Source organism: Streptomyces sp. NPDC001709 (assembly GCF_053596375.1).
In genome coordinates this window covers 560,742-608,936 of record NZ_JBSFGB010000001.1, presented here as the reverse complement: position 1 = coordinate 608,936, position 48,195 = coordinate 560,742, and the positions used below count along the sequence as shown (strand labels likewise).

Below are 48,195 nucleotides of genomic sequence, written 5' to 3'. Positions count from 1 at the left end.
AATCCACCCCGAAGGGCTTCATCGTTCGACTTGCATGTGTTAAGCACGCCGCCAGCGTTCGTCCTGAGCCAGGATCAAACTCTCCGTGAATGTTTTCCCGTAATCGGGATGAACACCACGAGAGCGGAACAGTCGGAGGAATGATCCGACCGTTCACAGCGTCCTCGCTGTGTTATTCAAAGGAACCTCGTCCCAGTCGTGATGACCGGAGACGGGGTATCAACATATCTGGCGTTGATTTTTGGCACGCTGTTGAGTTCTCAAGGAACGGTCGCTTCCTTTGTACTCACCCTCTCGGGCTTTCCTCCGGGCGCTTCCCTTCGGTCTTGCGTTTCCGACTCTATCAGATCTTTTCTCGATCCGATTTCCTCGGTGCTTTCCAGGTTCCCGCTCTCGCGTTTCCCTTTCCGGCGTTTCCGACTTTATCAGAAGTTCCTGGCCGGTCCGACCGGCCGCTCATTCTGAGTAATCGGGAGGTTGCTTCTCGGAGATGTCGTTATCGACTTCTATAGGAAGCTCGTAGAGCCTAACCCTTGCCCTCGAAGTTGTCCACTTCCAGGCAACTGTTTGAATCTACCTCCCCACGCCATCCGTGTCAACGGCTCTTGTGGGGCGAAGAGGAGACTAGCAGCTCACAGGGGTGGAACGCACATCAGGCGGCGGTGGGAACCGTGGCGCTGCGCTCGGCTGCTTCGAGATCGCCGGTCTCACCTGCGCGTACCGCTCGGCCGCCCAGGACATAGACGTACGTCAGGAATGCCAGCTCGGCGAAGACGCCGATTCCGATGCGGGTCCAGGTGGGCAGGCCGGACGGGGTGACGAAGCCTTCGATGGCGCCGGAGACGAAGAGGACCAGGGCGAGTCCGATGGCCATGCCGACCGCCGCGCGTCCCTCCTCCGCGAGCGCGGTGCGCCGGGTGCGCGGACCTGGATCTATGAGGGTCCAGCCAAGACGCAGTCCCGTACCGGCGGCGACGAAGACGGCGGTCAGTTCGAGCAGGCCGTGGGGAAGGACCAGTCCCAGGAATGTGTCGAGTCGGCCGACGGAGGACATCAGGCCGAAGCCGACGCCCAGGTTGAGCATGTTCTCGAAGAGGATCCAGAGGACAGGCAGACCCAGGAAGACGCCCAGGACCAGGCACATCGCGGCCGCCTGGGCATTGTTCGTCCACACCTGGGCGGCGAAGGCCGCCGCGGGATGGCTGGAGTAGTACGTCTCGTACTCGCCGCCTGGGCGGGTCAGCTCACGCAGCTGGCTGGGCGCCGCGATGGACGACTGTACGTCCGGGTGGGTGCCTATCCACCAGCCCAGCAGGATCGCGATGGCCGTGGAGAGCAGTGCCGTGGGTACCCACCAGTGGCGGGCGCGGTAGACCGCGGCGGGGAAGCCCTGGCTCAGGAAGCGCGTGATGTCACGCCATGAGGCGCGACGGGTGCCGGTGACGGCGCTACGCGCGCGTGCCACCAGTTGGCTGAGCCGTCCCGTCAGTTGCGGGTCCGGGGCGCTGGACTGGATGAGCGAGAGGTGGGTGGCGGTGCGCTGGTAGAGGGCGACGAGTTCGTCGGCTTCGGCGCCGTTGAGGTGGCGCCGACGGCGGAGCAGGGCGTCGAGGCGGTCCCATTCGGCTCGGTGTATGGAGACGAAGACGTCCAGGTCCATCGGCTCTGGTTGCTCCTCGGCTGGTCGTCAGCTGCTCGTCGGCCGCTCGTCGTGGATGCTCTCGATCGCGGTCAGCTTGTCGTACTGCGGCGTGATGCGCCCACAGCTTGGCAGACTTGCGCTTCCGGGGGCAGATCGAGGAAGGGCGGCGGGCGTGAGTGAGCTGGTGACGGGCGAGGCCGTGGCGCTCGAACTGCGGCCGGCGAAGCTGCCGAGCAGGGCGCTGGCCGTGTTGATCGACCTCGTGGTGGCCATGGTGGCTTACGTCGTCGTCAGCATCACGGTGGTGCTCTCCACCGCCTCGCTGGACGAGGCGGCGCAGATCGCGCTGTCGATCGCGACGTTTTTGCTGGTGCTGGTCGGCGGGCCGATCGCGGTGGAGACGCTCAGCCACGGGCGTTCGCTGGGGAAGCTGGCTTTCGGACTGCGAGTGGTGCGGGACGACGGTGGGCCGATCCGGTTCCGGCACGCGCTCGTGCGGGGCGCGATCGGTGTGGTCGAGATCCTGATGACGTTCGGTGTGATCGCCTGCATCGCCTCGCTGGTGTCGGCGCGTGGCCGGCGGCTCGGGGACGTGTTCGCGGGCACCCTGGTCGTGCGTGAGCGGGTACCGGCCGGTCGGGTCGGCTTCGTACCGCCTCCGCCTCCTTGGCTGGCGGGGCGGTTCGCCGAGCTGGACCTGTCTGCGGTGCCGGACGGGCTGTGGCTTGCGGTCCGGCAGTACCTGACCCGGATGGGGCAGCTGGATCCGCAGGTTTCGCTGGGGATGGCCCAGCGGCTGGCGGCCGACCTCGCGGCGCGGACGGGTGCTTCGGTGTCGCAGGAGCTGCCGGCGGCCGCCTTCCTGGCGGCGGTGGTGCACGAGCGGCAGTCGCGTGAGGCTCGGCAGGCGTTCGGCGCCGGTGGTTTCGCCTCGCCCGTGGCCGTGCCGGGCACAGCGGCCGCGTATCAGCCGCCCGCTTCTGCTCAGCCGCCCGTTTCTACGGCGTCCGGGTCGCAGAATGCCCCTCAGACAGGCCGGCCGCAGGAATGGGCCTGGCAGCCGCAGGCTCCGCTCGCGCCGTCGGCCGTCCCGCCGGGGGACGAGCCGCCCGCCGACCGCCCGGCCACCGGTTTCGCACCCCCGGCGTAGCACGCGGTCCGCTCAGTCCTGCTCCATCCGCTCAGTCCTGTTCCAGGGGTCTCGTCGGTCCCTCTTCGTCGGTCTCGTCGGGCGGCCTAGCCGGTCTCGGTGTTCAGGGGAACGTCGACGGCGGTGACTCGAGGTCCTCCAGCTCGATTCCGGGTGCGGCCAGGACGACGTCCCCGGCGATGTGGACGGTGTGCCGTTCGCCGGTGTCCAGGGCTGTGACCTGGTATTCGTCCACGGTCAGGGGGCCGTTGTCAGTGGCGTGTGCTTCGCTGTTCACCAGGGCCCAGGACTGGTCCACGGTGCGGGGGGCGAGCACCGGGTCGGTGAAGGCGACCAGGCGTACGCGGGTCGCGTCGGACGAGGGGGTGAGGCGTAGGAGACGGGCGGTGGCGACGAGGAACGCGGGGGACGTGCCGGTGAAGGCGTGGGCGCGCACATTGCCTTCGGTGGCATGGGTTCCGGTGGGGTCGGTGCGGACCCAGGTGACGCCGTCGAGGGCGGCACCGCGCACCTGCCATTCCCGCGCATGGAGTTCGAGGCGGATGGGGCGGCCGAGGTCGTCCAGGGCGAGGTCGACGGAGCCGAGGTGATCGCCGACGGGGCTGGTGATCCGGGAGACATAGCGCCAGCCGGACGGGCCGGGGGCGCACTGGAAGTGTTCTTCGGCGAGGGGGGTGTGATCGTGCGGATCGTAGAGCGAATAACGGCCGCGGGGCATGGGTTCCGGTGTCCTGGGCGATGACGGGGTCGGGTCTCTTCGGGGGGTCGGTCCGGCGTTCGTGAGGGCCGGACCGGCCAAAGGGGCAGGCCCCCGGCACGGGGGTGCGGGGGCCTGCCTCGGAGGACCTGCTGCCGGGGAGCGCGGCGGTGCACAGTGGCACTCCCCGGTGAGCGGGACTACGGACTCGCCGGAGTCGGCGGCTCAGTAGCGGTAGTGGTCCGGCTTGTACGGGCCGTCGACCTCGACGCCGATGTACGAGGCCTGCTCCGGGCGCAGCGTGGTGAGCTTGACGCCGAGGGCGTCCAGGTGGAGACGGGCGACCTTCTCGTCCAGGTGCTTGGGCAGCACGTAGACACCGATCGGGTACTCGTCGGGCTTGGTGAACAGCTCGATCTGGGCCAGCGTCTGGTCCGCGAAGGAGTTGGACATCACGAACGAGGGGTGGCCGGTGGCGTTGCCCAGGTTCAGCAGGCGGCCCTCGGACAGCACGATGATCTTCTTGCCGTCCGGGAAGGTCCAGGTGTGGACCTGCGGCTTGACCTCGTCCTTGACGATGCCGGGGATCTTGGCGAGGCCGGCCATGTCGATCTCGTTGTCGAAGTGACCGATGTTGCCCACGATCGCCTGGTGCTTCATCTTCGCCATGTCCGAGGCAAGGATGATGTCCTTGTTACCGGTCGTGGTGATGAAGATGTCGGCGGTCTCGACGACCTCGTCCAGCGTGGTGACCTGGTAGCCGTCCATCGCCGCCTGCAGCGCGCAGATCGGGTCGATCTCCGTGACGATCACCCGGGCACCCTGGCCGCGCAGCGACTCCGCGCAACCCTTGCCCACGTCACCGTAGCCGCAGACCACGGCGGTCTTGCCGCCGATCAGCACGTCGGTGGCGCGGTTGATGCCGTCGACCAGGGAGTGACGGCAGCCGTACTTGTTGTCGAACTTCGACTTGGTGACGGCGTCGTTGACGTTGATCGCCGGGAAGAGGAGGACGCCGTCGCGCTGCATCTCGTACAGGCGGTGGACACCCGTCGTGGTCTCTTCGGTGACGCCGCGGATCTCGGAGGACAGCTGGGTCCACTTCTGGGGGTTCTCGCCCAGGGTGCGGTGCAGCAGCTGGAGGATGACGCGGTGCTCGTCGGACTCGGCGGTGTCCAGGGCGGGGACCTCGCCGGCCTTCTCGTACTCGACGCCCTTGTGGACGAGGAGGGTGGCGTCACCACCGTCGTCCAGGATCATGTTCGGGCCGCCGGTGGGGCTGTCCGGCCAGGTCAGCGCCTGCTCCGTGCACCACCAGTACTCCTCCAGCGTCTCGCCCTTCCAGGCGAAGACCGGGATGCCCTGCGGGTTGTCGGGCGTGCCGTTCGGGCCGACGGCGATCGCGGCGGCGGCGTGGTCCTGGGTGGAGAAGATGTTGCAGGACGCCCAGCGGACCCGGGCGCCCAGGGCGACCAGGGTCTCGATCAGCACGGCCGTCTGCACCGTCATGTGCAGGGAACCGGTGACACGCGCGCCGGCCAGCGGCTGGGCCTCGGCGTACTCCTTGCGGATCGCCATCAGGCCCGGCATCTCGTGCTCGGCGAGGGTGATCTCCTTGCGGCCGAACTCGGCCAGGGAGAGGTCGGCGACCTTGAAGTCCTGTCGGTTGTCGACAGTCGTCATTGCGAGCTGCTCCTCGGGGTTGGGTCGAGGTGGGTACGGCTGGTCTGCGCGGCGGCGGACACAGGGGTGCCCGAAAGAGGACACAGGCATGCCCACGTACGCGCAGCGCAGTCCGTCGGAGGCCCTCTCTCCCTCGGTCGGCCCGTACTGGGACCGCCCGACCGCCATCAGCAGCGACGTCTGGCTCCGTCCCAAGCTACACCGGACGGCCCGGTCGGCCCCAGTCCGCCTGCGCACGGTTCGAGCCACCCGAGGGGCCGTTTCGAGGTGCGGTAGGGCGACGGCCTCAGTGGCCGGCGGTGTGGGGGGTCGGGCCGCCCGGGGTGGCCTCCGGGTCCGGGCCCTTGGCGGCCTCGGCCTCGCTGTAGATGTCCGGTTCGAGGTAGATGACGCGGGCGATCGGGACGGCGGCGCGGATGCGGGCCTCGGCGGCGTTGATGGCGTTCGCGACCTCGGTGGCCGTGTCGTCGTGCTGGACGGCGATCTTGGCGGCGACGAGGAGTTCCTCGGGGCCGAGGTGCAGGGTGCGCATGTGGATGACGCCGGTGACGGTGTCGCCGTCGACCGTCGCCTCCTCGATCTTCTTGATCACGTCCAGGCCGGCCGCCTCGCCGAGCAGCAGCGACTTGGTCTCGGCGGCCAGGACGAGGGCGATGCAGACGAGCAGGACTCCGATGCAGACCGTGCCGATGCCGTCCCAGACGCCGTCGCCGGTGAGCACGGCCAGGCCGACGCCGAGAAGGGCGAGGACGAGGCCGATGAGCGCGCCGAAGTCCTCGAGGAGGACGACGGGCAGCTCGGGGGCCTTGGCGCGGCGGATGAACTGCGCCCAGGACAGTCTGCCGCGCAGTTCGTTGGATTCCTTGATGGCCGTACGGAAGGAGAAGCCCTCGGCGATGACCGCGAAGACCAGGACGCCGACCGGCCAGTACCAGTGCTCCAGTTCGTGCGGGTGGCTGATCTTCTCGTAGCCCTCGTAGATGGCGAACATGCCGCCGATGGAGAACAGGACGATCGAGACCAGGAAGGCGTAGATGAAGCGCTCGCGGCCGTAGCCGAAGGGGTGCTGCGGGGTCGCCTCGCGCTGGGCCTTCTTGCCGCCGATGAGCAGCAGGAACTGGTTGCCGGAATCGGCGAGCGAGTGGACACCCTCGGCGAGCATCGAGGAAGAGCCGCTGAACGCGAACGCCACGAACTTCGACGCCGCGATCGCGAGGTTGGCACCGAGTGCCGCCACGATCGCCTTCGTACCGCCTGACGCGCTCATGTGTACGCGTGTCCCTTCGCCTCTGTCGCCTCGTATGTCCCGCCGTCCGGACGGGTTCTCGTACGTCCGTGCCGTCCAGGCGTGAGCCCGGCTTTGCCCGGCCTTTGCCGGTGGGCCATTCTTGCAGCCCGGCCGGGCCCCGGCGCGTCAGGTATCCACAACCCCGGTCATACGATCACAGTGGCGCGGAAGAGTGTGCCCGTGCCCGAGATCTCCGCCGTCTCCCCGGCCGGGACGAAGACCGACTGACCGGGGCTCAGCTCGTGCTCGCCCGCACGGACCGTACCGGCCGTGCAGAGCAGGATCTGCGGGGTGTCGCGGGTGAGATCGCGGGCGGTGCCGCCCTCGGGGAGGACGTACCGGGAGAGGCGGAACTCGTCGATCGGCGTCTCGTAGATCTCCTCGCCGGCCGGGGAGGCCTCGGGGCGCAGTACGCCCGGGTCACCCGCCTCGAAGCGGACGATGCGCAGGAGTTCGGGGACGTCGATGTGCTTGGGGGTCAGGCCGCAGCGCAGGACGTTGTCGGAGTTGGCCATGATCTCGACGCCGAGGCCGTTCAGGTACGCGTGCGGGATGCCGGCGCCGAGGAACAGGGCCTCGCCGGGCTGCAGGCGAACGTGGTTGAGCAGCATGGCCGCGATGACGCCGGGGTCGCCCGGGTAGTGCTGGGCGAGGTCGGCGTAGGGGGCGTAGTCGCCGCCGAGGCGGGCGCAGGCGGCAGCGGCCTCGGCGACCGTGTGCGCCATCTCCTCCGGGTCGGCGGTGAGGATCGCGGTGAGCACCTCGCGCAGGGCCGCTTCCTCGGGGTGGGCGTGCAGCAGGTCGACATACGGCTTGAGGGAGGCGACGCCGAGCCCGTCGAGCGCGTCGGCGGCCCGGACCGGGTCACGGAAGCCGCACAGGCCGTCGAACTCGGTGAGCGCGCAGATCAGTTCGGGCTTGTGGTTGGCGTCCTTGTAGTTGCGGTGCGCGGCGTCATCCGGGATGCCGCGGCGCTCCTCGTCCTCGTAACCCTCCTTGGCCTGCTCCAGGTCGGGGTGCACCTGGAGGGAGAGGGGCGCGCCGGCGGCGAGGATCTTCAGCAGGAACGGCAGCCGCGGACCGAACTTCGCGACCGCCTTGGCGCCCAGCTCGCGCTCCGGGTCGGCGTCGACGACGTCGACGAGCGTCCCGCGCGCGGTGCGCGAGGGTGCGCCCGGGTGCGCGCCCATCCACATCTCCGCCTGCGGTTCCCCGGTCGGCTCGGCGCCGAGCAGGTGCGGGATGGCGGTGGGGGAACCCCAGGCGTAGGGGCGGATGGTGTTGTCGAGGCGGTCCATGTGTCTTCTCTGTCTCCGTATGTACGGCTCCTCAGCCGGCGTCGGCGGTGGTGCCGGTTGCCGAGCTGTGGTGGGCGCGGATCGTCCGGCCCGGAGCAAACATCAGGCCCTTGAAGCGAGCGCCAGGTAAACAGCGGCGAAATCCGTGACGGCGATCAGTTCCGCGAGACTTTCCAAGTCGCCGCCCTGCTCCGGTTCGAGCTCGCTGATCGGCGTGTCGTGGCTGAGGGCCAGGTCACGGGCGGCGGGGGCGGCGGTGAGGCCGCTGATCGGGCGGTCGCGCAGCAGCACCACGCGCGCGTGCAGCGCGGCCGGCTCCTCGACGCGGTCGCGGAAGAAGTCGTCGGGGTCCGCGCTGGCGGCCAGCGGGCCGGCCAGCAGGGCGTGGTGGGCGGCGAGCGCCTCGGGGAGTTCGGCGACGAGCGCGGGGCGGCCGGCGAGTTCGGCGAGGGCCGCGGCGAAACGGCGCCCGGCGGGGCCCGCCGAGGACCCTTCCGTCCACACCACGGGGAGGGCGTCGGCGAGTTCGGCGGCCAGGGTCTTGGCCGGGTTGCTGTAGGTCGCGATGGCGGGGCCGCAGCGCTCTGCGATGTGGTCCAGGCGGTCGGCGACCTTTTCCAGGCCGTCCGGCGGGACGGTGAGCAGTCCGACGCGGTCCAGCAGCGCCAGCAGCGGAGTCAGCAGCGCCCAGAAGACGCCGGAGGAGGACGCGGCGAGCGGTTCCCCCTGGTCGTACGGCGCCGTCGCCATCGGTACGAACAGCCCGTGAGCGCCGGCCACCGCCTCCGCGAGCGGGGTGTGGGGCGGGGCCACGGCGACCAGCGAGCAGCCGCGGCGGTAGGCCTGGTCGGCGAGGAGGGAGAGGCTGGGTTCGGTGCCGTCCGGGGTGGCGATCAGGAGCAGGTCGACCGAGCCGGTCCAGCCCGGGAGTTCCCAGCGCAGGGCGCCCGCGGCCGGGGCGACGCCGGTGGGGGCCAGGCGGACCACGGGGCTGCCGACGCCGACCAGGGTGCCGAGGAGGTCGGCGGTGTGGGTGGCGGCGGCGCCGGGGCCGGCGATGAGGACGGCGCGGGGGCGGCCGTCGGGCTTGAGGTCGCCGATGCCGGCCTCGGTGGCGTGCCGGGCGGCGGTGCGGACGCGGGCGCCGGCCTCGGCGGCGCCGCGCAGCAGGCCTCGGCGGTCGGCCTCGGCGAGGCCCTCCGGGGTGTCGAGCAGCGATTCGTCCAGCATGGGCGGGTGCCTCCGATCGCCGGGGGTCCTGTGCGGGATGGGTGCTGTGCGGGGGTGAGCGCCTTGCGGTTGCGCCGGCTGCGGGGTCCGTCGTCAGGGCGGCGTACGTCGGCGGCGGGAGCGTTACGCCGGGCGGCGGGCCTCGTCCACGAGGAGGACCGGGATGTCGTCGCGGACGGGGTAGGCGAGGCCGCAGTCCTGGCCCGTGCAGATCAGCTCGGTGTCCTGTTCCTTGAGGGGGGCGTGGCAGGCCGGGCAGGCGAGGATCTCCAGGAGGCCGGCTTCGAGCGGCATGAGGTGTCCCTTCGGGGGCGGTTTTGTGACTGTGGATGTGCCTGGTCAGCGTACCGCTGGTGGACCGGCTGAGCCGGGCTGTCGGCACCGTCCAGGGGGCCCCGCCCCCTGGACGGCCGGGCTGTGCCCATCCGCCACCCCAGCCCGTCGGTCAGGCCCTGATGATCGCCAGGGCCTCATCCCTGATCTTGGTCATGGTGGCCTCGTCCTTCGCCTCCGCGTTCAGGCGGAGGAGGGGCTCGGTGTTGGAGGGGCGGACGTTGAACCACCAGTCGGCGGCGGCGACCGTGAGGCCGTCGAGGTCGTCCAGGGTGACGTCGGCGCGGCCCTCGTACGCGGAGCGGATCGCGGCGAGGCGGGCGGACTGGTCGGCGACGGTGGAGTTGATCTCGCCGGAGCCGGTGTAGCGGTCGTACTGGGCTACGAGGGAGGAGAGCGGGGCGTCCTGGCCACCGAGGGCCGCGAGGACGTGCAGGGCGGCCAGCATGCCCGTGTCCGCGTTCCAGAAGTCCTTGAAGTAGTAGTGGGCGGAGTGCTCGCCGCCGAAGATCGCGCCGGTGCGGGCCATCTCCGCCTTGATGAAGGAGTGGCCGACGCGGGTACGGACCGGGGTCCCGCCCTTCTCCTTCACGACCTCCGGGACCGTACGCGAGGTGATCAGGTTGTGGATGATCGTGCCCTCTCCGCCGTTGCGGGCGAGTTCACGCGCGGCGACCAGGGCGGTGATCGCGGACGGGGAGACCGGGTCGCCGTGCTCGTCCACGACGAAGCAGCGGTCGGCGTCGCCGTCGAAGGCGATGCCGAGGTCGGCGCCCTCCGCGGGGACGCGCTTTTGCAGGTCCACGAGGTTGGCCGGGTCGAGCGGGTTGGCCTCGTGGTTGGGGAAGGTGCCGTCCAGTTCGAAGTACATCGGGACGAGGGTCAGGGGCAGGCCGGCGAAGACGGACGGGACCGTGTGACCGCCCATGCCGTTGCCGGCGTCGACCACGACCTTCAGGGGGCGGATGGAGGTCAGGTCGACGAGCGAGCGGAGGTACGCCGCGTAATCGTCCAACGTCTCACGGGTGGTCAGGGTTCCCGGCCGGGCGACCGGTTCGGGGGCGCCCGACTCCAGCCACCGCTCGGCCAGTTCGCGGATCTGCGCGAGGCCGGTGTCCTGGCCGACCGGGGCGGCGCCCGCGCGGCACAGCTTGATGCCGTTGTACTGGGCCGGGTTGTGGGAGGCGGTGAACATGGCGCCGGGCAGGTTCAGCGCGCCCGAGGCGTAGTACAGCTGGTCCGTGGAACACAGGCCGATCTCGGTGACGTCGACGCCGCGGTCCGCCGCGCCGCGCGCGAAGGCGCGGGAGAGGGAGGGCGACGAGGGGCGCATGTCGTGGCCGACGACGATCGCCGCCGCGCCTGTCACCTCCGCGAAGGCGGCGCCGAAGAGCCCGGCCAGTGACTCGTCCCACTGGTCCGGAACCACTCCACGTACGTCGTACGCCTTCACGATCTGCGACAGATCAGCAGTCACGGCCAACCCTCCTGAAAGTCCTATGGGTGCCCACAAACTACCCGTCGGGGGTAAGGGAGTGGTGTGCGGGACACCGGGTGGAGCCGGGTGGAGGCCGACTGGACGCCCAGTCGCGACCGGATGAGTCGGGGGCGGGGGTGGTGTGCGCCGGCTTGACGACCGGCGTCGTGGGCTCAGTTGTCCGGGGAGCGCAGGACGCGCAGGTGGCCGCGGCGGGCGACCTCCATGGGGTCCGCCGTACGGGCTCCGCCGCCGCCCGCCTCGGCCGCGCGCTCCTGGGGGCGGGCCGCCTCACGTACGGCGTTGGCAAGGGCTTCCAGATCGTCTCCGCTGGGCCGCGCGGGAGCGGAGCCGTCGAGAAGACGGACGACCTCCCAGCCGCGGGGGGCGGTGAGGCGCTCGGAGTGCTCGGCGCACAGGTCGTAGCAGTGCGGCTCGGCATAGGTGGCGAGCGGGCCGAGGACCGCGGTCGAGTCGGCGTAGACGTACGTCAGCGTCGCGACGGCGGGTCGGCCGCAGGCAGTTCGCGAACAGCGACGTACAGGGCTCACGACGTTGGACGGTACCGCACTCTTGAGCGGGCCGCGACGACTCCCCACCACGTCACTCCACCGTGTCGTGCTGTGAAACGCCCCACACACCCCTTCGGGGAGGCCCCGTTGACCTGCGTGGACGGGTTCTCGGCGGGTTTTGGGCGCGGCTCGATACGGTCATGAGTCGGCACAAATACCGTCAATTGCCTTGAGTTCGGCGGTCTTGGAGGGTTATGGAAACGAGCCAGACGTTGGCTGGAATGGTCAGTCTGCGACATTGAGCGAAGACGATCGGTCGTAATCGGGCAGGGCCGATCGGCGGTGGGCTGATCGGCGGTGTCCTGGCCGGCCGCGGGAACGTGGCTGGTCAGTGCGGGGCGGGGGGTGGGGTGAGGGATCGGCCGCCGTGTGGAGCCGGGCGGGCGGAGCGTGCGGGGACTACGCTTCCCCAGTGATGGACAACCGTGTACCGCCCCGTGCCGCCGGCCCCGGGCCCCGTCGACGTGATCGTCATGGGCGGGGCATGCGGGGGCCGATCGCGCCGCCGCAGGTGCCGCTGGCGGCCAGCCGTGCCGATGTGTTCGCGGACCTGGTGCAGGACTCCGTGGAGCGGCTGGAGCGGCGGTGGCCGCAGCTGGCCGACATCGATTTCCTCGTGTTGGAGGTACCCCGGCTGGAGGGGCGGGGTGAGCAGGCGTGGAGTGACGAGGCCGTGCCGTTGGGCGGGGTCGTGCCCGCGCGGGAGGGGCGGCGGGCGCGGGTGGTGGTGTATCGGCGGCCGGTGGAGATCCGTACCAAGGGGCGGGATGAGCGGGCCGCGTTGGTGCATGAGGTGGTCGTGGAGCAGGTGGCTGAGCTGCTGGGGTTGACTCCGGAGACTGTGGATCCGCGGTACGGCGAGGATTAGGCCGCACCGGCGGCATCCGTCACTTCTGCAGGACCGACAGGTCCTGTGTCGTCTTTGGTACCGGGACCATTCCCCGGTCGTTCGGCAAGGTCTGGATCGTGAAGCCGGGGACTCCGGATTCGGTGGCGGAGAGGGTGCGGGAGGCGTAGACCGGGCCGCCGGAGACGGTTTCCACGGTGAGGGCGTAGGTGCCCTTCAGGGCGGAGGGAACGGGGAACGCGACGTTCTCGGTGGTGCCGGACTTGATCGTGTACGTCTTCGTCACCGCCGTACCGCCCTCGCTGCCCGCCGAGGCGGTGACCTTGACCGTGGCGGTGGCGGTGGGCGCGGTCAGGGCGAGGGTCGTGCCCTTGGCGCTGTTGTCGGCCGAGGTCGCGCGGGGGCCGACGGGGGCGGTGGCCGGGATGAAGGCCGTTTCTTGTTTGTCGCCGTTGCCTCGGACGACGCGGAGGGCCGCCACGACCGGAACCGACTGATCCGTGGGGGTCAGGACCAGGGAGCCCGCCTCGCCTCTGGTCACGGCGCCGAGGTCGGCCGTGGTCGTCATGCCCGACTTCACGTGCAGGGTCTCGTTGCCCGCCGGGGTGATCAGGCCGTCCGGTGAGGCCAGGCGGACCTTGAGATCGGCGTCGTCGCCGCCGGGGGTGAAGGCGATCAGGCGGACGTCCGTGGCGTCCTTCGGGATGCCGGGCAGGACCAGGCTGCCGGCCGGGTCGGCGGCCGCGGCCAGCCAGTCGCCGCCCGTCTTGTCGTCCAGGGCCTGCACGGACGCGCCGACCCGGCCACTGCGCACGCTGACATGCAAGGTCAGGTCGGCCTGCCGGGCGTCGGTGAGCGTGGAGAGCAGGATCGGCTTGCTCGCGTGCGGCGGAACGGTGAGGTTCTCCCCCAGGGGCGACTTGATCGCACCGTCCTTGCCGTACAGCTCGATGTCGACGACCGCGGCGGAGTCGTCGGGGTTGGTCAGGTGGACGTAATCGGTCCGGCCGGCGGCCGTGCTGGCGCCCGGGAACCAGAAGTCGGTGTCCGAGGCCGTGCAGTTGACGCCCTGGAGGCCACGCCCGGTGCCGGCGGCGACCTCGGTGGTCTCCTGGACGGTCCAGCCGGGTGCGAACCTCCCGTCGGCGGTGCCGATGAGCGCGGGCCCGTCGGCGCCGGAGGTGTCGCCGGTGACCGGTGTGCCCGGCGCCTTCGGGGTGAGCACCGGCCGGCTCGCCGTCTTCTTCCCGCCCTTGGATCCCTTCGAGCCCTTGCCCGCCTGGGTGCTGCCCGTGCCGTCCGCCGAGTCCTCACCGGCTGCCTGGAGTTGGGCCTTGCCGCTGTTCGCCGTGCCCTGGGTGACGGGTGTGAACGACGTGTACGACGTGTCGGCGATGTCCGAGATGCTCGGTGCCGGGCACAGCAGGCTCGTGCGCTCCACCGGGAGGTTCGCGGCCGCCTTGGGGGCGGCGGCGCCGGACGCCGAGGGGCCGTCGAACGCGGCGAACGCGGTGACGGCGGCCAGCCCGGTGGTGGCGGCGATCAGGGACAGGGTGGTGCGCTTCACTGCTGGCTCCCGTCGGGGTGCTCGCTGCCGGTGCCGTGGGGGTGCTGGGCCGGGTCGTAACCCTGCTGGGCGGGGTCGTACGCCGGGTCGTAGCCCTGCTGGTAGGCCGTCGGGTCGTACGGCATCTGGTCGGCCGTACCGCTGTAGGCGTACGGGTCGTACTGGCCCTGGCCCGTCTGGTACGGGTCGGCGGCCGGGTACGCCTGCTGGTCGTAGCCGGAGGGCGGGTACTGGCCGCCGTTGTCGAACTGGTCCGTTCCGTAGGCCGCGTATCCGGTGTTCGCGTAGGAGGCCTGGTCCCAGCCGTCGTAGGACTGCTGGTGGGGTACGGCGGCCGGGGGCTGCGTCGGCTGGGGCGGTGCCGCGGGCTGCTCGTCGGCGGGCTGCTCCTCGGTGGCCTGTTCCTCGGCCTGGGCGCGCAGACGGCGGGCGCGGCGGCCCTCGCCGGCGGTGGCCTGGGCGGGCAGCGGCTCCTCCTCGGGCAGGTCGTCGTCGACGTCGCGGCGGCGGCCGGGCAGGGCGAGGACGACCAGGACGACGGCGAGCGCGCCCTGGGCCCACAGCCAGGCGGTGTGGGTGATCGGATCGTCGTAGGTGACGTCCAGCCTTCCGCCGCCGGAGGGCAGTTGGAAGCCCTGGGCCCAGCCGTCGACCGTGGTGCGGGTGAGCGGCTTGCCGTCGAGGGTGGCCGTCCAGCCGTCGGAGGCGGTGTCGGCCAGGCGCAGGACGCGGTTGCCCGAGCCGGCCGGGATGGTCGTGTGGATCTCCACCGGTCCGGCGCTCACCGGCCGGGCGGTGCCCGAGCCGTCGGCGGGGACGATCGTGGCGCGGGAGACCTCCTGGTCGACGCGCCACAGGGCGCTGCCGTTCTGCTGGCTGAGCCGGCTCAGGCCGGGGGTGGTGTCGAGGACGCGGGTGATGTCGCGGGGCGCGCCCTTGTGGACGAGGACGTAGCGCACGGCGAAGCCGCCGAGTTCGTCGGCCTGGTCGGCGCCGGAGCCGGCGACGAGGTTGGCGACGACCTTGTCCAGCCGGGTGTTCTGGCCGTCGGCGGCGCTGGCCTCGGCGTCGCCCATGCGGGCGCCGGAGCCGCGGACCAGGGTGTAGCGCACGCGCGCGGTGGAGTCGCTGTCCAGGATCAGGGTGCGGGCCCGGTCGCCGGTGGTGGAGTCCTCGGCGACGAACGCGGGCACCTGGGTCGGGTCGCGGCGCTCCAGAGGGCCGTCGGCGCCGCGGATCATCCAGCCGGCGGCGACGAGCAGCGGGCCCGCGGCCGAGGCGAAGGCGATCAGGGCGGCGACGGGCTGGCGCCAGCCGAAGCTCTGCTCGGCCACGCGGGCGCGTGCACCGTCGGCGCCGAGGGCCGCGGCGGCCAGCAGCGCGATGCCGTAGACGAGGGTGGCGGGTCCGGCCCAGGCGGACCGGTTGGACAGGACGGCGAAGACGAGGCCCAGCAGGGCGACCGCCCAGGCGGTGCGGATGCCGAGCTGCCGCTCGGAGCGCAGCAGCGCGCCGAGGGCGGCGAACACGATGCCGATGAGCATCAGGCCCTGCACGGTGCCGGGGCCGCCGGGGCTGGCGCCGAGCAGGTCGAGCGCGGAGGCGGCCGAGGGGCCGTAGGCCAGGCCGGCTTCCTTGAAGAAGCCGGTCGGCAGCAGGGTCAGCGACCAGGGGGCGAGGACCAGCAGCGGGGTGCCGAGCTGGGCGAGGAAGCGCAGGGCGTGGGCGACGAGGTCGCCGCGGCGCAGGACGAGCACGCCGATGCCGAGCAGCAGCGCGATGGGCCAGACGATCGGCGTGAAGGCGGTGGTGATGGTCAGCAGCAGTGCGTACGCCCAGGTGGCGCGCCAACTGCCGCGCGCGCCGGAGCGGTTCGCGAGGCCGCTCGCGGCGATGCCCGCGCGCGCGATGAGCGGCAGCAGCACGGCGAGGACGGCGGTGCCGATGCGGCCGCCGGCCAGGGCGCCGGTGGTGGCGGGCAGGAAGGCGTAGGCGATGGCCGCCCAGGCGCGCAGCAGGCGGGAGGTGACGAGCGGCCTGGAGGCGAAGTAGGCGGTGAATCCGGCGAGCGGTACCGAGGCGACCAGCAGGACGGTGACGGCGAGTCCGGTGGAACCGAACAGGAGCGTGGCGAGGGTCGCGACGATCGCGAGGTAGGGCGGGGCGGGCGGGGTGCCGCCCGCCCCGACCGGATGCCAGGAGTCGGCGAACCGGGACCACAGCTCGCCTGCGCCGGCCGGGGCGGACAGCAGGGCGCCGCCCGCGAGCGCACCGCCGCCGAGCAGGGCGCGGCAGGCGATCAGGGACATGAGCAGCAGGGCGAGGAAGAGCACGGGGCCGGGCTTGCGGGCGATCCGCTTGAGCCGGGCGAACTGTTCTATCTCAAGGAATTCGTCGTCGTCGCCGCCGGGCCCGGACTCCACGGCGCCGCCGTGCCGGCCGGCCGAGGCGGTGTCGGCGTCGGAGCCGCTGCTGAAGTTGGCGGTGAGCTGTTCCACGGTGGCGCGGATGGTGGCGCCGGGCGGCGGGAAGAGCCGGCGCAGTTCCGCCTTGTCGATCTGCGAGGGACCGCGGCGGCGCCGCGCGGCGAAGATCCTGCCCGGGCGCAGCAGGGTGGCGAGCAGGCCGCGGATCTCGTCGACGGCCTGGCCGGGGACCTTGCCGACGAGATAGGCGATGGTCCTCAGGACGGTGCCGAAAACGAGCCGCAGCAGCGCCCAGGGCAGCGCGCCGCCGCGGGTGTTGACGAGCAGGGTGTAGACGGCGCCGGCCTTGTCGACCTTGTGCGGGGAGGCGGCCGTGCGGCCCACGCAGTCGACGGTGCGGCGCTCGCGGGAGGCGGCTTCGGCGTGCCGTACGACGGCGTCGGGGGCGATCAGGACGCGGTGGCCGGCGGTGTGGGCGCGCCAGCACAGGTCGACGTCGTCGCGCATCAGGGGCAGCCGGCGGTCGAAGCCGCCGAGCTGTTCGAAGACGTCGCGGCGGATGAGCATGCCGGCGGTGGAGACGGACAGCACGGTGCGCACGTGGTCGTGCTGGCCCTGGTCCTGTTCGCGGCGGTCCAGGCCGGTCCAGCGGCGGCCGGAGTTGGCGATGGAGACGCCGACCTCCAGCAGCTGCCGGCGGTCGTACCAGCCGCGGAGCTTGGGGCCGACGACCGCCACGTCGGTGCGGCCCAGTTCCAGTTCGTTGTCGACGACCCGCAGCAGCTCGGCGAGGGCGTCGGGTTCGGGGGCGCAGTCGTCGTGCAGCAGCCAGAGCCACTGGATGGGCTCGCCGTGCGGCAGTTCGGGCATGTCGTAGGCGTCGTCGCGCCACGAGCGCGTGACGGGGTCCCAGCCGCTGGGGCGCTTGAGGTACGGCAGCTCTTCCGGGGTGAGGACCGGGGCGGTGCGGCTCGCCTCCTCGACGGCCTGGCCGAAGCCGGTGCGGCGGGCCAGGTGCAGCACGTTGGCATCGCCGAGGGCGTCGGTGAGCTGCCGTGCGGAGTCGTCCGCGCTGCCGGTGTCGGCGGCCACCGCGTACTGCACGGGCCGCTCCTGGCCGAGCAGCCCGGCGAGGGCGTCGGGCAGCCAGCGGGCGCCGTCGTGGGAGACGAGGACCGCGGTCACCACGTGACGCGGGAACTCAGGTGTTACGGCGCCGTCTTGGACTGCCGTATGGCTGTGCACGGACATCGAGGTACGGGCCCCGGTTCGATGGACTGCGGTGGACGCCTGTGCCCGCTCGGGTGCCGAGGGGACAGCGGGACGTCTCGGACGAGCGACCACACTATCGGCTGGCCATGACGACGGCCCGCCGCCTGTGGATAACCCATGGGCGACGGGCCGTTCGTGACGATTTGGGTTGGATGTGCGGTCAGACGGCGGCCTTCTTCAGCCGGCGGCGCTCCCGCTCGGACAGGCCGCCCCAGATGCCGAATCGCTCGTCGTTGGCGAGGGCGTACTCGAGGCATTCGGAGCGGACCTCGCAGGCGAGGCAGACCTTCTTCGCCTCTCTGGTGGAGCCGCCCTTCTCGGGGAAGAAGGACTCGGGGTCGGTCTGGGCGCACAGCGCGCGCTCCTGCCAGCCGAGTTCCTCGTCCGCGTCGTCGACCAGCAGTTGCTGCACCAGCTCGGTCATGTGCGCCCCTCGTCTGTCTTTCGCGTCCCCGTGCGTTGCCGTTACCGATTTCGGCTGAACGACACGAGTGAAATTACAAGTGTGCTGCTCCGGGCGAGTCAAGCCGAGATCTGCTATTGAGCCCGTTATTCACTCTGCGGAACCAAGGCCGTGCGGAAAGTGTTCAAATCGGCATAAACCTTGGCACGCAGCGGAGGGCCCGAGGGGGGCCGGTCAAACCCCGTACAGCCCTCTGTACGAAGAAGGACGTCCCCGCGTTCGATCGCGTTGCACGAGGCTTGAGCGCTCGGATGTGCGCCATGTGTCCCGGGGTCCGGGTGAACAAACCTTTCGCCTCGCAGATGAACCGGATGAGGTGAAACGTGTCCCACATATCGGGCGCCGAGTTGACAGCTCAGGTGTGACCCGGTGTCCTAGTGGGCATGCTCGCGAACTTGGCACTCACCTCGACCCGCACCGCCGGGTCCCACGGTGCTGCCCGGTCCCGCTGTAGCTGTTGTCGCTGTTCCAGCTGTTGAGCCTGCCTCCCGCTCCAGCCGTCGCCGAGTCCTCCCAGCCGACTCGGTCGCTTCCTTTCCCGCAGCACTCTCTCTTCCGGGCCCCACTCTTCCGCCGAGGAACCACGCACCCGATGAACAGCGACAACGACCTCCAGATCGCCGGCGACATCCTCGAAGTCCCGCACCTGCTCCAGCCGCCGCGCGAGCACCCGGCCACCGTCGCCGAGTTCGTGGGCCTCGCCCGCTCGATCGCCGCCGACCGCTCCCAGTGGGCGCACCTCGTCCGCTACGACACGACCACCCGCTGGTACCACCGGCTGCGTACCGGCCCCGGCTACGAGGTGTGGCTGCTGTCCTGGGTTCCGGGGCAGGGCAGCGGGCTGCACGACCACGGCCGCTCCTCCGGTGTCCTCACCGTGCTGGAGGGCACCCTCACCGAGCGCACCGAGCGCGGCACGCGCGCGTTGGCGGCGGGGGCACAGCGGGTGTTCGCGCCGGGCTATGTCCACGCGGTCGTCAACGACACCCTGGAGCCGGCGGTCAGCCTGCACGTGTACTACCCGGGCCTGACCGAGATGCCGATGCACACCTCCGCCACCTGCGAGGCGCGCACCGAGCCGCGCACCGAGCCGCGTCCGGTGACGGCGTGACCGCGTGACTGCCTGAAACCCGATGGGTCGGCGTCCGGCGACTGCCTGACGCGTTGTCGTACCCGCCTGCAAGACTGGTCCTCATGCGCATTGTGGTTCTGGCAGGCGGCATCGGTGGTGCCCGTTTCCTGCGCGGTCTGAAGCGGGCCGTGCCGGACGCGGACGTCACGGTGATCGGCAACACCGGCGACGACATCCACCTCTTCGGGCTGAAGGTCTGCCCGGACCTGGACACGGTGATGTACACGCTGGGCGGCGGCATCAACGAGGAGCAGGGCTGGGGGCGGGCCGACGAGACCTTCCACCTCAAAGAGGAACTCGCGGCCTACGGGGTGGGGCCGGACTGGTTCGGCCTCGGCGACCGGGACTTCGCCACGCACATCGTGCGCACGCAGATGCTCGGTGCGGGGTATCCGCTCAGCGCCGTCACCGAGGCGCTGTGCGACCGCTGGAAGCCGGGCGTGAAGCTGATCCCGATGACCGACGACCGCGTGGAGACCCACGTGGCCGTCGAGGTCGACGGCGAGCGCAAGGCCGTCCACTTCCAGGAGTACTGGGTACGGCTGCGGGCCTCGGTCCCGGCGGAGGCGGTCGTACCGGTCGGCGCCGAGCAGGCCAAGCCGGCGCCGGGCGTGCTGGAGGCCATCGCCGAGGCGGACGTCATCCTCTTCCCGCCGTCCAACCCCGTCGTCTCCATCGGCACCATCCTCGCCGTGCCCGGCATCCGGGAGGCGATCGCGGACGCGGGTGTACCCGTGATCGGCCTGTCCCCCATCGTCGGGGACGCGCCCGTGCGCGGCATGGCCGACAAGGTGCTCGCCGCGGTCGGCGTGGAGTCCACGGCCGCGGCGGTCGCCGAGCACTACGGCTCCGGTCTGCTGGACGGCTGGCTGGTCGACACCGTGGACGCGGCCGCCGTCGAGCGGGTCGAGGCGGACGGGATCCGCTGCCGGGCCGTACCGCTGATGATGACCGACGCCGACGCGACCGCGCAGATGGCACGCGAGGCGCTGGCGCTGGCCGAGGAGGTGCGGGAAGCGTGAGCACGGCGGCGTCCGGTGGGGGCACCGGGGCGGCAGGGGCCGGGGGATCGGGCGCCGGGGCAGCGGCGCCCGCAGGAGCGGGCGCCGAGGTAACAGGGCCCGTAGGAACGGCCGCCGAGGCAGTAGGGCTGCGGGCAGCCGGGGGCGAGGCAGTAGCCGACGTGACCGGGACCGACTCCGCGGGGACCGACTCCGTGGGAACGGCCGGAGCCGATGTGGCCGGGGCGGGGGCGGCTGCCGTGTGGACCGCCGGTGAGGCCGGAGCCGATGTGGCCGGGGCGGGGGGCTGTGGGGGTGCTGGGTTTTGGGTCTGGGCTCTGGGGGGGATTCCGGAGGTGCAGGCCGGGGACGACCTTGCCAAGCTGATCGCCGGGGCCGAGCCGGGGCTGGCCGATGGGGACGTGCTGATCGTCACCTCCAAGATCGTCTCCAAGGCGGAGGGCCGGATCGTCCAGGCGGCCGACCGGGAGGCGGCCATCGACGCCGAGTCGGTCCGGGTCGTGGCCCGGCGCGGCACGCTGCGCATCGTGGAGAACCGGCAGGGCCTGGTCATGGCCGCCGCCGGGGTCGACGCCTCCAACACTCCCGCGGGCACCGTGCTGTTGCTGCCCGAGGACCCCGACGCGTCCGCGCGGGCGATCCGCGCGGGACTGCGCGAGGCTCTCGGCGTGGACGTCGGTGTCGTCGTCACCGACACCTTCGGCCGGCCCTGGCGCTCGGGGCTCACGGATGTGGCGATCGGCGCCGCCGGGGTGCGCGTGCTGGACGATCTGCGCGGGGGCACGGACGCGTACGGCAATCCGCTCCACGCGACGATCGTGGCCACGGCGGACGAACTGGCCGCCGCCGGCGACCTGGTGAAGGGCAAGGCGGCCGGCCGGCCGGTGGCGGTGGTGCGCGGACTGCCGCACGTAGTGGACCCCGAGGACGGCGAGGGCGCGCGGGCCCTGGTGCGGACCGCGCGGGACGACATGTTCCGGCTCGGCACCTCCGAGGCGGTCCGGGAGGCGGTGACCCAGCGCCGTACGGTCCGGTCCTTCACCGACCAGCCGGTGGACCCCGGCGCGGTACGGCGAGCGGTGGCGGCGGCGGTGACCGCACCGGCCCCGCACCACACCACGCCCTGGCGGTTCGTGCTGCTGGAGTCGGCGGAGTCCCGGATCCGGCTGCTGGACGCGATGCGCGACGCGTGGATCGCCGACCTGCGGCGGGACGGCAAGAGCGAGGAGTCCATCGCGAAGCGGGTGCGGCGCGGGGATGTGCTGCGCAACGCCCCGTACCTGGTCGTGCCGTGCCTCGTCATGGACGGCTCGCACCACTACGGGGACCCGCGGCGGGACGGCGCCGAGCGGGAGATGTTCGTCGTCGCGATGGGCGCGGGCGTGCAGAACCTGCTGGTCGCGCTGGCCGGGGAGCGGCTGGGCTCGGCGTGGGTGTCGTCCACGATGTTCTGCCGGGACGTGGTGCGCGAGGTGCTCGCGCTGCCCGCGGACTGGGAGCCGATGGGCGCGGTGGCGGTCGGGCATCCGGCCGAGGAGCCGGGGCCGCGGCCGGATCGGGACGCCGGGGCGTTCGTCGAGGTGCGGTGAGTTCCCGGGGCGAGTTCCGTACGGGTCCCTTCAGGAACACCTAGTCTCGTAGGACGGCAACGGCTTCCCTCAGGACCTCGTCCAGGACCTCGTCCAGGGCCTCATTTAGGAACTCATTCGTGGCAGGACGTTTCGCTCAGCGGCCCACGCGTACGACCGTGCGCGGCGGCCATGCCGGCGTGCCCGCGCGCGGGGCGGTGGGGCTACCGCGGCAGGCGGCGGCGCCGGTGCGGGTACGGCGGTGGGTGCCGGAGGGACCGCTCGATCTCGGGCTGGTGCTCGGACCGCTGCGGCGCGGGCCCGCGGACCCCACCTTCCGGGCCACCGCGGACGGATCCGTGTGGCGGGCCAGCCGTACGCCCGCCGGGCCGGGCACGCTGCGGGTGCGGGAGTACGGCGGTGAGGTGCTCGGTGAGGCGTGGGGGCCGGGGGCGGAGTGGCTGCTGGACCGGTTGCCCGAGTGGCTCGGCGCGGCCGACGAGCCGGAGGCGTTCGTGCCCCGGCACCGGGTGGTGGCCTCGGCCCGGCATCGGCGGCCGGGCCTGCGGCTGACGCGGACCGGACTGGTGCTGGAGTCCTTGATCCCGTCGGTGCTGGAGCAGAAGGTCACGACCGACGAGGCGTATCGGGCTTGGCGGCTGCTGGTGCGGAGGTTCGGGGAGCCTGCGCCGGGGCCTGCGGGGGCGGGCGAGCGGCCGATGTTCGTGATGCCCGCGGCACGGAGCTGGGCGCTGATTCCCTCCTGGGAGTGGCATCGGGCCGGGGTCGACGACAAGCGGGCGTCGACGATTCTGCGGGCCGTGCGGGTCGCTGCGCGGCTGGAGCAGGCGGTGGGGATGCCGGCGGTCGAGGCTCAGGCGCGGTTGGAGGTCGTGCCGGGGGTGGGGCCGTGGACGTCGGCGGAGGTGGTGCAGCGGAGTCATGGGGCGGCGGATGCGGTGACGGTCGGGGACCTGCATCTGCCGGGGATCGTGGGGTGGGCGTTGGCGGGGGATCGTGATGCCGACGACGCGGTGATGCTGCGCTTGCTGGAGCCGTATGCCGGGCAGCGGCATCGGGCGGTGCGGTTGATTCTGTTGAGCGGGCGGGTTCCGGCTCGGCGGGCGCCGAAGATGCCTCGGGTGGACATCGGGTTGCTTTGAGGGTGGCCTGTGCTGTGGCTGGGCAACGGGGTGTTGTGCTTGGTCGCGCTGGCGGGGTGCGCGGTGCTGCCGCCGGCCAACGGGGTGTCTCGCTCGCCCGCGCTGGCGGGGTGCCGCTGCGCCCACCCGTGCCGCCCCTAGCGGCACGACTGCCCGCAGCTGGGGCGGCATGACAACCGCTGCACGGGTGGGCGCCGCCCCAACCACACGACCACCCGCAGCAGCTAGGCCGGTACGACGGCCGCTGCCGGGTGGGCGCCGCCCCAGCCGCACTACTGCCCGCAGCCACGCGGCTGCGGCGGCGCTTGGTCGGCGGTGCTGCGACCCCCTAGGGGCGCGGGGAACTGCGCGATCGGCTGCGACGTGTCCGCGGACGAAGTGCTGGCAGGGGGACCGGAACAAGGGGGTCTGGGGGCGCAGCCCCCATGACGGGCGGCGTCCCCAGGGGGCCCACGGCTACTGGTCGGAGGAGAACCGCACCGACCCCGCCGGGATACGCGCATCGCACCACACGCGTACTCCCTCGCGGAGCTCGTTGTCGGCGCCGATGATCGCGCCGTCGCCGATGACCGTGCCGGTGAGGACGGTGCGTTCGCCGACGCGGGCCCTCGTGCCGATGAGGGAGTCGGTGATGACGGCGCCGGGCTCGATGACGGCGCCGGGGAGGATCGTGGAACCGAAGACCCGCGCGCCCTCGGCCACGAACGCGCCCTCGCCCACCACCGTGCCGCCGGTCAGCTTGGCGTCCGGGGCGACCGTGGCCGTGGGGAGGACCAGGCGGTCGCCGCAGCGGCCGGGGACCGCCGGGGACGGGGCCCGGCCCAGGACCAGGTCGGCCGAACCGCGGACGAACGCCGCCGGGGTGCCGAGGTCCAGCCAGTACGTGGAGTCGACCATGCCCTGCAGATGGGCGCCCGCCGCGAGGAGGTCGGGGAAGGTCTCGCGCTCCACCGACACCGGGCGGCCCAGCGGGATCGTGTCGATGACCGAGCGGCGGAAGACGTACGCCCCCGCGTTGATCTGGTCGGTGACGATCTCCTCCGGCGTCTGCGGCTTCTCCAGGAAGGCCAGGACGCGACCGGACTCGTCCGTGGGGACCAGGCCGTAGGCACGAGGGTCGGTGACCTTGGTGAGGTGCAACGACACGTCCGCGCCGGTCGACTGGTGGGTGTCGACCAGGGCCCTGATGTCCAGGCCGGTCAGGATGTCGCCGTTGAAGATCAGCACTGGCTCGTCGGGGCCGGAGTGCAGGCGCGAGGCGACGTTGCGGATGGCACCGCCCGTGCCGAGCGGCTCCTCCTCCGTCACGTACTCGATGTGCAGGCCGAGGGAGGAGCCATCGCCGAAGTACGGCTCGAAGACCTCCGCCAGATAGCTGGTGGCGAGGACGATGTGGTCCACGCCGGCCGCCTTGGCGCGCGCCAGCTGGTGCGTGAGGAACGGCACCCCGGCGGCGGGGACCATGGGCTTGGGCGTGTGCACCGTGAGCGGACGCAGCCGGGTGCCTTTGCCGCCGACCAGGAGGATCGCTTCTGTCACCTGTCGTCTCTGCTTCCTGCCGGGATCGACCGAACTACTCGTACCACTCGTATCACTCGTTTCGGCCGGTCAGTGTATGCAGACCGTAGCGGCGGCACCCTTAACCACCGCGCGGTTTCCCACGAGATCGGTGAGAGAACGGTATGAGACCGGCGGGCCCCCCGACGACTGCGCCGAACGCGCACCCCGCTCCACCTCAACGCCCCTGGTAGCGCGCCGCGCTGGAACGGGCCGTACCGAGTTTGGCGTAAAGCCGCTTGCCAGGGCACTCGGTGGCGAATCCGTCCCGGTGGCCGGAGATCACGTTCAGTCGTACGTTCTTACCTTTGGGGTAGAGGTTGCCACCACCTGACGTGAGATATGTCTTTCCGCGCGGGTTGGCCCCGTAGAGCCCGAGCTTCCACGCGGTGAGCCGGGCGATGGCCGTCACCGCCGCACCGGACGGCTTCGTCGCGCCGAAGGTGCCGATCACGGCGATTCCCATGCTGTTGGTGTTGAAGCCGCGGGTGTGCGCGCCGAGGACCGCCTTCGCCACCCCGCCGGCCCGGCCCTCGTAGATGGTTCCGCACTTGTCGACGAGGAAGTTGTAGCCGATGTCCCGCCAGCCCATGCTCTCGACGTGGTAGCGGTAGATACTGCGGACGACGGAGGGGGCCTCGGAGCACGTGTAGTTGTTGCCCGAGGCCGTGTGGTGCACGAAGGCAGCCTTGATCTTCTTCGTGTAGACGAACCCGTCCTGGCGCAGTGACTCGTCCGCGTCCCAGCCGCGGCGGGTGACGATCCGCGGGCGTGGCCCGATGTGCGGCTTGGTCTTCGACGGCCCCTGGAGGCGCACGAGTTCCTGCTCGGTGGCCTGCTTGTCCAGCGCCGGGATCTCCAGGGCGCCGAAGCCGGCGATGTCGGCGTTGGTGTCCGAGGCCGCCCATGCCGCGCCCGCGTGCGCCCCGGTGCCAGGCGCGTCGGCCGTCGCACCATCGCCCCCCGCGCCCTCGCCCCCGGTGCCGTCAACCCCCGCGCTCTCGATCCCGTCACCCTCGGCCCCCGCGCTCCCAGCCGACGCGCTCCCAGCCCCCGCACCCCCGGCTGACGCACCCCCAGACCCCGCGCCCCCCGCCGACGCACCCCCGACCGACGCACCCCCGACCCCCGCGCCCCCAGCCGACGCGCTCCCAGCCCCCGCACCCCCGGCCGACGCACCCCCGGCCGACGCACCCCCAGACCCCGCACCCCCAGCCGACGCACCCCCGACCGACGCGCCGTCAGCCCCCGTACCCCCACCCGACGCGCCGTCAGGCGGCGGCTCCGTGCCGGGGTCGACGAGTTCCAGGCGCAGGCCGGAGGGCAGCGGGGGCCATGGGGGCAGCGGGGACAGCGGTCCGGCCGTACGGCGGCCCGGCGCGCCCGTGCCGTCGGCGCGGACGCGCACGTCCACACCGCCCGACTCACCCACCCACAGGGGCGCGGTCGCCCCGCGCGCCCGCCGCGCGTCCCGCTCCGCGGCGCCCGGGTCGGCACCGTGGTCGGCGGTGTGCGTCTCGACGTCCTGCCAGCCGGACCACTTCCCCGTCACGGCCGACCGGGTACGCACCTGGACCCGGCCGTGCAGTTCGGTGTCCGGGTCGTCCCAGACGACCCCGACCAGCGAGAAGCGCTCACCGTCGGGCCGGTACAGCCCCTGCTCCGGGGCGGTGCCGAGGACCCGTTCGCGGGAGAGGGGGACCAGGGGCAGCGAATGGGTGCGGCCGGGGACGCCCGCCCCGGACGGCCGGGCGGGTACGGCGCCGGCGGGCAGGGCCAGCAGCGGGAGTGCTAGGGCCGCGGTGCAGGCGACACCGATCGAGGAGACGGCGATCGACGGGGCGCCGCTGGACGAAGTCAGGAATCCACGCATGTTCATGATCTTGGACATAGTCATACAAATCTGTCCAACGGTGAACTGACGGACCGTCGGAAGCCGTTCCGCCGAACCGGTGGCCCACCGCACGCTGCGCACACCGGCCCGCGCGTACCCTTTCCTGGGTGAACGCCACCGATCGCACCCCTGCCGACCTGCTGGCTTCCGCGCTCGCCGCGGACCCCGGCCGCCCGCTGGTGACCTTCTACGACGACGCCACGGGCGAACGCGTCGAACTGTCCGTGGCCACCTTCGCCAATTGGGTGGCCAAGACCGCGAATCTCCTTCAGGGCGACCTCGCCGCCGAGCCGGGCGACCGGGTGGCTCTGTTGTTGCCGGCGCACTGGCAGACGGCGGTGTGGCTGCTGGCGTGTTCGTCCGTCGGGGCGATCGCCGATGTGGGCGGGGAACCGTCCGCGGCCGACCTCGTGGTGAGCGGACCGGACTCGCTCGATGCCGCGCGGGCCTGTCGCGGGGAGCGGGTCGCGCTCGCGCTACGGCCGCTGGGCGGGCGATTTGCGCACCCTCCGGCCGGGTTCGCCGACTATGCCGTGGAGGTGCCGGGGCAAGGGGACCGGTTTGTGCCGTTCGCTCCCGTGGACCCCGAGCAGCCCGCGCTGATCGTCGCCGGGCGGGAGTTCAGTGGGGCGGAGGTCGTCGAGCGGGCCCTGGCCGAGGCGCCGGGGCTGGATCTGACGGGGCCGGGGTCGAGGCTGCTGTCCGGGCTGCCGTACGACACGTGGGAAGGGCTCAGCGCGGGGTTGTTCTCGCCGTTGGCCGTCGGGGGGTCCGTGGTGTTGTGCCGGAATCTCGACCGGCTGGGTGAGGAGGGTCTCGCCAAGCGGATCGAGAGCGAGAGGGTGAGCGCGGTGCGCCGCTGAGCGGGGCCGAGTCGCGATTCCCCCGATTGGAGTAGCAAAGGGCGCTTCCGTGGCCCTTCCGCCGCCATGGTCGTAAGAGCAGGACATGACGCTCGTACGCCATGAGGGGGTGCCCCGCCCGTGACCGACACCGTAGGCAAAGGGCTTCGGCGGCGGCGGTGGGTGAAGAAGGCGGCGCTCGGGCTGGCCGTGCTCGTCGTGGCGGCCGCGGGCACCGGCTGGGCCCTCTACGCCAAGCTCAGCAACAACATCACCGCCGACGACGCGGCCGCACGCGAACTGGAACGGTACGAGCGGGAGCGGCCCACCGAGCTGGTGCGGGGCGCGCAGAACATCCTGCTGATCGGGTCCGACACGCGGGCCGGGGACGGCAACAGCGCGTACGGGCGGGATCTGGGCAGCGAGCGGTCGGACACGACGATCCTGCTGCATCTGGCCGCGGACCGGCGCAGCGCCACCGCCGTGTCGCTGCCGAGGGACCTGATGGTGGACATCCCCGGCTGCCGGGAGCCGGACGGCAGCCGGAGCGAGCCGGTGTTCGCGATGTTCAACCACGCCTTCCAGGTGGGCGGTTCGGCGTGCACGATCCGGACCGTCGAGAAGCTGACGGACATTCGGATCGACCATCACGTGGTCGTGGACTTCAGCGGGTTCAAGGAGATGGTGGACGCCGTCGACGGGGTGCAGGTCTGCCTGAAGGAGCCCATAGACGACAAGGCGGCCAGGCTGAAGCTGCCCGCGGGCAAGGTCACGCTCGACGGGGAGCAGGCGCTCGGCTACGTGCGGGCCCGCAAGTCGCTCGGCGACGGCAGCGACACCGAGCGGATGGAACGCCAGCAGCGGTTCCTCGCCGCGCTCGTCGACAAGATGCAGAGCAACGACGTGCTGCTGAACCCGGTGAAGCTGTATCCGGTGCTGGACGCGGCGACCTCCTCGCTGACCACCGATCCGGAACTGGCCAGTCTGCGCGGCTTGTACCAGTTGGTGCGCGGTCTGCGCGACATTCCCACGGAACGGGTGCAGTTCCTGACCGTACCGAGGGAGTCGTACGTCTACGACGCCAATCGTGACCAACTCGTGGAGCCGGAAGCCGAGAAACTCTTCGCGCGGCTGCGGGCCGATCAGCCCGTGGCGGTGGCCCAGAATCCGCCGCAGGAAGCCGCGGGGACGGACGGAAAGGGCGCGCCGTCCCCCGCCCCCCTGCCCGGAAAGGGTGCTCCTTCCCCCGCGCCCACGTTCCGCGGGAACACCGCCGCCGAACACACCTGTGAGTAATGCGCACATCAAGACCCCGAACTTCCGTCCGGGAAATGCGGCGGATTGCCCAGTTGTAGGCAGGTGGAATTTGTCACCGGCGTCGCTCGACGCTGAACTGGGCGGATAGTGTGAGCGATCCGGTGCACCCGGCCGCGAGGTCCGTCCTGGGGCCGTGCACTGATTCACCGAGACCCGAGCGCCTTTGAGGGGGAAGGCGCCGCGTGGCCCCGACGGAGGATTCGGACAATCGTGGTGGACGCGCAAGGCCGTGGGCGGGCGGACAACATCGACCCCGCAGACCAGTGGGTACTCAATCCGAACACCGGCGAATACGAACTGCGACTGAGCCCTTCCGCCCCGCAGTCGTCGGTCCCCGGTCCCCGCAGACCCGCCCCCCGGGCAGGCGGCGGTGCGCCGCGCCGCCGTAAGGACCCGGCGCCCGGCGAGACCCGCGAGGCGCGCCAGGTGCGCGCGGACGACGTACCGCCGCCGCGGTCGGCCCGGCGCCGGGGCACCGAACCGGAGGGCCCGCAGCGCAGGCGGGCGGCCCGCCGGCCGGTGAAGAAGAAGTCGAAGGCCAAGAAGGTGCTCGCGTGGACCGCGGGCAGCACGGCGTTCGTGCTGGTCGCCATCGGCACGGCCGGTTATCTTTACCTCCAGCACCTCGAGGGCAACATCAGCTCGACCGACGTCGGCGACGCGGGCTCCAAGGGCTTCAGCAAGGACGAGGCGTTCAACCTGCTGATCATCGGTACGGACAAACGCACCGGCAAGGGGAACGAGGGCTACGGCGACAAGGGCAGCGTCGGCCACGCGGACACCAACATCCTGCTGCACGTCTCCAAGGACCGGACGAACGCGACGGCGCTCAGCATCCCGCGCGACCTGATCGTGAACGTGCCGGACTGCCCGACGAAGCAGCAGGACGGCAGCACCAAGGTCATCCCGGGCACGGAGAACGTGCGCTTCAACACCAGCCTCGGCCAGGACGGCCGCGACCCGGGCTGCACCATGCGCACCGTCGACGAGGTCACCGGCATCCACGTGGACCACTTCATGATGGCCGACTTCAACGCGGTGAAGACGCTGACGAGCGCGGTGGGCGGCGTCGAGGTGTGCGTCACGCACCCGGTGGACGACAAGGAGTCCCACCTGAAGCTGCCCGCGGGCAAGTCGGTGGTGGAGGGAGAGCAGGCCCTCGCCTTCGTGCGAACCCGGCACAGCTTCGGCAACCAGGGCGACCTGGACCGCATCAAGATCCAGCAGCAGTTCCTGGGCTCCCTGATGCGCAAGATGTCCTCCAGCGACACCCTCACCAACCCGACGAAGCTGGTCGACCTGGCGGAGGCGGCGACCAAGGCGCTGACCGTCGACACCGGTATCGACCGCATCGGCACCCTCAAGGACATGGCGCTGGAGCTGAAGAAGGTGCCGCCCAAGAACATCAGCTTCACCACCGTGCCCGTGATCGACAACCCGGCGGAGAAGGTGCACGCGACGGTCGTCGTCAACCAGACGACGGCGCCCGCGGTGTTCGACGCGATCAAGAACGACGTCTCCTTCACCGAGGTGAAGAGGAAGCAGAAGGCGGCGAAGGACGCGGCGGCAGCGCGTCTGAAGGGCAGCAGGTCCGCGCCCTCCGAGGTGCGGGTGCGGATCCTCAACGGCGGTGCCGACGCGGGCAGCGCACAGGAGACCCTGTCCTGGCTGCAGACCGACAAGGGCGTGCTGAAGTCGGAGAACGCGGGCAACGCACCGGCGGAGCTGAAGAACACCACGCTGGAGTACGCCCCCGACCAGGCCGCCCAGGCACGTGAACTGGCCGCGCTGATGGGGCTGCCCGGTTCGGCGCTCCAGCCCGGCAAGAGCGTGACCAACTCCCAGGGCCTGCCGGCGATGACGCTGACCCTGGGCAAGGACTTCAAGGGCGCGGGGGTCTCGCTGGTCGCCCCCGCGAAGGCGCCGGACGTCGACAAGTCCACGGCCGACAAGGCGAAGTGCGCCTCATAGGTAACCCAACCGGCCCGTCGTGCGTCTAACTGGGCGCGGGACGGGCCCGTTGGTACGCGCAAGGGTGGGGAGGGCAGGAAGTTTGGCGCAGAGTGATGTGCGGGGGCAGGATCCTGCGGTCGACGACACGATGTCGCTCGCACCGCGGGACCGCACGACGTCCGAGGGGTCCGGCCGGCACGGCGGAGGGCGGCGCACAGGCGGTCCGGGGGCCGAGCCGCCACGGCGCAGACGACGCGCCCTGCGCTGGTCGGCGACCGTACTCGCGGTGGTCATACTCGGTACGGCAGGCGCCGGCTACCTGTACTACCAGCACCTGAACGCGAACATCCGCAAGGGTCAGCGCAGCAGCGGGGACGACTCCAGGGCGCAGAAGACACCGGCGAACGCGGCCGGGCAGACGCCGTTGAACATCCTGCTGATCGGCTCGGACAGCCGTAACTCGGCGGAGAACCTGAAGCTCGGCGGCAGCAGGGACAGCGTCGGGGGCCCCCCGAACGCGGACGTGCAGATGCTGATCCACCTCTCCGCGGACCGCAAGAGCGCCGCCATGGTGAGCATCCCCCGCGACACCCGCGTCGACATCCCCAAGTGCACCGACCCGGACACCGGCAAGGTCTACCCGGCCACCAACGACATCATCAACACCACCCTGGCCCGAGGCGGGGCCGGCTGCACGCTGGCCACCTGGGAGAACCTCACCGGGGTCTACATCGACCACTGGATGACGATCGACTTCTCCGGTGTGGTGCGGATGGCGGACGCCATCGGTGGCGTCGACGTCTGTGTGAAGCAGAACGTGTGGGACCACCCGACCCCCGCCCAGCGCGGCGGCTCCGGGCTGAAGCTGACAGCCGGGACCCACCAGGTCAAGGGCGAGCAGGCGCTGCAGTGGCTGCGCACCCGGCACGCCTGGGGCAGCGACCTGATGCGCGCCCGCGCCCAGCACATGTACCTGAACTCGATGATGCGCACGCTGCGGCAGCAGAACATCTTCACCGACACGGGGCGCCTGATGGACCTGGCGGAGGCCGCGACCAAGTCGCTGAAGGTCTCCGAGGAGATCGGCACCGTCAAGAAGCTCTATGACCTGGGCATGGAGATGAAGTCGGTGCCGTCGAACCGCATCACGTCCGTGACGATGCCCAACACCGAGGACCCGCGGGACCCCCGGAACCACGTCGTGCCGGACACGGCCAACGCCGACGCGCTGTGGCAGATGCTCCGCGACGACGTGCCGCTGGACAAGAACGGCACGAAGGCGGAGGTGAAGCAGGTCTCCGACAAGGGAACGGCGGCCAGGACGCCTTCGACGGACCCGAGCCGGCTGGGTGTGCTGGTGCAGAACGCCACGCAGTCCTCGACCGAGGCCGCGGTGCCGCAGCGGGCGCTCGCGATCAGCCAGGTGCTGGAGCGGGCGGGCTACGGCCGGGCGGCGGCCGACACCTCGGGGACGCGGTCCGAGGACAAGACGGTCGTGCAGTACCCAAGCGCGGATCTGCAGGGTGACGCCCAGGCCGTGGCCAAGGCCCTCGGGATCCCGACGAGTTCGGTGAAACAGTCGACCGATGTGTCCGGGGTCACGGTCGTCGTCGGCGCGGACTGGCGTACCGGCGCCTCTTATCCCAAGCCGCCGAAGCCGAAGGCGGGGGATATCCCCCAGGGCGCCGATGCCGTGAACGGCTCGGACACGTCGAAGTGCATGGACGTGTACAAGCCCTATCAGTGGTGACCGGCACCGGGGCCCCGGAGACGGGGCCCCGCCGGATGATCAGGCGCTGAGCACCGCCGGGCGCCGCGACGCGATGACCTTCCGCGCCAGCGACTTCGGGCTGGTCAGAAAGCCCCAGCCCCACGACATGTGCATGGTGGCCAGGGCCACCGGGATCTGCAGCCGGGCCTTCAGGGGCAGCCCCTTGCCCGCCGGGACCGAGCCCGCGACGATCGCCGCCAGATAGCCACCGGGGACGACGAAGCCCCACGGGGTGAGCGCCGCGCCGGCCACGATCCCGGCGGCGATCGCGCACACCGCCGCCGGCGGGGCGAGGTAGCGCAGGTTGATGGAGCCGGAGTGGTAGCGGGCGACGACGTGCCGCCAGCGGCCGTAGTCCTTGTACTGCTTGGCGAGGGCCCGCACGCTCGGCCGCGGCCGGTACGACACCTTCAGCTCGGGCGAGAACCAGATCAGCCCGCCCGCCTCCCTGATCCGGAAGTTCAGCTCCCAGTCCTGGGCGCGGATGAACTCCTCGTTGTAGCCGCCCTGTTGCTCCAGGGCCTCGCGGCGGAAGACACCGAGGTAGACCGTCTCGGCGGGCCCGGCCTCGCCGCCTGTGTGGAAGGCGGCGTTGCCGACACCGATCTTCGAGGTCATCGCGGCGGCGACCGCGTGCTCCCAGTCGTTCTCGCCCTCGGCGTGCATGATGCCGCCGACGTTCATCGCGCCGGTCTCCTCCAGGAGCCGGACGGCGGTGGCGATGTAGTTCGGCGAGAGCATGCCGTGGCCGTCGACGCGGACCACGATCGGGTGCCGGGAGGCCTTGATCGCCGCGTTCAGCGCCGCGGGCGTACGGCCGGTCGGATTCGGGACGGTGTGCACACGCGGGTCGTTACGGACCAGCTCGGCGGCGATCTCGTCCGTGCGGTCCGTGGACGGACCGAGGGCGATGACGACCTCCATCTCGCCGGCGTACTCCTGCGCGAGGATCGCTTGGACGGCCCCCCGTAGATGCCGCTCCTCGTTGAGGACGGGCATGATCACGGAAACAGCGGGGAGTCGCACGTCGGGCTTGGCGTTCATAGGGGCCTCACGTTACCGCGAACGGGGGACACCGGTGCGCGCCGCCGGGGCGTAGGGCCGGGCTGGAGATCGTATCGGCCTACCGTGCTCACGGATCCCACGTACGGCCTCGTCCGGAGGTGTCCCCCTTGACCAGCCCGCCCCGGTCCCCCGCGCGTCCGCAGCGCCGACCGCAGCCGCCCCGCCGTGTGCCGCGCCCGCCCGAGCGGCCGGTGCGGTCCGTACGGCCGCCCCGGCGGCCGCGCTGGGCCATGCGGGCGGTGAGCACGCTGTCCGTCGTGGTGCTCGCCTCAGCCGGGATCGGGCACGCGGTGATCAGCAGCCTGGACGCGGGCATCGCCCGGGTCGACGCCTTCAAGGACATGAAGAACCGGCCCCGCGCGGGCAACGGCACGAACATCCTGCTGGTCGGCACCGACGGCCGCGACCGGATCACCGAGCAGGAGCGGCGGGCGTACCGGCTGGGCGGGGCGCCCTGCCACTGCACGGACACGATGATGATCGTGCACATCTCGGACGACCGGGAGCGGGCCACCGTGGTGAGCCTGCCGCGTGACTCGTACGCCGAGGTGCCCGCGAGCGCCGACCCGGCCACCGGGCAGCAGCACCCGGCGCACCCGATCAGGCTGAACGCCGCCTACTCCGAGGGCGGCCCCCAGGCGACCGTCCGCACGGTCGAGAGCATGACCCATGTGAAGATCGACCACTATCTCGAGGTCGACTTCACCAGCTTCATGAAGACCGTGGACGTCCTCGGCGGGGTGAACATCTGCACGGTCACCCCGCTGAAGGACTCCTACAGCGGGCTCGACCTCACGCCCGGCACGCACACCCTCAACGGCGGGCAGGCACTGCAGTACGTGCGGGCCCGGCACGTCGACGCAACCAGTGACCTGGGCCGGATGAAGCGGCAGCAGCGGTTCCTGGCCGCGCTGATCGAGCGGGCCACCTCCTCCGGGGTGCTGCTGAACCCGATGCGGTTCCGGGACGTGACGCGGGCGGTGCTCGGCTCGGTCCGCGCCGACGAGGGCTTCGGCACCGACGAGCTGCTCGACCTCGGCCGGGCCATGCGGAACTTCACCCCGTCCTCCTCCGAGTTCACCACCGTGCCGATCGCGCAGATGAACTACGACGTCAAGGGCATCGGCTCCACCCTGAAGTGGGACCCGGCCAAGGCGGAGCAGCTCTTCACGGCCCTGCGCGACGACAAACCGCTCACCGTGGACCACCCGCACCACGGCCCCGCCCCGGCACCGGTGACGCCCGTGGAGGTGGATCCGCGGCAGATCCGGGTCCTGGTGGCGAACGGCACCGGCACCATCGGACTCGCCAAGCGGGTCGACGCGGCGCTCGCGGCAACCGGCTTCGCCACGACCCACCTGCCGGTGACGGCCCCCGCCCATGTGCCGCACACCGTCATCTCCTACGACCCCCGCTGGGACGGCTCGGCCCGCTCCCTGGCCGCCGCCCTGCCCGGCGCCGAACTGCGCGCGGTGCCCGGCCAGGGCCCGCTGCTGAGGGTGATCGCCGGGGCGGACTTCAAGGACGTGCACAAGGTCCGCTTCGAGGACCCGGCCCAGCCGCAGCAGACGGTGGTACGCGGCAACGAGGTGACCTGCGCCGGCGGCTAGGGAGCGCACCTCGGCTTCGCTCGCGCGGGAAGCCTCATCGCGGGGCCCCCATCGCGTCGACCTCCTCCGCCTTGCGGTTCCGCCGGACAGGCCCTGGCTCATGCGGTCCGGCGCGTCACCCGCCTCACCCGGCCTGGGCTCTCATGCGGCGCACTTCACCTCGTCGGCCGTCTGCTTCGGGACGTCCGGCGCCTTGGCCGGGCCGGTGAGGGGGATGCCGGCGCCCCGGAAGTCGGCGCCGAGGCGCAGCACGATCGCCGGGAGCCCCTGGTCGTTGGTCTCGCTCTTGCCCTGCTTCAGGGCGGAGGCCGGCAACCCCATGAGGTCGGCCAGCTCGCGGGCCTGGTCCGCCTGGGCGGGGGCGTACTCCAGGGTGGTCGCCGGCTGGTGCGTGCCGGTGTTGCCGAGCTGGCCGGCCTTGGTCACGCCCTTCTCGGTCTGCAGCCAGGCCAGGGTCGTCTGGGCGGAGCCGCCGGGGGCGCCGGCGTTGTAGAGGTCGACGCGGACGTCGCCGGGCGCGGAGCGCGGGCCCTTGAGCCTGGCGGCCTCCTGGGCCTTCTGCTTCTGCTTCACCTCGGTGAAGGAACTGTCGTTCTTGATCACTGAGAAGACCTGCTGAGCAGGTCCCTCGTCTTCGATGACCGTCTTGTGGTGGCGGCCGTCGGCCGGGTTGTCCCGGACAGGCAGGGTGAGGAAGGCGATGTTCTTCGGCGGCACCTTCTTCAGCTCCAGGGCCACGTCCTTGAGCGTGGTGATGTGCCCGATGCCCTTGTCCACGGTGAGTGCCTTGGTCGCCGTCTCCGCGAGGTCCAGCAGCCTGCCCGGGTTGGTCAGCGTGGAGTCGGACTTCATCCTGCGGAACAGGGAGCCGAGGAACTGCTGCTGGGCCTTGATGCGGTCCAGGTCGCTCTGGTTGGTCCAGCTGTGCCGGGTGCGGACGAAGGCCAGCGCCTGCTCGCCCTGGACCTTCGACGGCCCCGCGGGCAGGTCCAGGTGCGACTCCTTGTCCTTCACGGCGTGCTTGAGACATATGTCGACACCGCCGACGGCCGTCGTCAGCGTCTTCACGGCGTTGAAGTCGGCCATCATGAAGTGGTCGACCTTCATGCCCCCGGCGAGCCGTTCCACGGTACGGACCGTGCAGCCGGGGTCGCGGCCCTGCTGGCCGAGGCTCTCGTTGAAGCGGACGCCCTTCGTCCCCGGGATCACCTTGGTCGAGCCGTCGGGCTGCTTGGTCGGGCAGTCCGGTATGTCGGTGATCAGGTCCCGGGGGATGCTGAGCGCGGTCGCGTTCGTCCGGTCCTGGGAGACGTGCAGCAGGATGTCGGTGTCCGCGTGCCCGACGCTGTTCGCGTCGCCGTAGCCCGAGTCGCCCTTGCCCTGCCGTTTGTCGGTGCCGATCACCAGGATGTTGAACGCCTTGTCCTTGCTGAAGGAGTCACTGGTGGCGCCTGCGGTGTCGGTGGTGCTGATGTTGCTGTCGAGGTGCTTGAGGTAGAGGTACCCGCCGACCGCACCGGCCACCACGACGAAGGCGAGCGTGCCGCCAGTCCACAGCAGAATCCTTTTGGCAGTGGACTTCTTGGACTTCTTGGCCTTCTTGGACGTCCGGGCCTTGCCCTCGGCACGACCATGACCACGGCCACGACTACGGCCACGGCCCCCGGCGCCGCGAGGGCCGGGCACCCCGTGCTCCCCCGTGACATCCGGCGCGGACCGGGGCCCCGGCACGGACGGCAGGTCGTCGGACGGGGCCGACCGCAGCTCGTACTCGCCGGTGTGCGGGTTGCGCACCCACTGGTCCGCGGGGTCGAAGTCGTCGCCATGGGCCGAGCCTGAGGTGTTCACGCCATCACAGTATCTGCACAGATCACCGCGAAGGGATGGCCGTGACGTTTGCCACTTCCGTACAACCCCCCTGGAACGGGCGGGAGTTGCTAGTCCTCGAACCCCTCCGCCGCCCGCTTCTCGCGCAGCTCCCGGATCGCGCGGCGGCGGGCCAGGCGGTGGGTGCGGCGGATCTGGGCCTCCTGGTAGCGGCGGCGGTCGCGGTCGGTCTCGGGGAGCACCTGCGGCACCCGGCGCGGCTTGCCGTCGGCGTCGACGGCCGCGAAGACCAGGTAGGCGGAGCCGACCTGGGTGGGCGGGGCCGACTCGTTCCAGCGCTCGGCGAGGACCCGCACGCCGACCTCCATGGAGGTCCGGCCGGTCCAGTTCACCTGTGCCTTCACATGGACCAGGTCACCGACGCGGACCGGCTCGAGGAAGGCCATCTCGTCCATCGACGCGGTGACCGCGGGACCGCCGGAGTGCCGGCCCGCCACGGCGCCCGCCGCGTCGTCGACCAGCTTCATGATCACACCGCCGTGCACCGTGCCCAGAAGGTTGGTGTCGTTGTGGGTCATGATGTGGCTGAGGGTGGTGCGCGAGGCGGATGTCGGCTTGCCGGGGATGTCCGGTTCCATGTCCGGTTCCACGTCCGTGGCCTGGTCTGTCATGCCCTCCACCTTATGCCGAGGCGACAATCGCGGAATTTGTGTCGGCTTCGCAACAGCGCCGCTGTTATTTTCCGACAGCCCTTGTAAGCCTCACACCCACGCCCTGCACACTGGGGCGCATGAATGACTGGCCCGAGGCATGGTCCGACGACAACCGCGGCCCGCAGTACGGACGCGGCAGCGCCGGCGCGCAGCCGGAGAACGCCCGCGTGATGCGTCAGGTGCGGCGCGGCCCGGCGGTACCGCCCGGGCAGCGCTCCTACGGCGACCCCGGCCCGGCGGCGCCGCCGTACGGAGCCGGTGTCCCGCAGCAGCCGTCGTACGTCGACGGCCAGGGGTACGACGAGGGAGCCGGCCACGGCGACTACGACAGCGGCTACAACACCGGGCAGGTGTACGGCGGCGGTCGGCGCGGCGGCGGCTTCGTACCCAACGACAACGACCCGGACCCGGAACTCGACCGGTACCGGCCGCGCCCGAACTGGCGGCGCCGGATCAAGTGGACCGTGATCACGCTGGCGACCGTGCTGGTCGTCACCTCGGTCGCCACCTACTTCTGGGCCGACTCCAAGCTGCGCCGCGAGGTCGACCTGTCCCAGGTCATCGACCGGCCGTCGGCGGGCTCCGGCACGAACTACCTGATCGTCGGCTCGGACAGCCGCGAGGGCATGTCCAAGGCGGACGAGAAGAAGCTGCACACCGGTTCCGCCGAGGGCAAGCGCACGGACTCGATGATGATCCTGCACGTCGGCGACAACGGCGACACGCTGGTCTCGCTGCCGCGCGACTCGAACGTGACCGTCCCGTCGTTCAAGGGGACGTCCGGGAAGCTCTACCCGGCCACGGGCCGGCAGGAGAAGCTCAACGCGACCTACGCCGAGGACGGCCCGACCCTGCTGGTCCGCACGATCGAGGCCAACACCGGTCTGCACATCGACCACTACGTGGAGATCGGCTTCCAGGGCTTCGCCAACATCGTGGACGCGGTCGGCGGTGTCGAGATCAACATCGACAAGGGCTTCAAGGACAAGTGGTCCGGCGCCGACTTCAAGGCGGGCAACCAGACCCTGAACGGCCAGCAGGCCCTCGCCTTCGTCCGCACCCGGCACGCGTTCGCCGCCTCCGACCTGCAGCGCACCAAGAACCAGCAGAAGTTCCTGTCGGCGCTGGCCCACCAGGTGGCCAGCCCGTCGACGGTCCTCAACCCCTTCGAGTTCTATCCGGTGATGGGCGCGGGCCTGGACTCCCTGATCGTCGACAAGGATATGTCCCTGTGGGACCTGGCCTCGATGTTCTGGGCGATGAAGGGCGTCCAGGGCGGTGACGGCACGTCCCTGAACATGCCGATCTCCGGCTCCACCGGCGGCAACCTCGTCTGGGACAAGGCGAAGGTCAAGACGCTGGTGGACGAGCTGAACAACGACCAGAAGGTCACCGTCTCCGGGAACTGACCGGCCGCCGTACGAAGATCAAGGGCACCCGCTCGGGTGCCCTTGATCCTTTTCGCCCGGGGCTCACATACCGGCGCCCGCCATCGCGCGGCACATCTCCGCGCAGCGGCGACACGCCTCGGCACATCGCATCATCTGCTTGTCCTCCGGCATCTGCATACACGCCTCGGCACACATGTCACAGGCCCGGGCGCACAGCGTGCACATCTCGGCCGACATGGGCGAGCGCCGCATCATCATGTCGGCGCACATACGGGTCGTCTCGGAGCAGTCCATGAGCGCGCCCATGATCCGCATCTGGACCTGGCCGCCCATCTGCATGCAGGAACTCATGGTCTCCTCGCACATGCTGTGCGCGGTCATGCAGGCGTCGACGCACTCCTGCATCTGCTGGGTCATGGGCGCCATCGTCGGCTGGGTCATGGCTCCTCCTCGGGAGGCGGGGACCCGGGACGGGTCCCGTGTGCTTCCGTCCTACGTCCCCGGGGCCCGCACCGCATGTGACCGACCGGTCGGCAGGTGCGCCCGCACATGAGAAAGGCGCCCTGGAGGGCGCCTTCCTTCGAGCCACGAAACCCCCTTGCCGTTACGGCAGGTTGCGAGCCATGACGATCCGCTGGACCTGGTTCGTGCCCTCATAGATCTGCGTGATCTTCGCATCGCGCATCATCCGCTCCACCGGGTAGTCCCGCGTGTAGCCGTAGCCGCCGAGGAGCTGGACGGCGTCCGTGGTGACCTCCATCGCCACGTCCGAGGCGAAGCACTTGGCGGCGGCGCCCAGGTAGGTGAGGTCGGCGTCGCCGCGCTCGGAGGCGGCGGCGGCCTGGTAGGTGAGGGCGCGGGCCGCCGAGATCTTCATGGACATGTCCGCGAGCATGAACTGGATGCCCTGGAAGTCGGCGATCGCCTTGCCGAACTGCTTGCGCTCCTGGACGTAGCCCTTGGCGTAGTCGAAGGCGCCCTGCGCGACACCGAGGGCCTGGGCGGCGATGGTGATGCGGGTGTGGTCCAGGGTCTTCATCGCGGTGGCGAAGCCGGTGCCCTCCTCGCCGATCATGCGGTCGGCGGGGATGCGGACGTTGTCGAAGTAGACCTCGCGGGTCGGGGAGCCCTTGATGCCGAGCTTCTTCTCCGGGGCGCCGAAGGAGACGCCCGGGTCGGACTTCTCGACGACGAAGGCGGAGATGCCCTTCGTGCGCTTCTCCGGGTCGGTCACGGCCATGACCGTGTAGTACTCGGAGACGCCCGCGTTGGTGATCCAGCGCTTGACGCCGTTGAGGACCCAGTGGTCGCCGTCGCGGACCGCCTTGGTCTTCATGCCGCCCGCGTCCGAGCCCGCCTCCGGCTCGGAGAGGCAGTACGAGAACATCGCGTCGCCCTTGGCCAGCGGGGTCAGGTACTTCTTCTTCAGCTCCTCGCCGCCGGAGAGGATCACGGGGAGCGAGCCGAGCTTGTTCACGGCCGGGATCAGGGAGGAGGAGACGCAGGCGCGGGCCACTTCCTCGATCACGATGACGGTGGCGAGCGCGTCGGCGCCGGCACCGCCGTACTCCTCGGGGACGTGCACCGCGTGCAGGTCGTTGGCGACGAGGGCGTCGAGGGCCTCCTGCGGGAAGCGGGCCTCCTCGTCCACCGCCGCGGCGTACGGCGCGATCTTCGCCTCGACCAGGGAGCGGACGGCGTCACGGAGCATGTCGTGCTCCTCGGACGGGCGGTACAGGTCGAAGTCAGCCGATCCGGCCACGGTCTCTCACGCTCCAAGCAGTGATACTGACGCTAATTACCGTTAAGTAACTCAAATTTTAGAGGTCCGCCCCGAGGACGCCTACGTGAGCTACGCGACAGCGGGGAAATTGCCCGCTGTACGGCCCGGCTATGCTCGGGCACCGCACGGACGAGTCCCCTAGCTGGAGCGCACCCATGAGCCTGAAGATCACCGTGATCGGCACCGGCTACCTCGGCGCCACGCACGCCGCGGCCATGGCGGAGCTGGGCTTCGAGGTGCTGGGGCTCGACGTCGTGCCCGAGAAGATCGCCATGCTGGAGCGCGGCGAGACCCCGATGTACGAGCCGGGTCTGGAGGAGCTGCTGCGCAGGCATGTCGCGGGCTTCGAGGGATCCACCGGGCGGCTCCGCTTCACCACCGACTGGGCCGAGGTGGGGGCCTTCGGCGACGTCCACTTCGTGTGCGTGAACACCCCGCAGAAGCACGGCGAGTACGCCTGCGACATGTCGTACGTCGACTCCGCGATCTCCTCCCTCGCCCCGCATCTGCACGCTCCGGCCCTGGTCGTCGGCAAGTCGACCGTGCCGGTCGGCTCCGCCGACCGCCTCGCCTCCTACCTGGCCGAGCACGCCCCGGCCGGTGTGGACGCCGAGCTGGCCTGGAACCCGGAGTTCCTGCGCGAGGGCTTCGCCGTCCAGGACACCCTGCACCCGGACCGGATCGTGGCGGGCGTGCGCAGCGAGCGCGCCGAGAAGCTGCTGCGGGAGGTGTACGCGACCCCGATAGGCGACGGCACGCCGTTCGTGGTGACCGACTTCCCGACCGCGGAGCTGGTCAAGACGGCGGCGAACTCCTTCCTCGCCACCAAGATCTCGTTCATCAACGCGATGGCGGAGGTGTGCGAGGCCGGGGGCGGTGACGTGGCGAAGCTGGCGGAGGCGATCGGGCACGACGACCGGATCGGCGCCAAGTTCCTGCGCGCCGGGATCGGCTTCGGCGGCGGCTGTCTGCCCAAGGACATCCGGGCGTTCATGGCGCGGGCGGGCGAGCTGGGCGCGGACCAGGCGCTGACCTTCCTGCGTGAGATCGACTCCATCAACATGCGGCGGCGCGGCCAGATGGTCGAGATGACCCGGGAGGCGCTCGGCGGCGGCTCCTTCCTCGGCAAGCGGGTCGCGGTGCTCGGCGCCACCTTCAAGCCCGACTCCGACGACGTCCGGGACTCGCCCGCGCTGAACGTGGCCGGCCAGATCCACCTCCAGGGCGGCCAGGTGACGGTGTACGACCCGAAGGGCATCGCCAACGCCCGCAAGGTCTTCCCGACCCTCGGCTACGCCGACTCCGCGCTGGACGCCGTCCGCGGCGCCGACGTCGTCCTCCACCTCACGGAGTGGCGGGAGTTCCGCGAGCTGGACCCGGCGGCACTCGGCGAGGTCGCGTCGGCCCGGCTGATCCTGGACGGCCGCAACACGCTCGACCCGGAGCTGTGGCGCCGGGCGGGCTGGACGTACCGGGCGATGGGGCGTCCTACCGCGTAAGTACGCATGTGGCGACGCCGGTTCGGCCGAGGCTCAGTCGGCCGAACCGGCGTCTTTCCGCATTCTGCACCACCGGGCACACATATGGCCGGTGAACTCCCTGTGTGTTACCCCTCCTTGGCCCGGTACCGGCGCATCTTCGCCCGGGCCCCGCACACCTGCATCGAGCACCAGCGGCCCCGACCGGCCGGGCTGCGGTCGTAGTACGCCCAGTGGCAGGTCTGGGCCTCGCAGGCCTTCAGCCGCATCCAGGTGCCGTCCGTCAGCCCCTCGGCGACGGCCGCGGCGACGCGGGAGAGCAGCGGGCCGTCCGGGGCGGGGGCGAGGCTTGCGGAGCCGTCCCTCTCGTCGACGGCGACGTACAGGGGCGCTCGGGACAGCAGCTCGCCGAGCGGCGTCACCTCGCGGTGCGGCGGATGCCCGGCATGTGTGAGCAGCACCGCCCGCAGCGACTCCCGCAGCTCCCGCGCCTCCTCCAGCCCGCCCTCGGCGATCCCGAAGCGGGCGCGGCCCTCCGCCGAGTCCAGCGTGTCGGCGCCGGTCTCGATGTCCAGCGTGTTGACCAGGGACTCGACCAGCGCCAGGGCTCCGGGGGCGGCCGATCTCGCATTCATAGTTGCGACGTTACCTCCGATGCGGGAGCATGCAGTAACCGTTACCGGTTGCCCCTCTTTATGGGTAACTCAAGGAGGTAGTCATGGCTCTCGCCAAGCTCGGTGTCGTGGTGCTGGACTGTCCCGATCCCCGCGCGCTGGCCGGCTTCTACGCCGGGGTGCTGGGCGGCACGGTGGAGGGGGACGGCGCGTGGATCGACCTGAAGGTGTCCGGCGGAACGGCGCTGGCCTTCCAGCAGGCACCGGGGTTCGTCCCGCCGAAGTGGCCCGCGCCGGACGACTCGCAGCAGTTCCATCTGGACCTGGTCGTGGAGGACCTGGACGCCGCGGAGAAGGGGGTGCTGGAGCTGGGGGCGCGGCCGCTGGACGCCGGGGACCGCTCACGCACCTGGCGTGTGTACGCCGACCCGGCCGGGCACCCGTTCTGTCTGTGCGCCTGCTGAGACCAGGGAGGATCCCATGGCGTCCGTCGCCCGTTTCCGTTCCGTCGTGCTCGACTGTCCCGATCCGCACGAGCTGGCCGCCTTCTACGCGGCGGTGGCCGGGGGCACCCCGGACGCCGAGGACGACGACTGGGTCGTCCTGAAGGTGCCGGACGGGCCGCGGCTGGCCTTTCAGCGGGCCGAGGGGTACACCCCGCCGGAGTGGCCGCGCGCGGATCGCAACGGCCAGCAGTTCCACCTCGACTTCGACGCGGGGCGGACCTGGGCGGAGATCGACGCGGCGCATGAGCGGGTGCTGGCGCTGGGCGCCCGGCCGCTGGACCTGGAGGACCGGGAGGAGAAGGACTTCCAGGTGTACGCCGATCCGGCCGGGCATCCGTTCTGCCTGTGCCGGATCGACCACCCGTGACCCGGCTGACCTAGATCGTGTCCAGCTCCCCGATCTTCGCGTTCGACGGTTCCCTGCGGTGCTGGGCGGCGCGGGCGGTGAAGTCCGCGCCGCGCAGTACCCGTTGGATGTTGCCCCAGGTCAGCAGGGCCAGCTCGGGCTCGGACCAGCCGCGGCGGAGCAGTTCGGCGATCAGGTGGGGGTAGCGGGAGGTGTCGGCCAGGTCGCGGGGGTGGGCGGCGCCGGAGTCGTAGGTGCCGGACAGGCCCACGCACTCCGGGCCGGCCACGTCACGGACATGGTCGAGGTGGTCGGCGACGTCATGCACCGTCGGCCCGGTCTGCTCGGCGGTCAGCGGCACCATGCACAGGCCCTTCGCCGCGCCCAGCGAGGTGAGCAGTTCATCGGGCAGGTTGGCCGGGTGCGGGCGCAGGGCGCGGGCGGCGGAGCGGGTGCACAGTACCGGGGTCTTGGAGAGTGCGAAGGTGCGTTCGGCGGTCGCGGCCGAGGCGCCGGAGACGTCGGCGAGGACGCCGAGCCGGTTCATCTCGCGGACCACTTCCTCGCCGAAGCGCGACAGCCCCGTGGCGCCGGCCCACGCCGTACCCGCGAGCGTGAGCACACGCAGGCCGAGGGTGTGCAGGATGCGCAGGACGCCGAGGGAGTCGTCGAGGGCGGTGGCGTGCGCGGGGCCCAGCACCACGGCGACCCGGCCGCAGTTGCGGGCGTCGATGACCTGCCCGGCGGTGCGCACCAGGCGCAGCCCCTCGGGGTGGGCCTCGATCACCGAGTGCATCTGGTCCAGCTGTTCCAGGGTCGCGGCCGTGACGCGGTCGCCGCCGGGGCCCTCGGGCAGGTGCAGCGACCAGAACAGCACGCCCACGTGGCCCTCGCGCATCCGCGGCACGTCGGTGTCGATGGCCGCCTCGCCCAGCTCCAGGTCGTACCAGGGCAGATGGCGCAGGGCCCACGGCAGTCCGCTGTAGCCGTCGGCGACCGGGTGGGCGGCGAGCAGGGCGTGGGCCCGCTCCAGGAACGCGGGCTCCGCGCCGAAGGGGTCGTCCGGCAGGGTGTCGTCCCCGCCGACCTCGGTCGTGGTGGGGATGTCGTCCTGGAGGTCGGCCATGGCGGGCTCCGTACGTCGTCGTGAGCTACGTCGTGTGGGGCGTATCGCCACGGTCGCACGGAGGGGATGAGGGCTTCCTGGTGAGTGGGGCGTTCGGGGGTACGGCAGGTCAGGCGTCCCGGGCCGTGCGGATCACCTCGTCCAGGGTCTCCCGGGAGCGCTTGAGGTCGGCGATCATGCGGTCGATCCGGTCGCGTTCGGCGGTGAGGTCCCGCACCAGGCGCGGGGTGGCGATCGCGGACGGGCCGCCGTCGCGGTCGCGCATGCAGGGCAGCAGCTGCCGGATCTTCTCGCTGTGCAGCCCGGCCGCGTACAGCTCCTGGATCCGGATGACCCGGTCGACGGCCGCCTCGGGGTAGTCGCGGTGGCCGCCGGGGGTGCGCTCGGCGGCGAGCAGTCCCTGGGTCTCGTAGTAGCGCAGCGACCGCTCGCTCACGCCGGTGTGCCGGGCCAGTTCACCGATTCTCATTCGGAGCCTCCGGGCTTGAATCTCACATCAGTGTCAAGTTCTACCGTGCCGGCATGACGCAGACAACGGACTTCCTGGCCCCCGCCCGGCTCGGCCGGCTGGCACTCCCCAACCACCTCGTCATGGCCCCGCTGACCCGGAACCGCGCGGAGGCCGACGGCACCCCGACCGACCTGATGGTCACGCACTACGCCCAGCGCGCCTCGGCCGGGCTGATCATCGCCGAGGGCTCGACGCCCAACCCGGTCGGGCAGACGTACCCCGACATCACGGCGATCCACACCGACCGGCACACGGCCGGCTGGCGGCAGGTCACCGACGCGGTCCGGGCGGCCGGCGGGCGGATGTTCCTCCAGCTCCAGCACGGCGGCCGGGTCAGCCACCCGGCGACCACCGGCCTCACTCCGGTCGCGCCGTCCCCGGTCCCGCTGCCGGAGACGATCTTCACCCCGCACGGCCACCGGCCGGCCGCGGTCCCGCGCGAGATGACCGCGGACGACATCCGCGCCACGATCGCCGACTTCGCCGCCGCCGCGCGCCGGGCCGTCGACGCGGGCTTCGCGGGCGTGGAGGTGCACTCGGCCAACGGGATGCTGCTGCACCAGTTCCTCGCGGACAACACCAACCGCCGCGCCGACGCCTACGGCGGCCCCGTGGAGCGCCGGGTGCGGTTCGCGGCGGAGGTGACCGAGGCGGTGGCCGACGCGATCGGCGCGGACCGGGTGGGCATCCGCGTCTCCCCCGCTTCCACCGTCAACGGCGTCCTGGAGAACGACACCGAAGGCCTGTACGCCGCGCTCCTGGACCGCCTGAAGGGGCTGGACCTCGCCTATCTGCACCTGGTGCGCTCCGACCCGGCCACCGGCTGGTACCGGCGGATCCGCGCCGACTGGCCCGGCGCCTTGATCGGCAACCCGGACCTGACCGACCTGACCACCGAGGCCGTCACCCGGGCCGCCCGGGAGATGCTGGCGGCCGGCGCCGACCTGGTGGCGCTCGGCCGGCCGTTCCTCGCCAACCCGGACCTGGTCGAGCGGCTGCGCCTGGGCGCACCGCTCAACCCGGTCCGGGACCGGTACTTCATGTACGTGGGCGGGGCCGGCGGCTACAACGACTACCCCGCCCTGGCGGATCAGGCGGGGTCGCCGTCCAGCGACTCGATGGTGGCGTTGGACGGGGACCGGGTGGCCTGAAGGCCGCGGGCCACGTCCTCCGCCGCGCCCAGCACCCGTACCGCGTTCTGCCAGGTCAGCTTGGCCAGGTCGGCCTTGGACCAGCCGCGGTCGAGCAGCTCGGCGAGCAGGTTCGGGTAGCCGGAGACGTCGTCCAGGCCGTCCGGGGTGAACGCGGTGCCGTCGTAGTCGCCGCCTATGCCCAGGTGGTCGATGCCGGCCACCTCGCGCATGTGGTCCAGGTGGTCCGCGACCGTGGACACCGTGGCGACCGGACGCGGGTTGCGCTCCTCGAAGGCCCGGTGGATCTTCATGGCCTCGGGGCTGGTGTCGAGGTGGTGCAGACCGTGGGCGCGCATGTTCTCGTCGGCCGCGGCCGTCCACTCGACGGCCGCCTGGAGCACGAACTTCGGCACGAACGTCACCATCGCCATGCCGCCGTTGGCCCGCAGCCGCTCCAGGACGTCGTCGGGGATGTTGCGCGGGTGGTCGCACACGGCGCGGGCGGAGGAGTGCGAGAAGATCACCGGCGCGGACGTGGTGTCCAGTGCGGCCCGCATGGTGGTGGGGGCCACATGGGAGAGGTCGACCAGCATGCCGAGGCGGTTCATCTCCCGCACCACCTCGCGGCCGAACGCGGACAGACCACCGACCCGGGGCTCGTCCGTGGCGGAGTCCGCCCAGTCGTTGTTGTCGTTGTGGGTGAGCGTCATGTAGCGCACACCCAGCTCGTACAGGCCGCGCAGGGTGCCGAGGGAGTTGTCGATCGAGTGACCGCCCTCCGCGCCCATGAGCGAGGCGATACGGCCCTCCGCGCGCGCCGCCTCCATGTCGGCGGCGGTCAGCGCGGCCCGCAGGTCGGCGGGGTGCCCGGCGATCAGCCGCCGTACGCAGTCGATCTGTTCGAGGGTCGCCGGCACCGCCCCGGGCAGGTCGGAGCGCACGTACACCGACCAGTACTGCGCCCCGACCCCGCCCGCGCGCAGCCGCGGGATGTCGGTGTGGAGGTGGGCGTCCTGCCGTACGGCGATGTCGCGGGCGGCGAGGTCGTAGCGGACCTGTTCGCGCAGCGCCCACGGCAGGTCGTTGTGGCCGTCGACGACCGGGAACTCGCGCAGCAGGGACCGTGCTTCGTCCAGTGAGGTCATTGCCTGTTACTTCCCGAAGCCGAAGCCGCCCGATCCCTCGACCTTGGAGCGCAGCCGCTTGCCCTTCTCGGTGGCCTGGTCGTTGAGGTCCTGCTGGAAGTCGCGCATCTTGTGCAGCAGGTCCTCGTCGTGCGCGGCGAGGATGCGGGCCGCGAGGAGACCGGCGTTGCGGGCACCGGCGACGGAGACGGTGGCCACGGGCACGCCGGCCGGCATCTGCACGATGGACAGCAGCGAGTCCATGCCGTCCAGGTACTTCAGCGGCACCGGCACGCCGATGACCGGCAGCGGGGTGACGGACGCGAGCATGCCCGGCAGATGGGCGGCACCGCCCGCACCGGCGATGATCACCTTCAGTCCGCGGTCGGCGGCGTGCTCACCGTACGTGATCATCTCGCGGGGCATGCGGTGCGCGGAGACGACGTCGACCTCGTACGCGATCTCGAACTCGTCCAGGGCCTTGGCGGCGGCCTCCATGACGGGCCAGTCGGAGTCCGACCCCATGACGATGCCAACAACAGGGCTCATTCGGTGATCGTGCCTCTCAGATAGCCGGCTGCGTGACGGGCGCGCTCCAGCACGTCGTCCAGGTCGTCGCCGTAGGTGTTGACGTGTCCGACCTTGCGGCCGGGCTTCACGTCCTTGCCATACATGTGGATCTTGAGCTTGGGGTCGCGGGCCATGCAGTGCAAGTACGCGGAGTACATGTCCGGGTAGTCGCCACCCAGGATGTTGACCATCACGGTCCACTTGGCGCGCGGGCGCGGGTCGCCGAGCGGGAGG

At 71.3% G+C, this 48,195-nt stretch carries 41 protein-coding genes and 1 rRNA gene (1 of these 42 cut by a window edge); 16 read left to right on the top strand and 26 right to left on the bottom strand.

All coding sequences use genetic code 11. From position 1 onward, the window contains the following. Positions 1–90, bottom strand: a 16S ribosomal RNA gene (locus ACWC0C_RS02950); the annotation flags it as partial. Positions 91–652: 562 nt separating this feature from the next. Beyond that, positions 653–1,660 carry a stage II sporulation protein M gene (locus ACWC0C_RS02945; RefSeq protein ID WP_450861109.1) on the bottom strand — a complete coding sequence of 336 codons (1,008 nt, stop codon included), beginning with the start codon at positions 1,658–1,660 and terminating at the stop codon, positions 653–655. Positions 1,661–1,814: 154 nt separating this feature from the next. On the opposite strand from ACWC0C_RS02945, the gene ACWC0C_RS02940 reads away from it, so the two are divergent. Next, the gene (locus tag ACWC0C_RS02940) at positions 1,815–2,792 is read left to right on the top strand and encodes an RDD family protein (RefSeq protein WP_450861107.1); all 978 of its coding nucleotides are present in this window, start codon (positions 1,815–1,817) and stop codon (positions 2,790–2,792) included. A 103-nt stretch (positions 2,793–2,895) separates the two neighbouring features. Here the strand turns inward: ACWC0C_RS02940 and ACWC0C_RS02935 are convergent, their stop codons facing one another. From ACWC0C_RS02935 to ACWC0C_RS02900, 8 genes are all read right to left on the bottom strand, one after another. Continuing rightward, positions 2,896–3,510, bottom strand: coding sequence for a hypothetical protein (locus ACWC0C_RS02935; protein ID WP_450861105.1), 615 nt, complete (start codon positions 3,508–3,510; stop codon positions 2,896–2,898). A 204-nt stretch (positions 3,511–3,714) separates the two neighbouring features. After that, complete coding sequence (gene ahcY, locus ACWC0C_RS02930) at positions 3,715–5,172, bottom strand: adenosylhomocysteinase (RefSeq protein ID WP_450861104.1); 1,458 nt, start codon at positions 5,170–5,172, stop codon at positions 3,715–3,717. A 286-nt stretch (positions 5,173–5,458) separates the two neighbouring features. Further along, positions 5,459–6,439: a cation diffusion facilitator family transporter gene (locus ACWC0C_RS02925; RefSeq protein ID WP_449197494.1), complete on the bottom strand. Its 981-nt coding sequence runs from the start codon at positions 6,437–6,439 to the stop codon at positions 5,459–5,461. Between the two features lie 167 nt (positions 6,440–6,606). Then, entirely contained in the window at positions 6,607–7,758 is a 1,152-nt protein-coding gene (manA, locus tag ACWC0C_RS02920; protein ID WP_450861102.1) for a mannose-6-phosphate isomerase, class I, read from the bottom strand. 102 nt (positions 7,759–7,860) lie between these two features. Beyond that, the gene (locus ACWC0C_RS02915) at positions 7,861–8,988 is read right to left on the bottom strand and encodes an SIS domain-containing protein (RefSeq protein WP_450861100.1); all 1,128 of its coding nucleotides are present in this window, start codon (positions 8,986–8,988) and stop codon (positions 7,861–7,863) included. A gap of 123 nt (positions 8,989–9,111) precedes the next feature. Next, complete coding sequence (locus ACWC0C_RS02910) at positions 9,112–9,282, bottom strand: Trm112 family protein (protein WP_133046004.1); 171 nt, start codon at positions 9,280–9,282, stop codon at positions 9,112–9,114. Between the two features lie 151 nt (positions 9,283–9,433). After that, entirely contained in the window at positions 9,434–10,798 is a 1,365-nt protein-coding gene (locus tag ACWC0C_RS02905; protein WP_450861097.1) for a phosphomannomutase/phosphoglucomutase, read from the bottom strand. 173 nt (positions 10,799–10,971) lie between these two features. Further along, positions 10,972–11,397: a DUF3499 domain-containing protein gene (locus ACWC0C_RS02900; RefSeq protein WP_449197490.1), complete on the bottom strand. Its 426-nt coding sequence runs from the start codon at positions 11,395–11,397 to the stop codon at positions 10,972–10,974. A gap of 457 nt (positions 11,398–11,854) precedes the next feature. Here ACWC0C_RS02900 and ACWC0C_RS02895 point away from each other — a divergent pair, with 457 nt between their 5' ends. Next, positions 11,855–12,238, top strand: coding sequence for a metallopeptidase family protein (locus ACWC0C_RS02895; protein ID WP_449197489.1), 384 nt, complete (start codon positions 11,855–11,857; stop codon positions 12,236–12,238). A gap of 19 nt (positions 12,239–12,257) precedes the next feature. Here the strand turns inward: ACWC0C_RS02895 and ACWC0C_RS02890 are convergent, their stop codons facing one another. The 3 genes from ACWC0C_RS02890 to ACWC0C_RS02880 form a co-directional block, all read right to left on the bottom strand. Continuing rightward, positions 12,258–13,784, bottom strand: a complete 1,527-nt coding sequence (locus tag ACWC0C_RS02890) for a DUF5719 family protein (RefSeq protein ID WP_450861095.1) — start codon at positions 13,782–13,784, stop codon at positions 12,258–12,260. After that, positions 13,781–17,461 (bottom strand): glycosyltransferase, encoded by a 3,681-nt coding sequence (locus ACWC0C_RS02885; protein ID WP_450861093.1) that lies wholly within the window; start codon positions 17,459–17,461, stop codon positions 13,781–13,783. The genes ACWC0C_RS02890 and ACWC0C_RS02885 overlap by 4 nt, the downstream gene beginning before the upstream one ends. 181 nt (positions 17,462–17,642) lie before the next feature. After that, complete coding sequence (locus ACWC0C_RS02880; protein WP_003975777.1) at positions 17,643–17,906, bottom strand: WhiB family transcriptional regulator; 264 nt, start codon at positions 17,904–17,906, stop codon at positions 17,643–17,645. Between the two features lie 631 nt (positions 17,907–18,537). Between ACWC0C_RS02880 and ACWC0C_RS02875 the strand changes: the two genes are divergently transcribed. The 4 genes from ACWC0C_RS02875 to ACWC0C_RS02860 all read left to right on the top strand — a co-directional run bounded on the left by ACWC0C_RS02875 (position 18,538) and on the right by ACWC0C_RS02860 (position 22,830). Continuing rightward, on the top strand, positions 18,538–19,056 hold the full coding sequence (locus tag ACWC0C_RS02875; RefSeq protein ID WP_450861091.1) for a cysteine dioxygenase: 519 nt from the start codon (positions 18,538–18,540) through the stop codon (positions 19,054–19,056). 83 nt (positions 19,057–19,139) lie between these two features. Then, on the top strand, positions 19,140–20,099 hold the full coding sequence (gene cofD, locus ACWC0C_RS02870; RefSeq protein WP_449197485.1) for a 2-phospho-L-lactate transferase: 960 nt from the start codon (positions 19,140–19,142) through the stop codon (positions 20,097–20,099). A 269-nt stretch (positions 20,100–20,368) separates the two neighbouring features. Further along, the gene (locus ACWC0C_RS02865; RefSeq protein ID WP_450861147.1) at positions 20,369–21,688 is read left to right on the top strand and encodes a coenzyme F420-0:L-glutamate ligase; all 1,320 of its coding nucleotides are present in this window, start codon (positions 20,369–20,371) and stop codon (positions 21,686–21,688) included. A 119-nt stretch (positions 21,689–21,807) separates the two neighbouring features. Then, on the top strand, positions 21,808–22,830 hold the full coding sequence (locus ACWC0C_RS02860) for a DNA-3-methyladenine glycosylase family protein (protein ID WP_450861089.1): 1,023 nt from the start codon (positions 21,808–21,810) through the stop codon (positions 22,828–22,830). Positions 22,831–23,286: 456 nt separating this feature from the next. Here the strand turns inward: ACWC0C_RS02860 and ACWC0C_RS02855 are convergent, their stop codons facing one another. Further along, positions 23,287–24,369 carry a sugar phosphate nucleotidyltransferase gene (locus tag ACWC0C_RS02855; RefSeq protein WP_449197482.1) on the bottom strand — a complete coding sequence of 361 codons (1,083 nt, stop codon included), beginning with the start codon at positions 24,367–24,369 and terminating at the stop codon, positions 23,287–23,289. A 196-nt stretch (positions 24,370–24,565) separates the two neighbouring features. After that, complete coding sequence (locus tag ACWC0C_RS02850) at positions 24,566–26,260, bottom strand: peptidoglycan recognition protein family protein (protein WP_450861087.1); 1,695 nt, start codon at positions 26,258–26,260, stop codon at positions 24,566–24,568. Between the two features lie 128 nt (positions 26,261–26,388). On the opposite strand from ACWC0C_RS02850, the gene ACWC0C_RS02845 reads away from it, so the two are divergent. The 4 genes from ACWC0C_RS02845 (at position 26,389) to ACWC0C_RS02830 (ending at position 32,143) form a co-directional block, all read left to right on the top strand. Next, positions 26,389–27,144, top strand: a complete 756-nt coding sequence (locus ACWC0C_RS02845; RefSeq protein ID WP_450861085.1) for a TIGR03089 family protein — start codon at positions 26,389–26,391, stop codon at positions 27,142–27,144. Between the two features lie 120 nt (positions 27,145–27,264). Next, entirely contained in the window at positions 27,265–28,419 is a 1,155-nt protein-coding gene (locus tag ACWC0C_RS02840) for an LCP family protein (RefSeq protein WP_449197479.1), read from the top strand. A gap of 234 nt (positions 28,420–28,653) precedes the next feature. After that, positions 28,654–30,411: an LCP family protein gene (locus tag ACWC0C_RS02835; RefSeq protein WP_450861145.1), complete on the top strand. Its 1,758-nt coding sequence runs from the start codon at positions 28,654–28,656 to the stop codon at positions 30,409–30,411. Between the two features lie 130 nt (positions 30,412–30,541). After that, positions 30,542–32,143, top strand: coding sequence for an LCP family protein (locus ACWC0C_RS02830; RefSeq protein ID WP_450861143.1), 1,602 nt, complete (start codon positions 30,542–30,544; stop codon positions 32,141–32,143). 39 nt (positions 32,144–32,182) lie between these two features. Here ACWC0C_RS02830 and ACWC0C_RS02825 read toward each other — a convergent pair whose 3' ends face one another. Continuing rightward, positions 32,183–33,208, bottom strand: a complete 1,026-nt coding sequence (locus ACWC0C_RS02825) for a glycosyltransferase family 2 protein (RefSeq protein WP_449197478.1) — start codon at positions 33,206–33,208, stop codon at positions 32,183–32,185. A 128-nt stretch (positions 33,209–33,336) separates the two neighbouring features. Here ACWC0C_RS02825 and ACWC0C_RS02820 point away from each other — a divergent pair, with 128 nt between their 5' ends. Then, positions 33,337–34,839: an LCP family protein gene (locus tag ACWC0C_RS02820; RefSeq protein ID WP_450861082.1), complete on the top strand. Its 1,503-nt coding sequence runs from the start codon at positions 33,337–33,339 to the stop codon at positions 34,837–34,839. Between the two features lie 141 nt (positions 34,840–34,980). Here the strand turns inward: ACWC0C_RS02820 and ACWC0C_RS02815 are convergent, their stop codons facing one another. After that, positions 34,981–36,687 carry an LCP family protein gene (locus tag ACWC0C_RS02815; protein WP_450861080.1) on the bottom strand — a complete coding sequence of 569 codons (1,707 nt, stop codon included), beginning with the start codon at positions 36,685–36,687 and terminating at the stop codon, positions 34,981–34,983. 89 nt (positions 36,688–36,776) lie between these two features. After that, the gene (locus ACWC0C_RS02810) at positions 36,777–37,337 is read right to left on the bottom strand and encodes an acyl-CoA thioesterase (protein ID WP_449197475.1); all 561 of its coding nucleotides are present in this window, start codon (positions 37,335–37,337) and stop codon (positions 36,777–36,779) included. A gap of 119 nt (positions 37,338–37,456) precedes the next feature. On the opposite strand from ACWC0C_RS02810, the gene ACWC0C_RS02805 reads away from it, so the two are divergent. Next, positions 37,457–38,788 carry an LCP family protein gene (locus ACWC0C_RS02805; RefSeq protein ID WP_449197474.1) on the top strand — a complete coding sequence of 444 codons (1,332 nt, stop codon included), beginning with the start codon at positions 37,457–37,459 and terminating at the stop codon, positions 38,786–38,788. Positions 38,789–38,851: 63 nt separating this feature from the next. Here ACWC0C_RS02805 and ACWC0C_RS02800 read toward each other — a convergent pair whose 3' ends face one another. Next, entirely contained in the window at positions 38,852–39,211 is a 360-nt protein-coding gene (locus ACWC0C_RS02800) for a four-helix bundle copper-binding protein (protein WP_449197473.1), read from the bottom strand. A 163-nt stretch (positions 39,212–39,374) separates the two neighbouring features. Next, the gene (locus ACWC0C_RS02795; RefSeq protein ID WP_449197472.1) at positions 39,375–40,532 is read right to left on the bottom strand and encodes an acyl-CoA dehydrogenase; all 1,158 of its coding nucleotides are present in this window, start codon (positions 40,530–40,532) and stop codon (positions 39,375–39,377) included. A gap of 176 nt (positions 40,533–40,708) precedes the next feature. On the opposite strand from ACWC0C_RS02795, the gene ACWC0C_RS02790 reads away from it, so the two are divergent. Then, complete coding sequence (locus ACWC0C_RS02790) at positions 40,709–42,052, top strand: UDP-glucose dehydrogenase family protein (RefSeq protein ID WP_449197471.1); 1,344 nt, start codon at positions 40,709–40,711, stop codon at positions 42,050–42,052. Positions 42,053–42,159: 107 nt separating this feature from the next. Here ACWC0C_RS02790 and ACWC0C_RS02785 read toward each other — a convergent pair whose 3' ends face one another. Beyond that, positions 42,160–42,666, bottom strand: coding sequence for a CGNR zinc finger domain-containing protein (locus ACWC0C_RS02785; RefSeq protein ID WP_450861076.1), 507 nt, complete (start codon positions 42,664–42,666; stop codon positions 42,160–42,162). Positions 42,667–42,749: 83 nt separating this feature from the next. Here ACWC0C_RS02785 and ACWC0C_RS02780 point away from each other — a divergent pair, with 83 nt between their 5' ends. Beyond that, a complete protein-coding gene (locus tag ACWC0C_RS02780; protein WP_450861074.1) occupies positions 42,750–43,109 on the top strand; it encodes a VOC family protein in 360 nt (119 codons plus the stop codon). Between the two features lie 16 nt (positions 43,110–43,125). Next, complete coding sequence (locus ACWC0C_RS02775) at positions 43,126–43,518, top strand: VOC family protein (protein ID WP_450861072.1); 393 nt, start codon at positions 43,126–43,128, stop codon at positions 43,516–43,518. Positions 43,519–43,528: 10 nt separating this feature from the next. Here the strand turns inward: ACWC0C_RS02775 and ACWC0C_RS02770 are convergent, their stop codons facing one another. Together ACWC0C_RS02770 and ACWC0C_RS02765 are read right to left on the bottom strand one after the other, a co-directional pair. Then, on the bottom strand, positions 43,529–44,623 hold the full coding sequence (locus tag ACWC0C_RS02770) for a dipeptidase (RefSeq protein WP_450861070.1): 1,095 nt from the start codon (positions 44,621–44,623) through the stop codon (positions 43,529–43,531). 109 nt (positions 44,624–44,732) lie between these two features. Beyond that, positions 44,733–45,092 (bottom strand): MerR family transcriptional regulator, encoded by a 360-nt coding sequence (locus ACWC0C_RS02765; protein ID WP_450861068.1) that lies wholly within the window; start codon positions 45,090–45,092, stop codon positions 44,733–44,735. Positions 45,093–45,145: 53 nt separating this feature from the next. On the opposite strand from ACWC0C_RS02765, the gene ACWC0C_RS02760 reads away from it, so the two are divergent. Further along, positions 45,146–46,285, top strand: a complete 1,140-nt coding sequence (locus ACWC0C_RS02760) for an alkene reductase (protein WP_450861066.1) — start codon at positions 45,146–45,148, stop codon at positions 46,283–46,285. On the opposite strand, the gene ACWC0C_RS02755 is transcribed toward ACWC0C_RS02760, so the two are convergent. The 3 genes in view from ACWC0C_RS02755 to ACWC0C_RS02745 are tightly spaced (at most 6 nt apart) and all read right to left on the bottom strand, a layout consistent with a single transcriptional unit that may run on beyond the window. Further along, on the bottom strand, positions 46,225–47,412 hold the full coding sequence (locus tag ACWC0C_RS02755; RefSeq protein ID WP_449197464.1) for a dipeptidase: 1,188 nt from the start codon (positions 47,410–47,412) through the stop codon (positions 46,225–46,227). The genes ACWC0C_RS02760 and ACWC0C_RS02755 overlap by 61 nt on opposite strands. Positions 47,413–47,418: 6 nt before the next feature. After that, on the bottom strand, positions 47,419–47,940 hold the full coding sequence (gene purE / locus ACWC0C_RS02750) for a 5-(carboxyamino)imidazole ribonucleotide mutase (RefSeq protein ID WP_449197463.1): 522 nt from the start codon (positions 47,938–47,940) through the stop codon (positions 47,419–47,421). Further along, positions 47,937–48,195: the 3' portion of a 5-(carboxyamino)imidazole ribonucleotide synthase gene (locus ACWC0C_RS02745; RefSeq protein ID WP_450861064.1), read on the bottom strand. It continues 881 nt past the right edge of the window; 259 of the gene's 1,140 nt are visible here — the last part of the coding sequence; its start codon lies beyond the right edge, outside the window; it ends in the stop codon at positions 47,937–47,939. Before ACWC0C_RS02745 ends, purE begins: the two co-directional genes overlap by 4 nt.

Excerpts from the sequence above, each read along its gene's own strand:
- ACWC0C_RS02915 (WP_450861100.1), bottom strand. The coding sequence starts at position 8,988 with ATGCTGGACGAATCGCTGCTCGACACCCCGGAGGGCCTCGCCGAGGCC.
- ACWC0C_RS02805 (WP_449197474.1), top strand. The coding sequence starts at position 37,457 with ATGAATGACTGGCCCGAGGCATGGTCCGACGACAACCGCGGCCCGCAG.
- manA (WP_450861102.1), bottom strand. The coding sequence starts at position 7,758 with ATGGACCGCCTCGACAACACCATCCGCCCCTACGCCTGGGGTTCCCCC.
- ACWC0C_RS02765 (WP_450861068.1), bottom strand. The coding sequence starts at position 45,092 with ATGAGAATCGGTGAACTGGCCCGGCACACCGGCGTGAGCGAGCGGTCG.
- cofD (WP_449197485.1), top strand. The coding sequence starts at position 19,140 with ATGCGCATTGTGGTTCTGGCAGGCGGCATCGGTGGTGCCCGTTTCCTG.
- ACWC0C_RS02825 (WP_449197478.1), bottom strand. The coding sequence starts at position 33,208 with ATGAACGCCAAGCCCGACGTGCGACTCCCCGCTGTTTCCGTGATCATG.
- ACWC0C_RS02945 (WP_450861109.1), bottom strand. The coding sequence starts at position 1,660 with ATGGACCTGGACGTCTTCGTCTCCATACACCGAGCCGAATGGGACCGC.
- purE (WP_449197463.1), bottom strand. The coding sequence starts at position 47,940 with ATGAGCCCTGTTGTTGGCATCGTCATGGGGTCGGACTCCGACTGGCCC.
- ACWC0C_RS02925 (WP_449197494.1), bottom strand. The coding sequence starts at position 6,439 with ATGAGCGCGTCAGGCGGTACGAAGGCGATCGTGGCGGCACTCGGTGCC.
- ACWC0C_RS02895 (WP_449197489.1), top strand. The coding sequence starts at position 11,855 with ATGCGGGGGCCGATCGCGCCGCCGCAGGTGCCGCTGGCGGCCAGCCGT.
- ACWC0C_RS02875 (WP_450861091.1), top strand. The coding sequence starts at position 18,538 with ATGAACAGCGACAACGACCTCCAGATCGCCGGCGACATCCTCGAAGTC.
- ACWC0C_RS02760 (WP_450861066.1), top strand. The coding sequence starts at position 45,146 with ATGACGCAGACAACGGACTTCCTGGCCCCCGCCCGGCTCGGCCGGCTG.
- ACWC0C_RS02830 (WP_450861143.1), top strand. The coding sequence starts at position 30,542 with ATGTCGCTCGCACCGCGGGACCGCACGACGTCCGAGGGGTCCGGCCGG.
- ACWC0C_RS02775 (WP_450861072.1), top strand. The coding sequence starts at position 43,126 with ATGGCGTCCGTCGCCCGTTTCCGTTCCGTCGTGCTCGACTGTCCCGAT.
- ACWC0C_RS02790 (WP_449197471.1), top strand. The coding sequence starts at position 40,709 with ATGAGCCTGAAGATCACCGTGATCGGCACCGGCTACCTCGGCGCCACG.
- ACWC0C_RS02810 (WP_449197475.1), bottom strand. The coding sequence starts at position 37,337 with ATGACAGACCAGGCCACGGACGTGGAACCGGACATGGAACCGGACATC.
- ACWC0C_RS02910 (WP_133046004.1), bottom strand. The coding sequence starts at position 9,282 with ATGCCGCTCGAAGCCGGCCTCCTGGAGATCCTCGCCTGCCCGGCCTGC.
- ACWC0C_RS02880 (WP_003975777.1), bottom strand. The coding sequence starts at position 17,906 with ATGACCGAGCTGGTGCAGCAACTGCTGGTCGACGACGCGGACGAGGAA.
- ACWC0C_RS02755 (WP_449197464.1), bottom strand. The coding sequence starts at position 47,412 with ATGACCTCACTGGACGAAGCACGGTCCCTGCTGCGCGAGTTCCCGGTC.
- ACWC0C_RS02770 (WP_450861070.1), bottom strand. The coding sequence starts at position 44,623 with ATGGCCGACCTCCAGGACGACATCCCCACCACGACCGAGGTCGGCGGG.
- ACWC0C_RS02935 (WP_450861105.1), bottom strand. The coding sequence starts at position 3,510 with ATGCCCCGCGGCCGTTATTCGCTCTACGATCCGCACGATCACACCCCC.
- ACWC0C_RS02785 (WP_450861076.1), bottom strand. The coding sequence starts at position 42,666 with ATGAATGCGAGATCGGCCGCCCCCGGAGCCCTGGCGCTGGTCGAGTCC.
- ACWC0C_RS02885 (WP_450861093.1), bottom strand. The coding sequence starts at position 17,461 with ATGTCCGTGCACAGCCATACGGCAGTCCAAGACGGCGCCGTAACACCT.
- ahcY (WP_450861104.1), bottom strand. The coding sequence starts at position 5,172 with ATGACGACTGTCGACAACCGACAGGACTTCAAGGTCGCCGACCTCTCC.
- ACWC0C_RS02850 (WP_450861087.1), bottom strand. The coding sequence starts at position 26,260 with ATGCGTGGATTCCTGACTTCGTCCAGCGGCGCCCCGTCGATCGCCGTC.
- ACWC0C_RS02800 (WP_449197473.1), bottom strand. The coding sequence starts at position 39,211 with ATGACCCAGCCGACGATGGCGCCCATGACCCAGCAGATGCAGGAGTGC.
- ACWC0C_RS02780 (WP_450861074.1), top strand. The coding sequence starts at position 42,750 with ATGGCTCTCGCCAAGCTCGGTGTCGTGGTGCTGGACTGTCCCGATCCC.